53 protein-coding genes and 3 pseudogenes (1 of these 56 cut by a window edge) are annotated in these 54,853 nt (G+C 76.2%); 30 read left to right on the top strand and 26 right to left on the bottom strand.

The features are described 5' to 3' along the window. Window positions 1-145 precede the first annotated feature (145 nt). Complete coding sequence (locus NT8_RS05145) at window positions 146-1,231, top strand: phosphotransferase enzyme family protein (protein WP_067964801.1); 1,086 nt, start codon at window positions 146-148, stop codon at window positions 1,229-1,231. 551 nt (window positions 1,232-1,782) lie between these two features. Here the strand turns inward: NT8_RS05145 and NT8_RS05150 are convergent. Next, a complete protein-coding gene (locus tag NT8_RS05150) occupies window positions 1,783-2,424 on the bottom strand; it encodes a DinB family protein (protein ID WP_084468652.1) in 642 nt (213 codons plus the stop codon). Between the two features lie 294 nt (window positions 2,425-2,718). Here NT8_RS05150 and NT8_RS05155 point away from each other — a divergent pair. Then, window positions 2,719-2,979 (top strand): annotated as a pseudogene (locus tag NT8_RS05155) (ATP-binding protein); the annotation flags it as partial. Between the two features lie 138 nt (window positions 2,980-3,117). On the opposite strand, the gene NT8_RS05160 reads toward NT8_RS05155, so the two are convergent. The 3 genes from NT8_RS05160 to NT8_RS05170 form a co-directional block, all read right to left on the bottom strand. Further along, window positions 3,118-3,459, bottom strand: a complete 342-nt coding sequence (locus NT8_RS05160; RefSeq protein ID WP_067964805.1) for a VOC family protein — start codon at window positions 3,457-3,459, stop codon at window positions 3,118-3,120. 101 nt (window positions 3,460-3,560) lie between these two features. Next, the gene (locus NT8_RS05165; protein WP_067964807.1) at window positions 3,561-3,743 is read right to left on the bottom strand and encodes a DUF397 domain-containing protein; all 183 of its coding nucleotides are present in this window, start codon (window positions 3,741-3,743) and stop codon (window positions 3,561-3,563) included. Beyond that, window positions 3,733-4,608, bottom strand: a complete 876-nt coding sequence (locus NT8_RS05170) for a helix-turn-helix domain-containing protein (RefSeq protein ID WP_245646036.1) — start codon at window positions 4,606-4,608, stop codon at window positions 3,733-3,735. The genes NT8_RS05165 and NT8_RS05170 overlap by 11 nt, the downstream gene beginning before the upstream one ends. 146 nt (window positions 4,609-4,754) lie before the next feature. On the opposite strand from NT8_RS05170, the gene NT8_RS05175 reads away from it, so the two are divergent. Both NT8_RS05175 and NT8_RS05180 read left to right on the top strand, forming a co-directional pair. After that, on the top strand, window positions 4,755-5,288 hold the full coding sequence (locus NT8_RS05175) for an ATP-binding protein (RefSeq protein ID WP_084468654.1): 534 nt from the start codon (window positions 4,755-4,757) through the stop codon (window positions 5,286-5,288). Beyond that, entirely contained in the window at window positions 5,281-5,736 is a 456-nt protein-coding gene (locus NT8_RS05180; protein WP_067964811.1) for a hypothetical protein, read from the top strand. Before NT8_RS05175 ends, NT8_RS05180 begins: the two co-directional genes overlap by 8 nt. Before the next feature lie 88 nt (window positions 5,737-5,824). On the opposite strand, the gene NT8_RS05185 is transcribed toward NT8_RS05180, so the two are convergent. Then, window positions 5,825-6,490: an HNH endonuclease family protein gene (locus tag NT8_RS05185; RefSeq protein ID WP_067964895.1), complete on the bottom strand. Its 666-nt coding sequence runs from the start codon at window positions 6,488-6,490 to the stop codon at window positions 5,825-5,827. 259 nt (window positions 6,491-6,749) lie between these two features. On the opposite strand from NT8_RS05185, the gene NT8_RS05190 reads away from it, so the two are divergent. Next, window positions 6,750-7,196 carry a hypothetical protein gene (locus NT8_RS05190; protein ID WP_067964813.1) on the top strand — a complete coding sequence of 149 codons (447 nt, stop codon included), beginning with the start codon at window positions 6,750-6,752 and terminating at the stop codon, window positions 7,194-7,196. A 34-nt stretch (window positions 7,197-7,230) separates the two neighbouring features. Here NT8_RS05190 and NT8_RS05195 read toward each other — a convergent pair whose 3' ends face one another. Then, complete coding sequence (locus tag NT8_RS05195; protein WP_067964816.1) at window positions 7,231-10,845, bottom strand: tetratricopeptide repeat protein; 3,615 nt, start codon at window positions 10,843-10,845, stop codon at window positions 7,231-7,233. 755 nt (window positions 10,846-11,600) lie between these two features. On the opposite strand from NT8_RS05195, the gene NT8_RS05205 reads away from it, so the two are divergent. After that, window positions 11,601-12,224, top strand: a complete 624-nt coding sequence (locus NT8_RS05205; protein WP_067964819.1) for a class I SAM-dependent methyltransferase — start codon at window positions 11,601-11,603, stop codon at window positions 12,222-12,224. Window positions 12,225-12,340: 116 nt separating this feature from the next. Here NT8_RS05205 and NT8_RS05210 read toward each other — a convergent pair whose 3' ends face one another. Both NT8_RS05210 and NT8_RS05215 read right to left on the bottom strand, forming a co-directional pair. Beyond that, window positions 12,341-13,060 (bottom strand): DUF899 domain-containing protein, encoded by a 720-nt coding sequence (locus tag NT8_RS05210; protein WP_067964822.1) that lies wholly within the window; start codon window positions 13,058-13,060, stop codon window positions 12,341-12,343. Beyond that, window positions 13,057-13,533 (bottom strand): SRPBCC domain-containing protein, encoded by a 477-nt coding sequence (locus tag NT8_RS05215; RefSeq protein ID WP_067964824.1) that lies wholly within the window; start codon window positions 13,531-13,533, stop codon window positions 13,057-13,059. The genes NT8_RS05210 and NT8_RS05215 overlap by 4 nt, the downstream gene beginning before the upstream one ends. 16 nt (window positions 13,534-13,549) lie before the next feature. Here NT8_RS05215 and NT8_RS05220 point away from each other — a divergent pair, with 16 nt between their 5' ends. Then, a complete protein-coding gene (locus tag NT8_RS05220) occupies window positions 13,550-13,876 on the top strand; it encodes an ArsR/SmtB family transcription factor (RefSeq protein ID WP_067964826.1) in 327 nt (108 codons plus the stop codon). A gap of 37 nt (window positions 13,877-13,913) precedes the next feature. On the opposite strand, the gene NT8_RS05225 is transcribed toward NT8_RS05220, so the two are convergent. After that, window positions 13,914-14,573, bottom strand: a complete 660-nt coding sequence (locus NT8_RS05225) for a TetR family transcriptional regulator (protein ID WP_067964897.1) — start codon at window positions 14,571-14,573, stop codon at window positions 13,914-13,916. A gap of 203 nt (window positions 14,574-14,776) precedes the next feature. Between NT8_RS05225 and NT8_RS05230 the strand changes: the two genes are divergently transcribed. Both NT8_RS05230 and NT8_RS05235 read left to right on the top strand, forming a co-directional pair. Next, complete coding sequence (locus NT8_RS05230; protein WP_067964828.1) at window positions 14,777-16,450, top strand: ABC-F family ATP-binding cassette domain-containing protein; 1,674 nt, start codon at window positions 14,777-14,779, stop codon at window positions 16,448-16,450. 2 nt (window positions 16,451-16,452) lie between these two features. Continuing rightward, window positions 16,453-17,058, top strand: coding sequence for a TetR/AcrR family transcriptional regulator (locus NT8_RS05235; RefSeq protein ID WP_067964830.1), 606 nt, complete (start codon window positions 16,453-16,455; stop codon window positions 17,056-17,058). An 80-nt stretch (window positions 17,059-17,138) separates the two neighbouring features. Here NT8_RS05235 and NT8_RS05240 read toward each other — a convergent pair whose 3' ends face one another. Continuing rightward, window positions 17,139-18,182 (bottom strand): hypothetical protein, encoded by a 1,044-nt coding sequence (locus NT8_RS05240; protein WP_245646037.1) that lies wholly within the window; start codon window positions 18,180-18,182, stop codon window positions 17,139-17,141. 103 nt (window positions 18,183-18,285) lie between these two features. On the opposite strand from NT8_RS05240, the gene NT8_RS05245 reads away from it, so the two are divergent. The 3 genes from NT8_RS05245 (at window position 18,286) to NT8_RS05255 (ending at window position 20,819) form a co-directional block, all read left to right on the top strand. After that, the gene (locus tag NT8_RS05245; RefSeq protein ID WP_067964834.1) at window positions 18,286-18,903 is read left to right on the top strand and encodes a TetR/AcrR family transcriptional regulator; all 618 of its coding nucleotides are present in this window, start codon (window positions 18,286-18,288) and stop codon (window positions 18,901-18,903) included. Between the two features lie 152 nt (window positions 18,904-19,055). After that, window positions 19,056-19,346 (top strand): hypothetical protein, encoded by a 291-nt coding sequence (locus NT8_RS05250; protein ID WP_067964836.1) that lies wholly within the window; start codon window positions 19,056-19,058, stop codon window positions 19,344-19,346. A 240-nt stretch (window positions 19,347-19,586) separates the two neighbouring features. Then, window positions 19,587-20,819, top strand: a complete 1,233-nt coding sequence (locus tag NT8_RS05255; protein ID WP_217999070.1) for an MFS transporter — start codon at window positions 19,587-19,589, stop codon at window positions 20,817-20,819. A gap of 3 nt (window positions 20,820-20,822) precedes the next feature. On the opposite strand, the gene NT8_RS05260 is transcribed toward NT8_RS05255, so the two are convergent. Beyond that, window positions 20,823-21,395, bottom strand: a complete 573-nt coding sequence (locus NT8_RS05260) for a helix-turn-helix domain-containing protein (protein WP_067964840.1) — start codon at window positions 21,393-21,395, stop codon at window positions 20,823-20,825. Between the two features lie 60 nt (window positions 21,396-21,455). Here NT8_RS05260 and NT8_RS05265 point away from each other — a divergent pair, with 60 nt between their 5' ends. Beyond that, window positions 21,456-22,793 carry an erythromycin esterase family protein gene (locus tag NT8_RS05265; RefSeq protein WP_067964842.1) on the top strand — a complete coding sequence of 446 codons (1,338 nt, stop codon included), beginning with the start codon at window positions 21,456-21,458 and terminating at the stop codon, window positions 22,791-22,793. 164 nt (window positions 22,794-22,957) lie between these two features. On the opposite strand, the gene NT8_RS05270 is transcribed toward NT8_RS05265, so the two are convergent. Beyond that, entirely contained in the window at window positions 22,958-23,479 is a 522-nt protein-coding gene (locus tag NT8_RS05270; RefSeq protein ID WP_067964844.1) for a TetR/AcrR family transcriptional regulator C-terminal domain-containing protein, read from the bottom strand. A 104-nt stretch (window positions 23,480-23,583) separates the two neighbouring features. Here NT8_RS05270 and NT8_RS05275 point away from each other — a divergent pair, with 104 nt between their 5' ends. From NT8_RS05275 to NT8_RS05290, 4 genes and pseudogenes are all read left to right on the top strand, one after another. Beyond that, window positions 23,584-24,144 (top strand): hypothetical protein, encoded by a 561-nt coding sequence (locus NT8_RS05275; RefSeq protein WP_067964846.1) that lies wholly within the window; start codon window positions 23,584-23,586, stop codon window positions 24,142-24,144. A gap of 188 nt (window positions 24,145-24,332) precedes the next feature. Beyond that, window positions 24,333-24,755, top strand: a complete 423-nt coding sequence (locus tag NT8_RS29170) for a hypothetical protein (protein ID WP_157515539.1) — start codon at window positions 24,333-24,335, stop codon at window positions 24,753-24,755. 1 nt (window position 24,756) lies between these two features. Continuing rightward, window positions 24,757-25,041: pseudogene (locus NT8_RS31535) on the top strand (hypothetical protein); the annotation flags it as partial. A gap of 489 nt (window positions 25,042-25,530) precedes the next feature. Further along, entirely contained in the window at window positions 25,531-26,748 is a 1,218-nt protein-coding gene (locus NT8_RS05290) for an MFS transporter (protein WP_067964848.1), read from the top strand. A gap of 106 nt (window positions 26,749-26,854) precedes the next feature. On the opposite strand, the gene NT8_RS05295 is transcribed toward NT8_RS05290, so the two are convergent. The 7 genes and pseudogenes from NT8_RS05295 to paaA all read right to left on the bottom strand — a co-directional run bounded on the left by NT8_RS05295 (window position 26,855) and on the right by paaA (window position 32,860). Next, window positions 26,855-27,742 carry an aminoglycoside phosphotransferase family protein gene (locus NT8_RS05295; protein WP_067964849.1) on the bottom strand — a complete coding sequence of 296 codons (888 nt, stop codon included), beginning with the start codon at window positions 27,740-27,742 and terminating at the stop codon, window positions 26,855-26,857. Between the two features lie 381 nt (window positions 27,743-28,123). After that, window positions 28,124-28,738, bottom strand: a complete 615-nt coding sequence (locus NT8_RS05300) for a DUF998 domain-containing protein (RefSeq protein ID WP_084468655.1) — start codon at window positions 28,736-28,738, stop codon at window positions 28,124-28,126. A gap of 101 nt (window positions 28,739-28,839) precedes the next feature. Further along, window positions 28,840-29,952, bottom strand: coding sequence for a 1,2-phenylacetyl-CoA epoxidase subunit PaaE (paaE, locus tag NT8_RS05305; protein WP_067964851.1), 1,113 nt, complete (start codon window positions 29,950-29,952; stop codon window positions 28,840-28,842). Window positions 29,953-29,954: 2 nt separating this feature from the next. Further along, a pseudogene (paaD, locus tag NT8_RS05310) lies at window positions 29,955-30,461 on the bottom strand (1,2-phenylacetyl-CoA epoxidase subunit PaaD); the annotation flags it as partial. Window positions 30,462-30,649: 188 nt separating this feature from the next. Further along, window positions 30,650-31,531 carry a 1,2-phenylacetyl-CoA epoxidase subunit PaaC gene (gene paaC / locus NT8_RS05315; protein WP_067964852.1) on the bottom strand — a complete coding sequence of 294 codons (882 nt, stop codon included), beginning with the start codon at window positions 31,529-31,531 and terminating at the stop codon, window positions 30,650-30,652. A 28-nt stretch (window positions 31,532-31,559) separates the two neighbouring features. After that, entirely contained in the window at window positions 31,560-31,862 is a 303-nt protein-coding gene (gene paaB / locus NT8_RS05320; RefSeq protein ID WP_067964854.1) for a 1,2-phenylacetyl-CoA epoxidase subunit PaaB, read from the bottom strand. Continuing rightward, on the bottom strand, window positions 31,859-32,860 hold the full coding sequence (gene paaA, locus NT8_RS05325; protein WP_084468656.1) for a 1,2-phenylacetyl-CoA epoxidase subunit PaaA: 1,002 nt from the start codon (window positions 32,858-32,860) through the stop codon (window positions 31,859-31,861). The genes paaB and paaA overlap by 4 nt, the downstream gene beginning before the upstream one ends. Before the next feature lie 204 nt (window positions 32,861-33,064). Between paaA and paaK the strand changes: the two genes are divergently transcribed. Both paaK and NT8_RS05335 read left to right on the top strand, forming a co-directional pair. Then, the gene (gene paaK / locus NT8_RS05330; RefSeq protein WP_067964856.1) at window positions 33,065-34,414 is read left to right on the top strand and encodes a phenylacetate--CoA ligase PaaK; all 1,350 of its coding nucleotides are present in this window, start codon (window positions 33,065-33,067) and stop codon (window positions 34,412-34,414) included. Window positions 34,415-34,462: 48 nt separating this feature from the next. Then, entirely contained in the window at window positions 34,463-35,461 is a 999-nt protein-coding gene (locus NT8_RS05335) for a polysaccharide pyruvyl transferase family protein (protein ID WP_067964858.1), read from the top strand. A gap of 39 nt (window positions 35,462-35,500) precedes the next feature. Here NT8_RS05335 and NT8_RS05340 read toward each other — a convergent pair whose 3' ends face one another. Continuing rightward, window positions 35,501-35,734, bottom strand: a complete 234-nt coding sequence (locus NT8_RS05340; RefSeq protein ID WP_067964860.1) for a DUF3040 domain-containing protein — start codon at window positions 35,732-35,734, stop codon at window positions 35,501-35,503. A gap of 229 nt (window positions 35,735-35,963) precedes the next feature. Here NT8_RS05340 and NT8_RS05345 point away from each other — a divergent pair, with 229 nt between their 5' ends. From NT8_RS05345 to NT8_RS05355, 3 genes are all read left to right on the top strand, one after another. After that, complete coding sequence (locus NT8_RS05345; protein WP_067964862.1) at window positions 35,964-36,998, top strand: iron-siderophore ABC transporter substrate-binding protein; 1,035 nt, start codon at window positions 35,964-35,966, stop codon at window positions 36,996-36,998. Between the two features lie 135 nt (window positions 36,999-37,133). Next, window positions 37,134-37,553: a CBS domain-containing protein gene (locus NT8_RS05350; protein ID WP_067964864.1), complete on the top strand. Its 420-nt coding sequence runs from the start codon at window positions 37,134-37,136 to the stop codon at window positions 37,551-37,553. A gap of 221 nt (window positions 37,554-37,774) precedes the next feature. Beyond that, window positions 37,775-38,215, top strand: a complete 441-nt coding sequence (locus tag NT8_RS05355; RefSeq protein WP_067964866.1) for a MarR family winged helix-turn-helix transcriptional regulator — start codon at window positions 37,775-37,777, stop codon at window positions 38,213-38,215. A 175-nt stretch (window positions 38,216-38,390) separates the two neighbouring features. On the opposite strand, the gene NT8_RS05360 is transcribed toward NT8_RS05355, so the two are convergent. Next, window positions 38,391-39,851 carry an MFS transporter gene (locus NT8_RS05360; protein WP_067964867.1) on the bottom strand — a complete coding sequence of 487 codons (1,461 nt, stop codon included), beginning with the start codon at window positions 39,849-39,851 and terminating at the stop codon, window positions 38,391-38,393. 186 nt (window positions 39,852-40,037) lie between these two features. Between NT8_RS05360 and NT8_RS05365 the strand changes: the two genes are divergently transcribed. Further along, on the top strand, window positions 40,038-41,171 hold the full coding sequence (locus NT8_RS05365) for a glycosyltransferase family 9 protein (protein ID WP_084468657.1): 1,134 nt from the start codon (window positions 40,038-40,040) through the stop codon (window positions 41,169-41,171). A gap of 402 nt (window positions 41,172-41,573) precedes the next feature. Here the strand turns inward: NT8_RS05365 and NT8_RS05370 are convergent, their stop codons facing one another. The 4 genes from NT8_RS05370 to NT8_RS05385 form a co-directional block, all read right to left on the bottom strand. Next, the gene (locus tag NT8_RS05370; RefSeq protein ID WP_067964869.1) at window positions 41,574-41,984 is read right to left on the bottom strand and encodes a ChaB family protein; all 411 of its coding nucleotides are present in this window, start codon (window positions 41,982-41,984) and stop codon (window positions 41,574-41,576) included. Window positions 41,985-42,083: 99 nt separating this feature from the next. Continuing rightward, a complete protein-coding gene (locus tag NT8_RS05375; protein WP_067964871.1) occupies window positions 42,084-42,809 on the bottom strand; it encodes a metallophosphoesterase family protein in 726 nt (241 codons plus the stop codon). Next, window positions 42,806-43,060 carry a BON domain-containing protein gene (locus tag NT8_RS30665; protein ID WP_067964873.1) on the bottom strand — a complete coding sequence of 85 codons (255 nt, stop codon included), beginning with the start codon at window positions 43,058-43,060 and terminating at the stop codon, window positions 42,806-42,808. The genes NT8_RS05375 and NT8_RS30665 overlap by 4 nt, the downstream gene beginning before the upstream one ends. Window positions 43,061-43,074: 14 nt before the next feature. Then, window positions 43,075-43,644 carry a nucleotidyltransferase gene (locus tag NT8_RS05385; protein ID WP_067964875.1) on the bottom strand — a complete coding sequence of 190 codons (570 nt, stop codon included), beginning with the start codon at window positions 43,642-43,644 and terminating at the stop codon, window positions 43,075-43,077. A gap of 173 nt (window positions 43,645-43,817) precedes the next feature. Here NT8_RS05385 and NT8_RS05390 point away from each other — a divergent pair, with 173 nt between their 5' ends. Together NT8_RS05390 and NT8_RS05395 are read left to right on the top strand one after the other, a co-directional pair. Further along, window positions 43,818-44,483, top strand: coding sequence for a dienelactone hydrolase family protein (locus tag NT8_RS05390; RefSeq protein ID WP_067964877.1), 666 nt, complete (start codon window positions 43,818-43,820; stop codon window positions 44,481-44,483). Window positions 44,484-45,386: 903 nt separating this feature from the next. Next, a complete protein-coding gene (locus tag NT8_RS05395) occupies window positions 45,387-46,685 on the top strand; it encodes a multidrug effflux MFS transporter (RefSeq protein ID WP_067964879.1) in 1,299 nt (432 codons plus the stop codon). Between the two features lie 188 nt (window positions 46,686-46,873). On the opposite strand, the gene NT8_RS05400 is transcribed toward NT8_RS05395, so the two are convergent. Further along, window positions 46,874-48,451 (bottom strand): PucR family transcriptional regulator, encoded by a 1,578-nt coding sequence (locus tag NT8_RS05400; RefSeq protein WP_067964880.1) that lies wholly within the window; start codon window positions 48,449-48,451, stop codon window positions 46,874-46,876. 262 nt (window positions 48,452-48,713) lie between these two features. Between NT8_RS05400 and NT8_RS05405 the strand changes: the two genes are divergently transcribed. The 5 genes from NT8_RS05405 to NT8_RS05425 form a co-directional block, all read left to right on the top strand. Further along, on the top strand, window positions 48,714-49,583 hold the full coding sequence (locus NT8_RS05405) for an FAD binding domain-containing protein (RefSeq protein ID WP_067964882.1): 870 nt from the start codon (window positions 48,714-48,716) through the stop codon (window positions 49,581-49,583). Beyond that, the gene (locus NT8_RS05410) at window positions 49,574-50,092 is read left to right on the top strand and encodes a (2Fe-2S)-binding protein (RefSeq protein WP_067964884.1); all 519 of its coding nucleotides are present in this window, start codon (window positions 49,574-49,576) and stop codon (window positions 50,090-50,092) included. The genes NT8_RS05405 and NT8_RS05410 overlap by 10 nt, the downstream gene beginning before the upstream one ends. Further along, on the top strand, window positions 50,089-51,444 hold the full coding sequence (locus tag NT8_RS05415) for an 8-oxoguanine deaminase (RefSeq protein ID WP_067964886.1): 1,356 nt from the start codon (window positions 50,089-50,091) through the stop codon (window positions 51,442-51,444). Before NT8_RS05410 ends, NT8_RS05415 begins: the two co-directional genes overlap by 4 nt. Beyond that, window positions 51,444-53,828, top strand: a complete 2,385-nt coding sequence (gene pucD / locus NT8_RS05420; RefSeq protein ID WP_067964888.1) for a xanthine dehydrogenase subunit D — start codon at window positions 51,444-51,446, stop codon at window positions 53,826-53,828. Before NT8_RS05415 ends, pucD begins: the two co-directional genes overlap by 1 nt. Window positions 53,829-54,096: 268 nt before the next feature. Beyond that, window positions 54,097-54,853: the 5' portion of an NCS2 family permease gene (locus NT8_RS05425; RefSeq protein WP_067964889.1), read on the top strand. 680 nt of this gene lie beyond the right edge of the window; 757 of the gene's 1,437 nt are visible here — the first part of the coding sequence; it begins with the start codon at window positions 54,097-54,099; its stop codon lies off the right edge, out of view.

Here is a 54,853-nt window from a genome sequence, read left to right on the forward strand (position 1 = left end):
CCCGGCGGTCGCCGCAGGACGGCGGAGGACGCCGGAGGTCGCCGCAGGACGGCGGAGGGCGGCGCCGGTCCCGGAAAAAGGGTTCGCCGCGTCCGATCACGCACCGTTAGGCTCCCCGGTGCACCGGGGCGGTGGGAGGGGGCTCATGCCGGACGAGCGGCGTATCAGCGGGTGGCTGCGGGACGACTTCGGGCTGGACGTCCGCCACGTCGTGCCCGTCGGCGGGGGCGCCGACGTGCGCGCCGCCGTCTTCCGGGCCACCACGGTCGACGGCGCCGACCTCGCCGTCAAGTGGACCACCGGCGGCTCCCCGGCCGGCCTCGCGGTACCGGCCTTCCTGGCGGCGTCCGGGATCGAGGGCGCGCCCGCCCCCGTGCCGACCCGCGCCGGGGGCTGGTGGAGCGAGCGCGAGGGCGCCCGCCTGTCCGCTGTGCGCTGGGTGGCCGGGACGCCCGCGCTCGACGCCCCGCTGGGGCCCGCGCACTGGACCGCCTACGGCCGCCTGCTCGCGCGCCTGCACGGCGGCCGACCGGGCCCCGACGTCACCCGGTGGGTACCGCGGGTCGACTACGCGGGCGACGCCGCCCGCTGGGCCGCCGGGTTCGACGCGGTCACGGCGCGGATCGACCGCGCCGAGGCGGCCCCCGGCCCGCGTGCCCTCCTCGGTGCCGGGGCGGGCACCGACCCGCGCGACCCTCTCGTCAACCGCCTCCTCGCCCTATGGGCCCGGCAGCGGCCCCGGCTGGCGGAGCTGCGCGACCGGACGGACCGCCTGGCCGCCCGCCTCGCCGCCGCCGACAGCGCCACCGGATGCGCCGCCGACTCCCCCGCGCCCTCCCCCGCCGACCCGCACGTGCTCTGCCACGGCGACCCGCACCTGGGCAACGTCATCGCGACCGGTCCCGGCGCGGTGGCGCTCATCGACTTCGACGACGCCGTCCTCGCCCCGCCCGAGAAGGACCTGATGTTCGTCCTGGGGCCCGGCGTGCTGTCGTTCGCCCCGGTGGACGACCGGCAGCGGGCGTGGTTCCTCGCCGGGTACGGCCCGGTGCGCCCCGACCCCGACCGGCTCGCCTACTTCCGCTGCGTGCGCGCCCTGGAGGACGCCGGCGACCTCGCCGCCCAGGTCCTCGACACCGCCGCCCACCCCGCCGCCGCCCGCGCCGAGGCGCTCGGCCACCTCGAGGGGTTCTGCTCGCCCGCCGGCCTGCTCGACCAGGCACTGGCCTGACAGGTCCGGGCTGGTGTGGACGGGCTTCCGGACTTGACGACCCGCCCGTTGTCGAGGACGCGGGCGGCGGGCGGGCGTTGCCCCCGGGTCGATCGAGTGGACCTGCTTCTCGGACACGCGGCGGTACCTGCCGCCACCAGGGACGGACTCGCCCTTGGCGGGAACCGTGAACCCGTCGACCTTGACCGCCGCCGAACCCTCGTCGTCCTCGATGGCTGGTCAGAGTCCGAAGAACGACTGCCGGTCTTTTCCAGGCCCGCTCCCGCATCGGTCCGGCTCGGGCACCGCGCCGAGCAGGTCACAGGGGAGCCGGTGCGGCAGGGCGGCGTGCGGGTCGCACCCCCGCCCGGTGCGGGACAGCGCGTGCTCCCCCGGTAGATGGAGAACGACGCGGGCGGCGGACCTCCGGCGGGTGCCCGGAACCGGGACGGCCGCGCCCTCGCGGACGGCCAGGGGACCGCCGTGCCGACGCCCGCCGGTGGAACGAGGCCGGGGGGGCGGAACGGTACCGCTGGTTCCGCCGGGCGGCCACCGGACTCGGCGGGGGGCGGCTACTCCCCCACGGTGCCGTCGATCGCCTCGCGGAGCAGGTCGGCGTGGCCGTTGTGCCGCGCGTACTCCTCGATCATGCGGGTCAGGACGTAGCGCAGCGAGATCTCCTCGCCGCGGTGCTCCACGGTGTCGTCGAGGGACGCGAAGCGGTCCGCGATGACGCGGGAGCCGTCGCACTCCCGCCGCCAGAGCGCGAACGCCGCGTCGGCGTCGGCGTCGGCGACGAGGAACTCGGCGTAGTCGCCGTCGGCTTCGGACCACGGCGACGGGACGTCCTCCCCGTTCAGAGTCCGGCGGAACCAGACGGCCTCGATCGCGGCCATGTGCCGGACGAGGCCGAGCAGGGTCAGCTTCGAGGTCGGCACGGCCGCCCGCCTCAGCTGATCGGCGGTCAACCCCTGGCACTTCAGGGCCAGCGTCGCCCGCTGGAAGTCGAGGAACGCGGTCAGGGATTCGCGGTCGCCGGCCGTGCGGGAGGGCTGGCGGCGGTGGTCGTCCTCCTGCGGGTGGTCGCGGCGCCGCACCGGTCCGGACCGCTGCGCGCTCCCGGCCGCCACCGCCCGGCGGACGAGCACGGCGGCCCCGCCGATGAGCACCGCAAGGAAGAGCAGTGTGAGGAGTTCGCCGGTTCCAAGGTTCATCGGTCACCCGCGTCCGGAAGGGCAGTGGAGGATGTGGCGGAAGTGTCGAGCGCAGTGCGGATGCGACAGTACCCAACGCGGCGGGGTTGTCAACGAGCCCGCGATCCCCGGCCCGCCGTGCCGTGGGTGGCGGCGGAGGGCCGCCCGTGGCCGGCTCCGGCAGGTCCCGGGCCGTGCCGCACACGCCGCCGGAAGCCGCTCTCCGCTGGTACCGATGGCCGGTCCCGGCCTCTGCCACCGGCCCCCCGGATCCGATGAGCGGCGGCGAGGACCGGCCGGACGCGCGACGGCGACGCGGTGCTGCGGGTCGCCGACACCGGGGCCGTACACACCGCCGCGAGCGCCGCCCGGCTCACCGAGCCGTTCCTGCGCTTCGAGGGGCGCACCCGCCGCGACGGCGAGGGCCACGGCCTGGGCCTGGCCCTGGTCTCCCGGGTGGTCGCGGTCCACGGCGGCACCCTGGACCCGCGCCCGCGCGACGGCGGAGGGCTGGACGTCACCGTCACCCTCCCCGGCCGCATGACGCCCCCGGGCCGAGCCGTACCCGGGCGGTAGCGCCCCAGGGCGGCCGGGACCGGGCGGCGCGGGGCGATGTCCGCCGCCCGCCTCCGACCGGGACGCGGTCCACTTCGAACCGGGCGCCGCCGACCTCAGACCGAAGCGCCGCCCGCCTGGGCCGGAGCCCCGTCGACCTCAGATCGGAGCGCCGCCGAAGGAGAGTTCGTTGCCGTCGGGGTCGCGGAAGATCGCCTTGCGCACCCCGTTGTCGTAGGTCTCGCGCTTCGCGGGCTGCAGGCCGCGCTCGGCGATCGCCGCGATGCGGGCGTCGAAGTCGGCGGCGAAGACCGTGTGCATGGCGTGCCCGGCGCGTTCGGGCAGGTGCTCGATGTACACGTACCGGTGCTCGGCCAGCTCCCACACCGCCTCGACGTCGTTGGGGTGGAAGGCCGGTGGGCCGCCGAGCAGGCGCTCGTACCAGGCCAGCGCGGCCGGATAGTCGGCCACGGGGATACCGGCGAAGAGGTCGACGCTCATCCCGCAAGCGTAGGCCGGACCCCCGGCAGAACCCGGCCACCACCCACCCCACGTGTCGGGGCACCCCACCGGCGGTCCCGATGCGGTGCCCCTCGGGGGAACTACACCTCGCCCGCCTTCACGCCGGACACGAGCGCGGCCCACTCTTTCACCGGGAACCCGAGATGCCCGAGTCCGCGGTGCTGCGTGTCGCGCACGTAGACGGCTCGCTCGGTCTCACGCACCTCAAGGCAGTTGGTGGCCCCGTCGCTGTAGGAAGACTTGTGCCACTTCTCAAGCTGCATGGTTCAGTCCCTCGATCTCTCTGCGGATGCGCTCCAGCGACCTTTCCGGACTGTCTGCCGCTGCCTGGAGGGCCGCGTAGAGCATCCTGTACTGCGCTACTTCGGTCTGCGATACGACGACCTGACCCTCTCGCACCGACTCAGCGAACATGACCTCGGGTTCGTCCTGCCGGGTGATCAGCTTGAACGGTCCACTCACACCCGGATGCCCCGGAGCGTCACTCGAAATCACCTGGACTGACAGTCTCCCTGTTTGCACGAGGTCGGCCACATGCTCCAGTTGACGTCGCATGACGCCAACGCCGCCGTAGCGACGACCGAAGATCGTCTCGTCCACGACCAGCCACAGTTTAGGGCTGTGGCGCTCCGCCACACGTTGCGCCCTCTCCCATCGCTGGGCTGCCCTGTGCTCTGCCTCGTCCGGGGTAAGCCATGGAGTGCCGTTGCGAAAGAGCGTCCGCGAGTATTCCACGGTCTGCAAGTGCGCCGGGAACACCAGAACCTGGTACTCGTATACGGCCCATGCGGTGTCGATCAGTTCAGCTAGTTCGTAGCGCCATGCTTCGCGCCCGTCGCCTGTGAGTTCATCCCACAGCCGGGACAACCTGGCGCTACCGAACTCCTTGTCGAGGGCGTCCAACATACGAGAGGTCGGCGCCGACTTACCACGCTCCAAATCGGACATACGCGTCCGAGAGGAGCCGACCCTTTTCGCGATCACGTCAAGGGTCATGTCCGCCGCCTGGCGGAGTCTGCGCACTTCAGAGCCGAAGCGCGCACGCGCACGTACATCATGCTGCATAAATCCATTGCACCACACGCCCCAGCGTTCACGGAGGGATTCCGGAATCTTCCACAGTGGCATGGAAGTCTTTCCGAATAGAGCCGATCGACTTCCGGATCGGATGACCAGGCGAAATTCTGGTTCCGCGAGCGAGGTCCGAGGTCACGGTCTCCCCTGGCACCGCACCAGGGACGGGAGCCTCATGCCTCGCTCCGGAAGGAGAATTCATGTGGCAGGACGACCGACCCTCACCCGCCACGGCCCGTGGAAAAGCTCCCGGCGCCACACCGCCACACGCGCCCGCCGCATCGGCGGCCCTACCCCAGCGGCGGCGGTTCCCCGCCACCCCGTCGTCCATCCGACGGGCGCGCGCGTTCGTCGTGGAGGCGCTGGCGCGCCATGACCTGCACGGCCTCCGCGACGGGGCGGGGATCATCGTCTCCGAGTTGGCGACGAACGCACTACGGCACAGCCGCAGCGGGCGGCGCGGAGGCCACTACTCGGTCACCGTCGCACAGACCGCCACCGGGGCGCGCGTCGAGGTCACCGACGACGGCCCGTGGTCCACCCGCCCCACCGCGCCCGTGGTCCGTGCGAATCCCATCACCGATCCCGAGACCGGGCCTGGGACCGGGATAGGCGAGGGCGGGCGTGGCCTCTTCCTCGTCGCCGCGTACAGCGTCGAATGGGGCACGACCCGCCACACCGACGGTCGGCGCACCGTCTGGGCCGGACTCCGGTCGGGCGGCACCGATGGTTGACCTTCCCGCGTGTCGGCGCGGGCTCATCGTCGTCCACGCCGACGACCCCGACGGCGCCGTCCCGCTGACCGTCGAGGCCGTCCTTCCCCCCGAACACGTCCTGGTCCGCGAACCCCGCACCGAGCAGGCCCGGCACGTGCGCATCCGCGACGTCGTTCCCCTGCACGCCGGGCACCTGTGCGCGCTGGCCCGCGCCTGGCCCGAGGGCACCCAGGTGCTCATCGGCGGCGGCCACATGTGCGAGGTCATCGGGTGGGAGCCGCACCGCTCCGCGTTCGGCCTGCTCTACCTGCGTGACATGGCCGACGGGACGACCACCCTCGCCCACTGCCGCGACGTCGTCCGGACCGTCCCGGTCAACGCGTTCACGCCGCCCCCGCTGTGCCGGGTCGAACCGCGTCCCCGGCCGGCCATCCGGCGCGCGGGTGGGTCCGGGAGAGGGCGGTGACGGGTGGGCTTCCGGTCTCCCGGACGACTCGAGCGGCGCCGCCGTGCGGGCGTACCGCGCGGCGGCGCCGTTCGGTGCCGGGCGTCCGTCAGGGGGCGGGCGTGGTGGAGACCGTCGCGTCCGGGCAGGCGGCGGCGAGGCGGGTCAGCGTGTCGCGTTCGGCCGTGTCCGCGGTGAGGCCCCACCGGACCTTCACGGTGGTCCACTCCGTGGCGTAGCGGCAGTGGGTCTCGGCGGCGGAGGGCAGCCAGGTGGCGGGGTCCTGGTCGGCCTTCTGCCGGTTCTCGCGGGCGGTGACGGCGACGAGGGCGACCGGCTCGCCCAGGTCGTTGGCGTAGTCGCGGCGCCGCTGGGTGGTCCACTCGGAGGCGCCGGAGTCCCACGCCTCGGCCAGCGGGACCATGTGGTCGATGTCCAGGCCCCGGGCGTCGGTGTGGACCTGCCCGTCGTAGTAGGAGGACCACTCCCCGCCGCTGATGCGGCACCGCTCGCCGACCTCGGGCGCCGTGGTGGCCTCCTCCAGGAGCACCTCGGCGCGCGTGGAGCAGCCGTCGCGGTCGCCGTCGGACCAATGCGGGAACAGGTCGCGGTCGTAGCCGTCCCGGCTCTCCTCGGCGGCGGGCAGCGCGGCGACGGCGTCCGCGAGGGGGACCTCCGCGGCCGCGTGCGCGGGCGGCCCGGCGACCAGCGTGCAGGTCACCAGGGACACGGCGGCGCAGGCGGCGGCCCGCCGCAGGGGCAGGGAGCGGGGCATGGCGCCCTCCATTCCTCTATCACGTTGGGTTGTCGCGGAACAACCTAGGGTGTCGACCGGGGAATGTCCGCGACCGCCGCGCGGCGGCCTTCGCGGGCGGGGAGGCGGCCGTCGCGGCGGTCGCCCCGCTCTCCGGCACGGCGCGCGGCCCGGATCGGCCGACGGGGGCCGGGATAGCATCGGGTGGCCGGGCCGCGGGTCCCCGCGGCGCGCCGCACGCGCGGCGGTCCGGCCGGGACGGAGCCGGAGGCGATGCACGGTGGAGGAGACGCTGGCCGCACTGGCCCTGTCCGGCGGGACGACCCTGGTCGGCGCCATGGCGACGTCGGCGTGGCAGGCGGCGTCCTCGGGCGTCGCGCGGCTCTTCGCCCGCCGGGGGGACGACGTCGCGGGCCAGCTCGACGACCACGCGGCCCTCGTCGACCGGGCGCCCGACCCCGATCAGGCGCGGCAGAGCCTCGTCCCGCTGTGGCGGCTCCACCTGGAGGACCTGCTGCGCCGCGACCCCGCCGCAGCCGACGAGCTGCGGGACCTGATCGACCGGGTCCGGTCGCAGTTGCCCGCGACCGAGCAGCGGTGGGTGCAGACCATCGTCGCCAAGGACGGCGGGCAGGCGTTCGGGGCGCAGGGCGGCAACGTCATCGTGCACCAGGCCGGCCCCGACCGGGACCTCCCCGGGAGCGGGCCTTCCGGCACCGCTGTCTGAACGGGCCGTACGCCGCCGTCCGCGCCGCGCCGGATCACTCCTCCCCGCCCCTGATGCGCGTGATCCACGCCCGGAGGCGGCCGGGGCGGGGCGGTACCGGCCCGCCCCGTCCGTCGCTGCCGCCGCCGTCGCGCCGAAAACGCAGCTCCGCCAGCTCGGCGCGGGCGCCGTCGAGGTCCGCCGCGACGACGTCCGGCCGCTCCGCGGCGAGCCGCGTGTACACGCGCACCGCCTCCTCCAGCGCGGCGACGGCACCCGCGCGGTCGCCCTCGGCCCGCCGCAGGCCCGCCAGGGTGCGCAGCACGCGCGCCAGGACGGGCAGGTTGGCCTCCGGGTCCCGGCGGGCCGACCGCCGGAGGACCCGGGCCGCGCGGTCCAGCGCGGCCGCGGCCTCCTCCGCCCTGCCCAGTCCGACCAGCACCGCCGCCAGGTTCTCCGTGGCGAGCGCGAGGGCCACGGCGTGCTCGCGGGGTCCGCGCTCCGCCAGCGCGTCGAGGATCGCCACCGCCTCCTCCGCATGCGCCCGCGCCTCCTCCAGCAGCCCGTCCGCCCGCAGGTTCAGGGCGGCGACGTGGAGCGACGCGGCGACCGGGCGCCCGTCCCCGGACACCGAGCGGAACAGGTCGGCGGACTCCCGTGCGGCGGCGGCCGCCTCCCCGTGGTCGCCCACCCCCTCCGCCTTGTCCGCCAGGTAGCGCAGGGCCAGCGCCAGGTCGCGGCGGTGCCCGTCGGCCCCGTCCCGGGCCAGTCGCCGGTACGCGGCGACCGCCTCCCGCCCGACCTCGGCGGCCTCCCCCCAGCGCCCCATCAGCTCCAGCGCCTGCCCGAGGATCTTCAGCGTGATGGCGTGTCCGGGGGCGTAGGCGCCCGGGTCGTCGCGGGCGAGTCCGCGGTACGCCCGCGCGAACCGGTGGAGCAGCGGGACCGCCTCGTCCCGCGCCAGGCGCCGGTAGAAGTCGGCGCCCTCGTCGTCGGGCAGGCCCGCCGACGCGGCGACGACCTGCCACAGCGTGGCCGCCAGGCCGTCCTCCAGCCGGTTCCCGTCCTGGGCGCGCAGCTCCTCGGCCGCCACCTGCACGGCGCGGGCCGCCTCCTCCCAGCGCCCCAGATCCGCGAGCAGGGCGGCGTCGACGCACAGCACGCCGAGCAGGTCCTCGTCCCTGGTGGGGACGCCCTGCGCCGTCCGGAGGAAGTCGGCGAACTCGCGGTGCGCGTCCAGCACGTCGTCCCACCGCCGCAGCCGCCGCAGGAAGGCGAGGACCGCGAAGAAGCCCTGGACGACGGCGGTCGCGGCGACCACCGCGCCGGGGCCTCGGGCCAGGCGGCGGAGCAGCCCCACGGCCGTGTGCAGGCTCCCCGCCGTGCCCTCGGCGAACCCGTGCACCAAGGAGAGGCTCAGGATCGAGAACAGGACCGCCTCCGCGGCGTCGCGGTCCCCCTCGGGCTCCTGCCGGCCGCGGATCTCCACGGCCTCGGCGAACGCGGTGACGACCTCCTCGATCCGCCCGAGGTTGAGGAGGAGGGCCGCCCGGGCGGTCACCAGGAATTCGAGGTTCGTGTCGTATGCGCGAGGGTCGTCCCGTGGCAGTCGGCGGGCGGCCGCGACCGCCTCCGCGGCGAGTTCCTCCGCCCGGTCGGGACGGGACGCGGCCAGGGCGCCGGCGAGGTTCACGAGCATGTAGGGCACGGTCTCCGCGTGGCCCTCGGGGTCCTGGCGGGCCAGCCGGCGCGCGATCTCGACCGCCTCGCGGGCCAGCTCCGCGGCCTCCTCCGACCGGCCCAGGTACGGCAGGAAGAACGCGGCGCCGGTGAGCGCGGCGGCCAACCCCTCGTCGTACTCGACGGGGTCGGCGCCCGCCAGGTCGCGGCGGGCGCCGACGGCCTCGCGGAAGGCGGCCGCGGCCTCGTCCGGCCGGGTGGAGGAGGGGCGGACGGCGCCGCGGCCGGCGGCGATCGACAGCGCCTCGTCGTGCGGTTCGAGCCCTTGGAACACCAGGGCCATGGCGAGTGCGAGGGCCGTTTCGGCGCGGCCGGGGCCGAACTCCCGCGGGTCCGCCGCTGCGAGGCGGCGGTAGCGGCCCAGCGCGTCCGCGTACACGGCGACGGCCTTCTCGTTGCGGCCGGCCTGGTCGAAGCGCGCGCCGAGGCCGACCAGGATGCGGGCGCGGGCGGCGTCGTCCGCCGCCGCGGGCAGGCGGTGGGCGGCGAGGCGCTCCACCAGGTCGGCGGCCGCGACGGCGAGGTCCCCGGTCGCCTTGTCCGGCAGCAGGGCCTCGACCGCTTCGAGCGAGGCGGCCAGGTGCGGCCAGCGCTCGCTCGCGCTGCTGAGGAAGACGACGGCGCGCGCGGCGAACGGCGGCGGGCCGCCGCCCTCGGCGGGGGTGAGCAGGAGCCGGGGGGCGTCCGCGGTCCAGGCGTCGGCCGGGTGGTCGGGGTTGTCGTGGCCGGGGAGGCACAGGGCGATGAAGTCCTCCGCCAGGCGGTCGGGGTAGAGCGGTTCCAGGACCGTGCCGGGGTCGGCGGGCGGATAGCAGGACGTGTGGTCGGCGAGGACGCGGTCGGCGCCGGGGCCCAGGCCGACGGCGGTCAGGACGCCCTCGGCGTCCCGGTGGCCCATGGGCCCGGTGAGGGCGGCGACGAACGCCGCCCGCGACAGCCGGGTGACGGCGTGGGCGGTCTCGGCGGGCGCGCGGTGGCGGTCGCCCCCGGTGCACAGGTCGTGCCAGTGGGCGCGCTCCCGGCCGAGCAGGTAGGTGGTCAGGCCGGTCATGGTGGCGGGCGGGGGACGTGAGGCGGAGCGGGCGTGGCCGTCGACGGCGACCAGCGCGGCCATGTGCACGGCCAGCGTCAGCCCGAAGTCCGGGTGGGCCAACCCGTCGGGCGGGGCGATCGCCTCCGCCGGGACGCCGTAGTGCTCCGCGAAGGCGTCGCGGGCGGCGCGGAACATGCGCGGCCGGGCGTCCCGCCCCTCCCACCCACCGGGCAGCGGGGGCAGGGCGCGGACCGACGTGGCGGCCTGGACGCCGGCCAGGGACGCGCGGACGGCCGACCACGCGTCGCGGCCGCGCGCCAGGAGCAGCACGCGGGCGGGGCGGGCGGGGTGGTGCAGCACGGCGTTGCTGAACAGCCAGGTCAGGTGGGCGAGGGGCCACCGGTCGGCGTAGTCGGCCACGAGCAGCACCCCGCCGTCCGGCGTGGGCCGCAGATCCTGGCCGCCGGGTGGCGGCAGCGTGGCGCCGGGGCCGTGGACGGCGGTGACGGCGCGCCACCCGTCGTCCTGCGACTCCCGGGCGAACCGGTCGGCCAGCCGGCTCTTGCCCTGCCCGCCCGGGGCGTGCAGCCAGCGGACGGCGAGGCGGTCGGCGGAGTCGCGCCAGCTCCGCAGGTCGGCCAGCTCCTCCTCGCGGCCGGTGAAATCCACGACGGCGTACCGGGCGAGCAGCATGCGGCTGGGCGACTCCCGCAGCCACCGGGAATCCGGCGGGGCCGGCGGGCGCCGGTTCTCCAGCACGTACAGCGGGGTGCCGTCGCCGAAGACGTGGATGTCGGCGCCGATGGCGCCGTAGGCGAAGCCGTCGACCGCGTGCACGTTCTGCCGCGGGTCCGCGGGATCGGGCGACCGGGGGTCGCCGGGGAGGGAGGGGAACAACGGGCGCCCCCATCGTCGGAAACGCCCCCGGCCGGAGGTGCGGGGCGGTGCGCCCGGGCCGGGAGGGGGATGCGGATGGACACGGGTGTTCGGCCGGTCTCCGGACGCCGCTGTCCGGTGCGCCGCCGCACGCACGGAGGGTCACGCGCCGGGCACGCTCTCCCCCTCGCGGTCACGCTACCGGAGCCGGCCGGCCGCGCCCGGTGGCGAAGCTGTCCGTCTCCGGCCACACGCCGCCCCGCTCCACGGAGCGCGGGCGCGGCTAGGGGGTGACGGTGAGGCAGGGCAGGGGTTCGGTCCAGTGGGACGGGTCGCGGAGGACACCGGTGGCCGCGCTCACGAAGGCCGGCCCGGCCGGCCGCCACCCCGCGCCGGGGGAACCCGCCCAATCGACCGGCGCGCCCAGGTCGGCCCAGCCCCGCGAGGGCTTCGCGCTGTGGCCGGTCGATCGGCAGCGACGGGTCGACCCGGACGCCGACCGCGCCTCGTGCGGCCCCGATGAGCACCGGACTGCCGCGCGCGTTCCACCGGAACGAGAGCGCCGTCCCGTGGCGGGACAGGTCCGCGACGCGCGCCGCGTCCGCGCCGTGGTACCCGTTGACCTCCAGCAGGGAGACGTGGGCCCCGGCCCGCCGCACCGCCACACCGGAGCAGACCGTCCAGCCCACGCCGAGTTCGGCGATCCCCGGATGGTCGGCCGGCATGCGCGCGTAGAGGTCGCACAGGTCCACGGCGGCGGGCGCTAGGTTGGGCCGATGCGCCGACCGGAGCCGCCGCCACCGTACTGGAACACCAACGTCGCCCGTCACCCGGGGATCCTGCGCGCCGTCCCCGAGGGGTGCCGCGACGCGCTGGACGTGGGGTGCGGGGACGGCCTGCTGGTGCGCCGGCTCGCCGAGCGGGCGGAGCGGGTGACCGGGATCGACGCGTCACCCGCGATGATCGCCCGCGCCCGCGCGCTCGCCGCCGGCCGCGACGGCGTCGGCTTCGTCGAGGGCGACTTCCTGCGCGCCGACCTGCCCGCGGCGGGTTACGACTTCGTCTGCTCGGTGTCGGCGGTCCACCACATGGACTTCGCGGCGGCCCTCACCCGCATGCGCGGTCTGCTGCGCCCCGGCGGCACCCTGGTCGTGGTCGGCCTCGCCCGGGAGGCGAGCCCGGCGGACTGGGCGGTGGTGATCGCGGCGGCCCCGCTGGTGCGGGCGGTGAAGGTGCTGCGCCGCGCGTCCGGCCCGGCGGGGATGCCCGAGGCGGCACCCCCGCTGAGCTATGGGCAGGTGCGGGCGGCGGCCCGCCGCATCCTGCCGGGGGTGCGCTACCGCCGGCACGTGCTCCGCAGGTACTCCCTGACCTGGGTGAAGCCCACCGGCCCGAGCTGAGCCCGCCGGCCCCCGGCCGCCGGAACCGGCTAGGGCCCGTTCCCAGGAGGAGGCGACACCCCGGCCGATCCGGATCGTCGGACCGGGTGCGCGACGCTCGGCACCCGGCCGTCGGCTCACCCCCGGGAGGAGTCGTGGCATCCGCACGGGTGGTCGGCCGCGCCGTAGCCGTCGCTGAGCCGCATCCAGGAGAACGCCGGTTCCTGCGGTACTCCGGCCGGTGAGTTCTCCCAGTCCTCCTGCCGCCCGAACGGGGTGAGGTCGAGGAGGTCGAAGACCATCATGAAGGGCTCCTCGCCTCGGGCGTGGGTCGACCAGGTGTGGAAGACGCGGTCGCCGCGACGCAGGAACACGCTGATCGCCTGGCGCTCCTCGCCGTCGACGGTCGCGCCGAAGTCGGTGTTGAACCCGTCGCCGACGGTCGAGTACCACGGCAGGCGCCACCCCATGCGGTCGCGGAAGGCGTACAGCCGGTCCACGGGGGCACGGGAGGTGAGCGCGAACGCGGTCCGCCGGGCGTGCAGGTGGGAGAGCGGGCCGATGTGCTCCGCCATCATCGAGCACCCGTCGCAGCCTTCGTTCCAGTCGGGGGCGAACATGAAGTGCTGGACGATGAGCTGCGGATGCCCGCCGAAGAGGTCGAGCAGGGTGACGCGCCCTTCCGGCCCGTCGAACGCGTAGTCCGCGCGCACTTCGACCATGGGCATGCGCCGGCGCGCCGCGCTGATCGCGTCCTTCATCCGGGTCAGGGCCTTCTCCTGCTGCAGCAGGACACCTCTGGCGTCGTTCCACGTGGCGCGGTCGACGATGGGCGGCCCGGCGTGCCCGGCGTTCACCGGTGGAACCCTTCGCGCAGGTTGATCCCGTGCTCCAGCCAGACCTTGAGCGCGGCGAGCATGCCGGTCCATCCCTCGCAGTTGCCGAAGGCGGCTTCGGCTCCCTCGGGGGTCGGCCGCCACGAGGTCTCGGTGATCGTGACCAGGGTCCGCGCACCGGCGTCGATCGGCTCGAACTCGAAGACCACCCTCGTCGTGCCGCCGGTGCCGGACGCCGCCCGGCCGCCCCACTCGACGACGATCCGGTGCGGTGGGTCGGCCTCGACCACCGCGACGGGGAAGGCGCCGGGGAAGTCGGCGAAGTCCCAGACGACCTGCTCGCCGGCCTTCAGGCGCCCTCGGGCGCCGCCGGTGGCGAAGTACCGCGAGAGCTGCTCGGGGTCCGCCACGGCCTCGTACACCTGCGCGCAGGGACGTGCGACACGCCCCGACACGGTGAACGAGAGCTCGTCCAGTACGCCATCAGGTTTCATGTTGTAAACTTATAACATGAAACCTGATGGCGCCAAGGACGCCGACGACGATCGGGTGTTCAAGGCGCTGGCCTCGCCGGTGCGCCGCCGCATGCTCGACGAGCTGAGGAAGGCCCCCCACACCACCGGATCGCTCTGCGCACTCCTGCCCGAGCTGGACCGCACGACGGTGCTGCAGCACCTGCGGGTGCTCGAACGCGCGGAACTGGTCACCGGACGCAAGGTGGGGCGCGAGCGCCACCTGTCGCTCGCGCCGCTGCCGATCAAGCGCATATACGACCGCTGGATCAGCGACTACATGACCGCCGCGGTCGATCTCCTCGACCGCCTGGACACCGACTGACGACGGCCGACGCCGGCCGGCACCGCCGACACACCTCCTAAGCGGGCGCCCGGGAGGTGTCGGGGGCCGTCCACAGGCCGACGATCGCGTCGATGAGGCCGGTGGCGAGGTCCTCCCAGCTGGGCTGGAGGGTGGCGGCGTGCGCGGCGAGGGCGCGCTCGCGGTCCGCCGCCATCTGGGTGATGAGGTGGCGCGTCATGGCCGACCGCTCCTCGAACACCCCGGGGGGCAGGTCGGGCAGGCACCGGCTCATCCCCTCCCGCAGCGCCCGCATCGACGGGACGGCGGCGGAGACCTCCTCGGTCGTGAGCGCGTAGAGGGCGGGGTCGGCCGTCACCTGGGCGATGAACCGCGCGTACCAGCTCGGGTGGCCCAGGGTCGCCAGGTGGCGGGTGGTCGGGCGGACCGCGCAGGCCACCCAGTCCCGCAGGCCGGCGGAGTCGTCCATATCGGCCAGCAGCCCGTCGCGGATCGCCTCGATCCGCTCGGCGTGCCGGCGCACGATCGCGCAGATGAGGTCGGTCTTGGTGCCGAAGTGGTAGGTGACCGCGGCGTTGTTGCCCTGCCCCGCGGCCTCGCTGATCTGGCGGTTGGCCACCGCGTAGAGCCCGCGTTCGGCGAACAGCCGCTCCGCCGCACCCAGCAGCGCCTCCCGCGTCGCGGCCGCCCGCTCGTCGTGCCTCGTCCTGCCCGCCATCAGCACCATCCACCACACGGGGCCTCGTTCCCCCCGCGGCCGCCGGCCCGGACGCCGCCGCGGGGCCCCGCCCGACCCGGCGGGGTGGAACGGAAGCCTACGCAACCGCAGGCCGCACCTTGGAACGGGGCGCGCGCCGCCGCGCGCCGGCCGCCCCGGAATAACCGCGAGCCTATTTATCACACCCGTGATAAAGTCCGCGCATGCCACATCTCGACGTCGCCTCCGTGAGCCACGCGCTCCCCGACGGCCGCCCGCTGCTGGACGAGGTGTCCTTCCGCGTCGGCGAGCGCGACCGCGTCGCGCTCATCGGCGCCAACGGCGCCGGCAAGACCACGCTGCTGCGCATCGTCACCGGCGAGATCACCCCGGACTCGGGGACGGTGTCGCTGAGCGGGAGCCTGGGCGTGATGCGCCAGTTCATCGCGGGCGGCACCGTCCGCGAGCTGCTGCTGTCGGTCGCGCCGCCCGCCGTCCGCGCGGCCGCGGCGGCGCTCGACCGGGCGGAGGCGGCGATGGCGGCGCGCGGCACGACCGCGTCGCAGGTCGCCTTCGCGTCGGCGCTGGGCGCGTGGGGCGACGCCGGCGGCTACGACGCGGAGGTGCTGTGGGACGTGTGCACCACCGCCGCGCTCGGCGTGCCCTTCGAGCGGTGCCGGGACCGCCCGGTCTCCACGCTGTCCGGCGGCGAGCAGAAGCGGCTGGCGCTGGAGGCGCTGCTGCGCGGGCCGGACGACGTGCTGCTGCTGGACGAACCAGACAATTTCCTGGACGTCCCCGGCAAGCGCTGGCTGGAGGACCGGCTGCTCGACACCGGCAAGAGCGTGCTCTACGTCAGCCACGACCGCGAACTGCTGGCCCGCACCGCCGACGCCGTCGTCACGCTCGAACTGGGGGCGGCCGGCAACACCGCCTGGGTGCATCCGGGCGGCTTCGCCACCTACCAGCGGGCGCGCGAGCAGCGGTTCGAACGCCTTGACGAGCTGCGCCGCCGCTGGGACGAGGAGCGCGCCAAGCTGCGCGCCCTCATGCTCATGTACAAGCAGAAGGCCGCCTACAACTCGGACATGGCGTCGCGGTACCGGGCCGCGCGGACGCGGCTCGCGCGGTTCGAGGAGGCGGGTCCGCCCGAGGCGCAGCCGCGCGAGCAGAACCTGGCGATGCGGCTGCGCGGCGGCCGCACCGGCAAGCGGGCGCTGGTGTGCACGCGGTTGGAGCTGACGGGGCTCATGCGGCCGTTCGACCTCGAAGCCTGGTACGGCGACCGGATCGCGGTGCTCGGGTCGAACGGCTCGGGCAAGTCGCACTTCCTGCGCCTGCTCGCGGCGGGCGGCACCGACCCGGGGCCGGAGCACGCGCCCGTCACGGGCATGGAGGTCGCGCCGGTCCCGCACACCGGCGCCGCCCGGCTGGGCGCGCGCGTGCGGCCGGGCTGGTTCGCGCAGACCCACGGCCGCCCCGACCTCGCCGACCGGACCCTGCTGTCGATCCTGCACCGGGGCGACGGGCACCGGGCCGGGATGCCGCGCGAGGACGCCTCGCGCGCGCTCGCGCGCTACGAGCTGGCCCGCTCCGCCGAGCAGCCCTTCGGCTCGCTGTCCGGCGGGCAGCAGGCGCGGTTCCAGATCCTGCTGCTCGAACTGGGCGGCGCCACCCTGCTGCTCCTGGACGAGCCCACCGACAACCTCGACCTCGCGTCGGCCGAGGCGCTGCAGCAGGCGCTGGCCGCGTTCGCGGGGACGGTGATCGCCGTCACGCACGACCGGTGGTTCGCCCGCGACTTCGACCGCTTCCTCGTCTTCGGCGCCGACGGCGAGGTCCGCGCGTCGGACGTGCCGGTGTGGGACGAGGCCCGCGTCGCACGCGAGAGGGGTTGAGGATGCCCGCGCGCATCGACCCGGGGCAGCGGCGACGGCACGTCGTCGGCGCCGCGTTCCGCCTGGTGGTGGCCGAGGGCATCGACGGGCTGTCGCTGCGGAAGGTCGCCGCCGAGGCCGGGCTGAACGTCGGCTCGGTCCGGCACTACTTCGACGGGCACGAGGACCTGCTCGCCGCCGCCGCCGAGGAGGCCGGCGACCGGATGGGCCGGCGGCTCGCCCGCCACCCGGTGGACGGGTTGCGCGGGCTCACCGGCGCGGCGGCGCTCGACGCGCTCCAGGCGCTGGTCGAGGAGGTGCTGCCGGTCGACACCGAGCGGCGGGAGGAGGCGATCGTCGTCCTGGAGCTGATCCTCGCCGCGCGCACCCGGCCGGTGTTCCGGCCGATCTCCGCGCGCATGGCGGCGGACCTCGGGCGGGTGGTCGCCGACGCGCTGGCCGCGCTGGGCGTCCGCGACCCGGAGGGCGCGGCGGCGCAGGTGACCGCGCTCATCGGCGGGCTGACGATCGACACGGTCACCCCGCACGGCTCCCTCGGCGTCGACCGCCTCCGCGCCACGCTGCGCGCCCACCTGTCGATGCTCCTCGCCCACCACGGCGACCGGTGAGCCGCCGTCCCGCCCGCCGCCGGACGCGGGCGGGACGGCGGGCGGGACGGCGGCCGGGCGGACCGACCGGCCGGGCGGGCTCAGCGCCCCCGGGGGAACCCGGCGACGGCGGCGAACGCGGCCTTCGGCTCCCACCGCATGTCCGGGTAGGTGGCGCCGTTGCGGTCCTCGTACACCTTGACGATGCCGTAGCCGGCGAGGTCCAGGTCGTCGCGGGGGTCGCCGTCGGGGCGGTGCACGTGGTCCTCCAGGGCGAAGACGAACACGAAGGCGCTGTCGACCCCCGCCGCGTCGAAGATTTCCAGCAGCTCGCGCACGTAGGCCGCCTGGCCGGCCTCGTCGCGGACGTACTCCCCCGCCAACCGCAGCGGGGCGCCCGTGTCCGGGTCGTACTCGACGATCTCCAGCCCGCGGGCGCCGACGTCGCCGGCACCGCGGAAGGTGGAGGCGCCGAACTCGGTGATGGCCACCGGCCGCCCCTCGGCGACGAGCGCGCGGACGTCCTCGGCGAACCGGTCGGCCGTCTCCGCTGTGCGGTACAGGTCCAGCGAGACGAAGTCGAAGGGGGTCCAGTCGACCCGCTCCAGCGGCACGGCGGCGTAGGTGATCCGGCCGCCGAAGCGCTCGCGGACGGTGGCGGCGGCCCGGCCGAGGAAGGCGTTGATCCGCGCGCCGAGTGCACCGACGTGCTCGCGCGCGCCGCCCGGCCGGGTCAGCGCCGCCACCCGCTCCTCCAGGGTGGCGCCGGGCAGGAAGCCCGCCGCCATGATGCTCAGCTCGGCGCCGGCGACGAAGACGACCTCGGCGCCGCGCCGGCGGAGCCGTTCGGCCCGCTCGGCGCAGTCGGCGAACAGCGGGAGCATCTCGTCGGCGGTGAGATCGAGCGGGTAGGGCGAGAACCACACCTCCAGGCCCAGGTCGGCGGCGATCCCGGCGGCGAGTTCGAGCCGATCGGGGTCGCCGCCGGTGACGCGGACCGCGTCGCAGCGCAGGTCGTCGCGGATGATGCGCAGTTCGCGCTCGACCACGTCCGGGTCGAAGCGCACGCGCGAGACAGCGCCTCTGCGGACCCAGCCGGTGTCGTAGGTGATGCCCTTGGCACGCACGTGCCACGCCCCTTCCATCGGGATTAAGGTACGCGACGTACCTTACTTGCCCCAGGGCCGGGGGCGCCACCATCATGTGCGGGTACGCCGGGTACCGATCGCGGGAAGGGGAGCGCGGACCGTGGCAGGCGACGAGGCGGCACAGGGGGGCGGGCGGACGCGGCGCCGCGGCGCGGCCCTGGAGGAGGCGATCCTGTGCGCCGCGGTCGACGAGCTCACCGAGTCCGGTTTCGCGGGACTGACCATGGACCGGGTCGCCCGCCGCGCCGGGACCAACAAGAACGCGATCTACCGCCGCTGGCCGAACCGCCTCGCCCTCGGCACCGCCGCCTACGGGCGCCTGGCCGCCGCCGTCCGCCCACCCGACACCGGGAGCCTGCGCGGCGACGCCCTCGAACTGCTGCGCGGCGCGAACCGCCACTGGAGCTCACCGCTCGGCGCGATCCTGCGCGAGCTGATGGCGGCGGCGGGCGGCGCCCCGGAGTTCCTCGCCCACCTGGCCCAGCCCGCCGACACCGGGGCGGCGCCGTGGCTGACCGTCCTGGGACGCGCGGTCGCGCGCGGCGAGGCACCCCCCGAGGCCCTCCACCCGCGGGTCGCCACGGTGGCCATGGTCGTCCTCCGCGACGAGTTCGTCGTCCGCGGCGCCCCCTCCGTCCCCGACGACGTCCTGACCGAGATCGTCGACGAGGTCTACCTCCCCCTGATCCGCAGCCGCGCCCGCGGCACCCCGGACTGACGACGGCACAAGGCGGAGCGGCGGGCCGCCGCGTCCACGAGGAGGACCCGGCGGCCCGGTCCGGGCGCACGGACGTCAACCCGTTCTGGATCGCCGACCGCGACGACGGGTGGCGCCTGACCGTCGGCCACCTCGTTCCCGGAGTCGACTTCGTGACCTTCACGGCCAAGGACGACTCCGGGGAGGCGAGCATCTACGTCTTCGACCGGGGGACGGCCTCGGGGTCGTGGGCACTGGGCGAGTATGCGCCGCACGAGGCTTCCTGGGAGACGAGATCGGCCGGCCCCCGCGACCTGTGGGCGGAGATCGGGGCGGCGCGCGCGGTATGGGAGGCGGCCGACCGCCCGGCACGGGACCGCCTGGGGCTGACGGTGACCGCCGATGGCGAACACCGCCTGTGGGCGGACGACCCGGGCCACGTGCTCGCCCTGCCACGCGGGTAGGGCGCCGGCGGGACCGCGGGTCAACGGACCCGCTACCCGCCGGGCATGGCCCCGAGGTCGTCGTCGGTGATCCCCGCAGACCCTCCCGGGCGCGCGGTGGGAGGGAAGGGTGGGGCGCCAGGGGCTCTGGTGCGGGGGGCGAGTGGGGGTGATGATGGCGGGATGGAGCATGGTGCCCCCGGGAACTCCGTTCCCCCCTCCCCCGCGCCCACTGTTCACCGGCTGCCGGTACGCCGGCTCGTGGCGGCGAGCATCGGTAACGCCATCGAATGGTACGACTGGACCATTTATGCGACATTCAGTATTTACTTCGCAACCCAGTTCTTCCCATCGGAGAACGAGGATCTAGCGCGCATCAACACCTTTGCGACGTTCGCCCTCGCCTTCTTCTTCCGCCCCCTCGGCGGGCTGCTGATCGGGCGGCTGGCCGACGTCCGGGGGCGGCGGCCCGCGATGATCCTCACGATCGTGCTGATGGCCGGCGGCTCGCTGGTGCTCGCGGTGCTGCCCACCTACGAGCAGGTCGGCTGGGCGGCGCCGGTGCTGCTGCTGCTCGCGCGCATCGCCCAGGGCCTGTCGATCGGCGGCGAGGTGTCCAACGCCTCCGCCTACCTCGGGGAGATCGCGCCGCCCGACCGGCGCGGCCGGTACTCCTCGTTCTTCTACCTGTCCACGGGCACGGCGGTCCTCATCGCCTCGCTGCTGGGGTTCGCGCTGGCCCGGACCCTGCCCGAGGACGCGCTGCACGCCTGGGGCTGGCGCATCCCGTTCGTCGTCGGCGCCCTGCTGGGGCTGGTGGGGCTCTGGCTGCGGCGGGCGCTCGCCGAGACCGAGGCGTTCGAGCGCGCCGGAGCCCGGGCACGGCGGCTGCCGCACCCGCTGCTGACCACGCTGCGGAGCCACCCCAAGGCGGTGGGCCGGCTGGTCGGCTTCACCATGCTGTCCACCCTCTGCTACTACACGTTCTTCAGCGCGCTCGGCCCCTTCGCGGTGGACTCGCGCGGCGCCGACGACGTCGACGTGTTCCTCGCCCTGTCGGTGGCGACCGCGCTGTTCGTGGCCCTGCAGTACCCGATGGGCGCGCTCGCCGACCGGGTGGGCCGCCGGCCCCCTCTGCTGGCCTGGTCGGCGGCGACCGCGGTCCTCATCGTGCCGCTGTCGCGGCTGGTGGGCCCGGACCTGTGGGGGCTGATGACCGCGTTCTGCGTCGGCCTCGCCCTGTACACCGCCATGACGTCGATCGCGCCGGCCGTGATGAGCGAGCTGTTCCCCACCGAACTGCGCGGGCTGGGCATCGGCGCCTGGTACAACCTGACGGTCGCGCTGTTCGGCGGGACCGCCCCGCTGGTGATCAGCACGCTGGCGGCGCTGGGCTGGTCGACGGCGTTCTTCTTCTACGTGGCGGCGGCCGCGGCCGTGTGCTTCGTCGTGGTGCTGGCCATGCCCGAGACCCGCGGCACCGAACTGCGCTAGCCGCTAGCCCGGCCCGTCCCCCTCCCCCGGCCCGTCCTCCTCCGGTGGTGCGGCCGCCGCCGGGAACAGGATCATGCTGAGCAGGTGGGGGTCGCGGCCGGGGGCGGGCGGGTGGTGGGCGCGGGCGGCGAGCACGGCGCGGAGGTCGGCGACGAGCCCGGCCAGCTCCTCCGGGCTCAGCCACAGCATGCCCTGGCGGTAGCCGACGGAGTCGGCGGAGGGGTCGGCGCCGTCGCGGTCGAGGTAGGCGTTGAACTCGGCGTGCAGCACGGCCATGGCCGCGGTGAACGCGCGCCGGTGGTCCTCCGGGGACATCGCCGCGGCCGCGTCGGCGTCGATCACCGCCCGTTCGCGGTTCAGCCGGTAGTGGCGCTCGACGGCGCCGTGCACGCGCCGCTCGTCGGCGACCGCGAGGACGCCCGCCTCGGCCAGCAGGGCGACGTGGCGGTACACGGTCGTCTTGGGCACGTCGGGCAGCCGCGCGCAGAGGTCGGCGGTCGTGCGGGTGCGGTCGCCGGACATGGCGTGCACGATGCGCATCCGCACCGGGTGGAGGAGGAGTTCGAGGGTGTCCATCCCCGTACGTTCCCATAACTGGTACCGTTCCCAAAGTTGGAAACGCACGAGGAGGACCCGATGGCCACCCCCACCCCCGCCCTCAGCCCCGCCGCGGTGCTGCCCCTGCGCACCCTCGACCCGGGCGGCCCGGCGGACGACCTCGCCTGGTTGGACGAGCTGGTCGGCGACGCCCGCGTGGTCGCCATCGGCGAGAGCGCCCACTACGGCGCCGAGTCCCACCGGCTCCGCCACCGCCTGCTGCGCCGCCTCGTGGAGCGCCACGGCTTCGGCGCCTACGCCATGGAGACCGGCTTCGTGGAGGGCCGCCTGGTCGACGCCTGGGTACGGGGCGGCGGCGCCCCGCTCGGCCGGGTGCTGGCCGAGGGCACCACCTCGCTGATGGGCCTGTGGCGGGAGATGGGCGCCCACCTGGAGTGGATGCGCGCGCACAACGCCACGGCCGCGCGCCCGGTCGCCTTCCACGGCATCGACATGCCGGGGTCCATGGTGTCCCTGCTGCCCGGACTCGACGCCGTGGCCGCCCACCTCGGCCGGGCCGACCCCGGGCTCGCCCCCGACCCCGCTCTGTGGGAGACCGCCACCGCGTTCGCCCGGCCGTCCGCGTTCACCGCGCCCGAGTCCCTCGCCGCCTACGCCGGACTCGCGCCCGAGCGCCGCGACGCGCTGACGGCCGGCCTCGCCGACCTCGCCGCCCGGCTGGCGCCCCGGCAGCGGGAACTCCGCGCCCGCAGCGGCGCCGCCGCCCACGACCGGGCGCTGCACGACCTGCGGGTGACGGCCGTCCTCGACGCCATGCTCCGCGCGACGGCGCGCGGCGACTTCGCGGGGATGGCGGGGCTGCGCGACGCCGCCATGGCCGACACGGTCGGCTGGATTCTGGAGCGCGAGGAGCGCGTGGTGCTCGCCGCCCACAACGGCCATGTCCAGCGGCACCCGGTCGCCATGCCCGGCGTGCCCGCGATGACGCCGCTGGGCCTGCACCTGGCCGACCGGCTGGGCGGGGAGTACGTGGTGATCGGGACGACCACGGGCGCGGGGCGCACGCTCAACACCGGCCCCGACTTCACCGAGGGCCGGCTGTTCGCCGAGCAGGGGGCGCCCGATTCCGGCAGCCTGGACGCGCTGCTGGCGGCGTCCCACGACGGCCCGTTCGCGGTCGACCTGCGGCGCGCCGCTCCGGACGACGCCGCCGCACTGCGCGCCACCACGCGGCACCGCCACGGCGCCTACTACTCGGAGGTGGCACCGCTGGACGCCTTCGACGCCCTGGTGCACCTGCCCCGGACCACCGCGGCCACCCCCGACCCCGACGCCCTGACGCACGCGCCCGCCGAGGTCCGGGAGGCGTTCGCCCGGTACGCGGCCGAATTCCGCGACGGGGTGACCGCCGGCTGATGGCATGCCGGCCGAGGGCCGGCCCGCTCGGCGACGGCGGCCGCCCGGCGCGGGCCCGCACCTCCCCGGCGGCGCGCGGACCGGCCGGGCGGGGCGGCTGACCTCCAGGGGGCCGGGCCGCTCGCCGGTCCGCTCGGGCCGCCGCCGCCCGGCGCGTCCGCCGGCTAGCGGGAGCGCCGGTCGATGAGGGACGCGATGCCGTCGAGGATGCGGTCGAGCCCGAAGTCGGCCATCTCCTCCGCCGCGTCGGGGGCCGGGGTGGTCGCGGCGAGGATGTACCCGTCGACGACCCCCCGGAGCTCCGGGAAGCGGTCGGCGTCCACGACGGCGTCGAGCGTCCTGGCGTAGGCGTCGTCCGCGTCGCCGCCCGCGGCCGCCGCGCGCGCCCTGCCGTGCGCCAGCTGCGTACGCGTGGCGGCCTCGTTGCGCACGTGGCCGGTCACGAGCGCGATGACCGCCAGCTTCTCCGGCGGGGCGAGGGGGGTGGACGCGAGCACGCGGAGCGCGTACTCGATCCAGGCCAGGTTGCACGGCATGACCGGGAGCCGCGAGACCGGCACCTCCGGAATCCACGGGTGCCGGCGGTAGCGGTCCGCGGCGCCCGCCGCCCACGCGGCCAGCCCGGCCCGCCAGTCGCCGCCGAGCGGGTCCGGAACGTCCGGTTCGCCGAGGGCCGCGTCGGCCATCAGCGCTCATCCCCAAGGCGCTGGGCCACCTGCAGCCGAACCGCATCCTGGCCCGGGCCGGCTACGCCCCCGACCCCCGGACCATCACCACGCGGTGGGGGACGGTGACCGCCTTCCGGTCCGACGCGGCGGTGTGGGCGCTGACCCGCAGGGACCGCGCCGAGCAGCCGCCCCCGATCCGCCTGGCCGCCGCCCTGGAGGGCCTCGGCGGCGGGGCGGACCCGGTGGACGCCACCGTGCGCACCGCCGACACGCTGCTCCGGGAACTGGCGGCCGACCCGCGCTCCTACCTCATCACCCACCTCACCCCGCTGCTGTCGGGCGACGGGGACGCGGCCGGGGCGGTGGCGGAGGGCCTGCGCGCCGAGCAGCACCACTGGTCGGCCGCCTACGGCGCGCTGATGGACCTGACGGGGGCGCCGCTGCGCGCCGGCTGGACGCCGCACCGGGTCGCCCTCACCCTCCAGGCCATGGTCAGCGGCTTCCTGGTGCACCAGCGGGTCCAGCCCGCCGACTACGAGTGCGCGCGCACGAGCGGGCACGGCAAGGTCAGCCTCTTCGCCGACTCCGTGCTGGCCTTCCTCTGCGGCGTCCTCGATCTCGACCGGGACGGCCACCCGCCCCATGAGGCACTGCGCCGCAAGTGGACCACCCCGCACGGCTGAGGCCGCCCCCGGGGACCGGCGCCCCGGCGCCCCTCCCTCGCCCCGCCGCCACGGAGTAGCTCCTCAGTAGTACCGGTACTGGGCATCGTTCCATAGCGCGATCACGGAAAAGCGACGCCTCCGCCGATGCCGTCCCGGAGCACATTGAAAGCGGTGTAGGGAGTCCACACATATGGCACGATCTCACCGTGAGCGCACTTGCTTTCGCCCTATGGGGCCTGTTCGGTGCAGCGGCGGTCGAAGGTCTCCAATTCAACAATGCCGTGCGCAGATTGCAATGTTGGCCGTGGTTAGGCGCCTCCGAACCATCTTTCGGCCCATGGTTGACCTCGGTCTTCATCAGGCTCGGTGTGGGGTCGGGGCTTGCGCTGGCGGCCGGCTCGACCGGGCAGGTATCTGGGGCCTTCGGGGCACTCGCCGTGGGAGTCGCGGCACCCTACATCATCGAACAGCTCAGTCGTTCGGCTTCGGTCGTGAATACGACGCCCGCCGCGATCGAATTGGCGGAGCCCTCAGTTCTGGAACCGGCGATGGAAAATGAACAGATCACACCATCGGCCCCGGTCCAGCCACCTGACACTGGCCAGCGGTCCTCGGGGACGGAGGGTTGACATGGGTACTTCGGCGCATTTCGTCTGGGAGGTTCTGACAGCCCTCCAGCGCAACACCGGGGCGTACAACGACCGCGTTCGTTCAACCGTCCCCACCGCCTCCGCAACACTTTCCGCAGACGATCTCGCCTTGCTGGCGGAGATCGCGTCCGGCGTGACGACCACCGAGGCCGCGGAAAGGTTAGACATCACCTCCCGTGACCTGCGCCGCCGCCTGCGGTCCATCTGCGACCAGCTGGGCGTCGACACACCGATCGAGGCCGTCGTATGGGCTGCGCGTCGCAAGCCACGGGCGACCGCAACACTCGCAAACGAACCCGTACTGGCTCCCGAGCAGACTCGGCTCCTGGCGGAGCTCGCGACCGGCGCGACGCTGCAGACGGTCTCTAGACGGCTCAACCGCGAACCCGAGGATCTGCGGAGCGATACCCGCGAGATATGCAACGTGTTGGGCGTCCGAACACCCATCGAGGCCGTCGTATGGGCAGCTGCGCGAGGACTTGTCTGATCTGACCGGACCCCGCAGATCGCAGTCGACCGCGTGACGTCACCCGGCCCGGGTACGTCCGGAGGGCGGCATGCCCGGGTCCGCTCCGGCGATGCGGCGCGCCCGGTCGAGGGGGCGACGCCGTTTTTGTCACACCTCCAAGGCGTTGAACAGCGGCGCCGCCAAGATCGACAATCGGGACCGGGCGGCGCCGGCACCGCCCGGCCGCCCTTCCCCGTCCGCCCGGGACCGGGCCGGCCACCGCGCACACGAGGGGAGCCGCCGCCCATGGCCGCCGACGGCACCCCCGAACGACCCGACCGGCGCACGTGGCTGTGGCTGCTGCTGGTGAGCGTCGTCGCCACGCAGACGGCGCTCAACCTCGCCCGGCCGCTGGTGTCCTACCGCAGCATCGCGCTGGGCGGCGACGCCGTCGCGATCGGACTGATCACCGCCGCCTACGCCGTGCTGCCCGTTCTGATCGCCGTCCCCATCGGACGGCTGACCGACCGGTCCCGGCGCACGGCGTGGCTGCTCGCGGTGGGGGCGGGCGCGCTGGCGGTGTCCTCGCTGGCGCTCGCCCGCGCCGACGGCCTGTACGCCATCGCGGCGGCCGGAGCGGGGCTCGGCGTCGGGCACCTGGTGTGCATGCTCGCCGGGCAGGGGCTGATCGCCCGGCTGTCGCCCGATTCCTCGCTCGACCGCGACTTCGGCTGGTTCTCCGCCGCCGCGTCCCTGGGCCAGCTCATCGGCCCGGTGCTGTCGGGGGCGCTGCTGGGCGACGCCACCGGATCGGCGCTGCTGGGACCGACGTCGGTGGCGCTCACGGTCGCCGGGGTGGTCGCCGCCGCCGGGCTGGTCCCGCTGGTGGGGCTCGCCCGGTCGGCCCCCGCTCCGCGCCCGCGCCCCTCCGGCGAGGACGGCGACGGCGACGCGGCCCCGGCGGAGCGCCCTTCGACGGTGAGCCTGCTGCGCCGGCCGGGCATGCCCTCGGGCCTGCTGGCGAGCCTGTCCCTGCTGGCGTCGATCGACGTGCTGACCGCCTACCTGCCGCTGGTGGCCGAGAGCCGCGGGATCGCGCCGGCCGTGGTCGGCGTGCTGCTGGGGGTGCGCGCGGCGACGTCGCTGGTGTCGCGGCTGATGCTGTCGTGGCTGCTCAAGCGCTGGTCGCGGGGGACCCTGATCATCGCGAGCACCAGCGGGGCGGGGGTGGCGCTGGCGGTGGTCGCGCTGCCGATCGACGAGCCGCTGGTGCTGGGCGCGGTCCTGGCCGCGGGCGGGTTCCTGCTCGGCCTGGGCCAGCCGCTGACCATGACGATGGTGGTGACGGCGGTGCCCGCGACCGCCCGGGGCACCGCGCTGGCGCTGCGCCTGTGGGGCAACCGCATCGGCCAGGCCGCCATCCCGGCGGCCGCCGGCGCGGTCGCGGGCCTGGCGGGCACATCGGGGGCCCTGTGGTTCTCCTCTGCGGTCCTGCTGGCCTCGGCCGCCTTCGCCCGCCGCTGACGGGCGGGTCCGCACCGCCACCGCGCCGCACGCCCGGCACCCGCCTCGGGCGCGCCGGCAGCCCGCCCCCGCCCGGGCCGGCGCGGCGCCGACCCGATGCGGCTTCCTACCCGGCGAGGGCCTCGGTGATCTGGCGGGTGGTCTGGGCGGCGACCCGGGGGTCGGTGGCGGCGTAGGCGGTGTGGGCGGCCAGGCCCGTGGTCAGCGCCCAGCCGCGACCCCGGGCCCACGTGGCGTCGTCCACGTCCAGCGCGGCGCGGAAGACCGCGCGGCTGCGGGCCGACATCACGGTGAAGGCGATGGTCAGGTCGCAGGCGGGGTCGCCCACGCCGAGTTCGCCGAAGTCGATGACCGCGCCGAGCCGCCCGCCCCGGGTCAGCAGGTTGCCGGTGTGCAGGTCGCCGTGGAACCAGACCGGGGGGTGCTCCCACGCGGGGGCGGCGAGCGCGGCGTCCCACAGCGCGGTCATGGCCTCGGCGCCGAACTCCCCGCCGAACGCGGCGATGGCCTCCCTGGTCGACCGGTCGCGCGCGGCGAGCGACCGCACGGTGAGGCCTTGGGCGCCGTCCCCGGGCGAGGGGCACCGCCGCAGCGCGGTGAGGAACCCGGCCAGGGCGGTGGCGGCCTCGGCGGAGTCTGCCAGCGCCCCGACGGCGACCGGGTCGCCGTCGAGCCAGCGGGTCACCGCCCACGGCCACGGGTAGCCCAGGGCGGGTTCGCCGACCGCCACCGGCACCGGGACGTCCAGCGGCAGGTGCGGGGCGAGTCGCGGCAGCCATTCGGCCTCCTTGCGGGCCTGGCCGATGGCGCCGGCGTGGCGGGGCAGCCGGACCGACAGCTCCGCGCCCAGCCGGTGGATCACGTGGTCGGAGCCCGCCGGCTCCACGCGCCGCAGGGGCAGGGCGGCCCACTGCGGGAACCGCGCGTCGACCAGGCGCCGGACCAGCGCGGTGTCGACGGCGGGGCGATTGGCGGGGGTGCTCTCGGCGGTCATCGGGGTCCCGGGGGTCGGCCCGCTCCGGATCGGCGGGCGGCCGCGGCCATCCCAACCCACCGGGCGGCGGCCCGTCCACCGGTTTTCCGGTCGCGGGCGGGGCGGAGCGGTGCGCGGCGCCCGGCGGGGCCGCCCCCGCCTGACCCGGACGCCCGGGCGGTCCGAGCTCGCGGCCACGGCCACGGCCCTCCTGCGCGCTGATCCGCAGCTGCGCACAGCGGGGGCCGAACGACGCTCTCCGCGCCGATCAGCTCGAACGGTCAGACCAGGGCAGAGTTCGCGGGTCGGCTTGCGGGCGCCGCCCAGGACCCCCGCCGTGCCAGCCTGCGACATAGGCATAGGTAGGGATAGCGCTCGCTGACGGAAGCCGCCAAGAAACCCCTAGGCGGCGAGGAGAAGGCGCCCGGCGAACACGGTCTGCCAGGTCCAGCCGATCGTGAGCCCGACCCGCTGGACCAGCCCGCCGTGGTCGCGCCAGGGGACGCGCCGGTCGAACGCCGCGCTGGACAGCACCATCGCCGCCGCGAAGAGCACCCCGCTGGCCACCGCGTAGCCGGCCCACGCGGGCGGGCCGGCGGCGGCCGACACGAAGCAGGCCGCGGCGAGGGCGGCGAACCCCGCGAGGGAGAACCCGTCGTGCAGGCTTCCGGCCCCGCTGTGGTGCCGGAGCCGCTCGGGGGTCCCGGGCGGGTAGCCGCTCACCGGATCGGTGCGGAACGCGCCCGCGCCCAGCAGCCCGATCGCCCACCCGCCGACCAGCAGGGCGGTCCAGTGCGACGCTCCGGCCTGCCACAGGCCCACCGCGCCGGCCAGCGTCAGCCCTCCGGCGGCGAGGAAGTTCGCGGTCTGCACCCACGCCCCGGGGCCGAGGGCGAGCGAGCTGACCGGGTGGCGCAGCGGGCGGTAGTCCGGCCGGTGCGCGCCCGCCGCCAGGTAGCCGAGCGTGAACAGCGGGCCGGCGGCCGCGCCGCAGGCGAGGAGGAGGTGAGGTCCCATTCGGTCAACATAGGTTGACGACTCCGTCCGTGTCCACCCCCCTTCGCCGCGCGGACGGCGCCCCGGTCGGCGTCCGGTCGGCGACCGGGCGCCCGGCGCGGTCAGGCGTCGTAGTCGACCACGACCCGCTCCGTCACCGGGAGCGCCTGGCAGGACAGGGCGTAGCCGGCGGCGACCTCGGTGTCGTCCAGCGCGTAGTTGCGGCGCATCCGCACCTCGCCGTCGCGGACGAGCACCCGGCAGGTGCCGCACACCCCGCCCTTGCAGGCGAACGGCAGGTCGGGGCGGTGGCGCTGGGCGGCGTCGAGGACGGGCACGTCGCGGGGCAGCAGGAGTTCGCTGGTGCGGCCGTCCAGCACGACCGAGACCCGGCTCGCGGGCCCGTCCACGGCGTCCTCGGTCCGCCGCACGGGCGGCGGCGGGGCCGCGTCGACGAAGAACAGCTCGCGGTGGACCCGGTCGGCGGGCACGCCGCGCCGCCGCAGCACCGCGCGGGCGTCCTCGACCATGCCGAAGGGCCCGCACAGCCACCAGTGGTCGACCGCCTCGGTGGCGACGAACGCGTCCAGCAGCGCGTCGATGCGCGCGGCGTCGAGCCGGCCGCTGAGCAGGTCGGCCTCGCGGACCTCCCGCGAGAGCACGTGCACCAGCTCGAACCGGGTCCCGTGGGCGTCCTTGAGGTCGGCCAGTTCGTCGGCGAACATCACGGTGTCGGCGCGCCGGTTGCCGTAGACGAGGGTGACGCGGGCGTCGGTGGTGCGCAGCAGGGTGGCGGCGATCGACAGCACCGGGGTGATGCCGGACCCGGCCGCCACGCACACGTGCCGCCCACCCGCCCCGGGCTCGGGGTGGAACCGGCCGGAGGGCGGGGCCGCCTCGACCGTGTCGCCGGGCCGGGCGTCGCGCACCAGCCAGGTGGAGAAGCGGCCCCCGGGGACGAGCCGCACCCCGACCTTCGGGGCCTCCCCCGCCGCGGCGCAGATGGAGTAGCTGCGCCGCTCCTCGCGCCCGTCGAAGACCCGCCGCAGGGTGAGGGACTGGCCGGGGGCGAACGCGAACGCGTCGGCCAGGCCGTCGGGCACGTCGAGGGTGACGGCGGCGGCGTCCGCGCACAGCGGTTCGACCGCGGCGACGCGCAGCGGGTGGAAGGCGGTCCGGCGGCGCCCGCCGGCCGGGCGGGCGGCCGGGGCGGTGCCGGGCGCGGGCGCTGTCACGGTCAGATCTCCTTGACGTGCTCGTAGGGTTCGCGGCAGGCGCGGCAGCGGCGCAGGGCCCGGCACGAGGTGGCGCCGAACCGCGACAGCTCCTCGGTGTCGGCCGATCCGCAGCGGGGGCAGGCCGGCCCGGGGCGGGTGGTGTGCAGGGTCAGGGGCACCGGCCCGGCGCCCCGGCGCGGGGCGGGGCCGGGCGGGGCGATGCCGTGGGCGGCGAGTCGGCGCCGCCCCTCGGCGGTGATCCAGTCGGTGGTCCAGGGCGGCGCGAGCACGGTGCGGACCTCGGCGCGCGGGAACCCGGCGGCGCGCAGGGCGCGCACGACGTCGGCGCGCATCTCGGCCAGGGCGGGGCAGCCGGTGTAGGTGGGGGTGAGGTCGGCCGTCGCGGTGCCGTCGGGGCCGACCGCCACGCCGCGCAGCACGCCGAGGTCGGCCAGGGTGAGCATGGGCAGTTCGGGGTCGGTGACGGCGGCCGCGGCGGCGTAGGCGCGCCGCTCCGCGTCGGACCGGTCCTCGGCCGGGGCGCCGCCGGGCGCCGTCCCGCCGGTCGTGCGCCGCCCGGCCGGCGGCCGGTCGGCCCGGGTCCGCCCGCTCGGTGCCCCGCCGACCGGTGCCCCCTGGGCCGGGGACGCCCCGCTCGGCACCGCGTCGGCCGGGGCACGGCCGGGCGCGGCCCCGGGCGCGGTCCCGCGCCGGGTCACCACGTCGCGTCCGGGTGGGCGCGGGCCACGCGCTGGAGTTCCTCCAGCAGCGGGGCGAGGTGCGGGGTGTGGCCGCCGTCGCGCCCGGCCGGGGCGGCGGGCGGGGGCGGGTCGGGGACCGCGAGGGTGGCGGCCTCCAGGACGGTGCGCAGCACCCCGGTGACCTCGTCGCGGACGTCGGCGGGGTCGACGGCCGCCCCGCACGCGGCGAGCCGCCGCTCGACGGGGTGGGCCGTGAACAGCTCGGCGGTCGCCGGCCACACCTCGGCCAGGCCCGCCGCCATGCGGTCGCGGGAGTAGGCGGTGCCGTCGCCGAGCCGCACGGTCCACGCGGCGGCGTAGTCGCGGTGGTAGGCGAGTTCGGCGGTGCCCTTGGCGGCGACCGCGGCGAGGACCGGGTCGGCGGAGTCGGCGAGGCGGGTGAACACGGCCAACCGCCAGGTGGCGGCGACCAGCAGCCGGGCGGTGGAGCGGGCGAAGTCGCCGTTGGGCTCCTCGACCAGGCGGACGTTGCGGAACCCCTCGGGCCCGCGCCGGTAGGCGAAGGCGTCCTCGTCGCGCCCGGTGCCGTCGGCCTGCCCGGCGCGCGCCAGCAGCAGCCGGGCCTGGCCGAGGAGGTCGAGGGCGATGTTGGCCAGCGCGACCTCCTCCTCCAGTTCCGGTGCCGAGGTGCACCACTGGGCGAGCCGCTGGGCGAGGACGAGCGCGTCGTCGCCGAGCATCTCGCAGTAGCGGCCCAGGTCGCGCCCGTCGACGCCGTCGGGCACGGCGGTGTCGACGCCGGCCAGGGCGTCGGTGAACCCGGTGCCGAAGGCCCAGCGGGCGTCGGTGCCGTCGTGGTCGGCGGTCAGGGCGTCGTACACGTTGTCGCCGGTCATCGCGGTCCTCGGTGCGTGGCCGCCCCGCTCAGATGTGCGGGACGTCGTCGGGCAGCGGGTAGAAGGTGGGGTGGCGGTAGACCTTGTCGCCGCTGGGCGCGAAGAACGCGTCCTTCTTGCCGGGGTCGGACGCGGCGATGGCGGCCGACCGCACGACCCAGATGCCGACGCCCTCGTTGCGGCGGGTGTAGAGGTTGCGGGCGGCGTGCAGGGCCATCTCCTCGTCGGCGGCGTGCAGCGAGCCGACGTGGACGTGGTTGAGGCCGCGCTTGCCGCGCACGAACACCTCGAACAGGGGCCAGTCGGCGCGGGCGGGATCGTCGGCGGTCACGGTCGTCCTCCGGGGTGCTTGGCGGCGTGGGCGGCGGCGGCCGCGCGGACCCAGGCGCCGTCCTCGTGCGCGGCGCGGCGGCGGGCGATCCGTTCGGCGTTGCGGGGGCCGTCGCCGGCCAGGACGCGCCGGAACTCCGCCCAGTCGGGTTCGCCGAAGTCGTGGTGGCCGCGTTCGGGGTTCCACCGCAGCTCGGGGTCGGGCAGGGTGACGCCGAGCTTCTCGGCCTGGGGGACGGTCATGTCGACGAACCGCTGCCGCAGGGCGTCGTTGGTGTCGCGCTTGATGCGCCAGGCCATGGACCGCGCGGTGTTGGGCGACTCGGCGTCGGGCGGGCCGAACATCATCAGCGAGGGCCACCACCACCGGTCGACGGCGTCCTGGACCATGGCGCGCTGGGCGCCGGTCCCCGCCATCATGCGCAGCAGCAGCTCGTAGCCCTGCCGCTGGTGGAAGGACTCCTCCTTGCAGATGCGGACCATGGCGCGGGCGTAGGGGCCGTAGGAGCTGCGGCACAGCGGGACCTGGTTGCAGATGGCGGCGCCGTCGACCAGCCACCCGATGACGCCGACGTCGGCGAAGGTCAGCGTGGGGTAGTTGAAGATCGACGAGTACTTCTGCCGCCCGGTGACGAGCCGCTCGGTGAGGTCGGCCCGGTCGACGCCGAGGGTCTCGGCGGCGGCGTAGAGGTAGAGGCCGTGCCCGGCCTCGTCCTGCACCTTGGCCAGCAGGATGGCCTTGCGGCGCAGGCTGGGGGCCGACGCGATCCAGTCGCCCTCGGGCTGCATGCCGATGATCTCGGAGTGGGCGTGCTGGGCGATCTGGCGGACGAGGGTGCGGCGGTAGCCGTCGGGCATCCAGTCGCGGGGTTCGACGCGCCGCTCGTCGGCGACCAGGGCGTCGAACCGGGCCTGCAGCCGGGCCTCGTCGGCCTCCGCCGTGCCGGTGGCGTCGGTCGCGGCGCCGGGCGGCGCGGCGCGGTCGGTCGGCGTGGTCATGGTCCCTCCCCGCATAACCGAACGATCGGTCAGTAATCAGTATCACGCAGCCTCCGCCCGCCGACAACCCCCCGCCGCTCCGGCGGCGCCACCCCCGAGGCGCGCCCTTGACACGCCCCGACACCGCCTGGATTAATCCGGAAGCGACCGAACGTTCGGTAGGCGCACCCGGCCCGGCCCGCGCGCCCCGGCACAGGAGGCGCCATGGCCCCGCGAGAGACGACCACCCCGCCGATCCCCGCCCCGCGCCGCCGCGCCGCCGCCCCCGACCGCTCCACCCTCGACGCCGGCGAGCGCCTCCAACCCGACGACCTGCGCGAACTCCAGCTCCGCCGGCTCCGGTGGACGCTGCGCCACGCCTACGACAACGTCCCGTTCTACCGGGAGCGGTTCGACGCCGCCGGGGTCCGCCCCGAGGACTGCCGCACCCTCGCCGACCTCGCCCGCTTCCCCACCACCACAAAGGACGACCTGCGCGCCCACTACCCCTACGGCATGCTGGCCGTGCCCCGGGAGCGGGTCGCCCGCCTGCACGCCTCCAGCGGCACCACCGGCCGCCCCACCGTCGTCGCCTCCACCCGGCGCGACGTCGACACCTGGGCCGACCTGGTCGCCCGCTCGCTGCGCGCCGCCGGGGCGCGCCCCGGCGACCGGGTGCACGTGGCCTACGGGTACGGCATGTTCACCGGCGGGCTGGGCGCCCACTACGGCGCGGAGCGCCTCGGCTGCACCGTCGTGCCCGTCTCGGGCGGGCAGACCGCGCGCCAGGTGCACCTCATCCGCGACCTGCGGCCCGAGGTCATCATGGTCACGCCGAGCTACCTGCTCACGATCCTCGACGAGTTCGAGCGCCAGGGCGTCGACCCGCGCTCCACCTCGCTGCGCGTGGGCGTCCTCGGCGCCGAGCCCTGGACCGAGGCCATGCGCGCCGAGATCGAGGACCGGTTCGACATCGACGCCGTCGACATCTACGGGCTCTCGGAGATCATGGGCCCCGGGGTGGCGAGCGAGTGCGTCGAGACCAAGGACGGCCCCACGGTCTGGGAGGACCACTTCCTGCCCGAGGTGGTCGACCCCGCCACCGGGACGGCGCTGCCCGACGGCTCCCGAGGCGAGCTGCTGCTGACCACGCTCACCCGCCAGGCCCTCCCGGTGATCCGCTACCGCACCCGCGACCTCACCCGGCTGCTGCCGGGCACCGCGCGCGCCATGCGGCGCATGGACCGCGTCACCGGGCGCAGCGACGACATGCTCATCGTCCGGGGCGTCAACCTGTTCCCCACCCAGGTCGAGGAGGCGGTGCTCGGCGTCGCCGGGCTGGCCCCGCACTTCCTGCTGCACCTCACCCGCGAGGGGCGCCTGGACCGGCTCACCGTCCGGGTCGAGGCCCGGCCCGACTGCCCGGCCGAGCGGCGCGGCCCCGCCGCCGCGCAGCTGGCCGAGGCCGTCCGCACCGCGGCCGGGGTGGGCGTGGAGGTGGAGGTCGCCGACCCCGGCACCCTGGAGCGCTCGGCCGGGAAGTCGCGCCGCGTCGTGGACGACCGGCCCGCCTGACCGGCTCGCGGTGGTGATGCCCGGCGCGCAGCGGGGTAGTCGGAGCCCATGCGCGTGCTCATCACGGGATGGTTCTCCTTCCTCGACGGCGAGGCGACGGCCGGCGACGTGGGGGCGGCCGCGGCCGTCGCGGCGGCGCTGGACGCCGCCGGAACGGCGCACGACACGGCGTGGAGCCCGGTGTTCCGCCCGCGCGGGCCCGCCCTGGTCGACGCCGACCCCGACGCCTACGACGCCCTGGTCTTCGTCTGCGGCCCCGTCCACGGCCACCAGGTGCGCGCCCTGCACGAGCGGTTCGCCCGCTGCCTGCGCATCGCCGTGGGGGTGTCGGTGGTGGACCCGCGCGACCCCGCCGTCCGCGGCTTCCACCGCGTGCTGCCCCGCGACGCGCCCGGCGCCCCCGCCCGGCCCGACCTCGCCGCCGCGGCGCCGCCCGCCCCCGGCGTCCCGGTGGTGGGGGTCACCGCCGCCCCGGACCAGCCGGAGTACGCGCGGCGGTCGGCCCACGAGACCGTCCACGCCCGGTTGGCCGCGTGGCTGGCGGCCAAGGACTGCGCCCGGGTGCCCCTGGACACCCGGCTCGACGGGGACGACTGGTTCCACTGCGCCACTCCGGGCCAGTACGACGCGCTGGTGCGCCGCGTCGACGCGGTGGTGACCACCCGCCTGCACGGGCTGGTGCTGGCGCTGCGCAACGGGGTGCCCGCGATCGCGGTCGACCCCGTGGCGGGCGGCGCCAAGGTCACCGCGCAGGCGGCGGTGTGGGGGTGGCCCGTCGTCACCTTGGAGCGGCCCGGCGACCCGCTGCCCGAGGCCGAGCTGGACGGGCTGTGGCGGCGCTGGCTCGGTCCCGGGGCCGCCGACCCGCTGCCCGGCGGCGCGCCGGCGCCCGCGCACCCCCCGCTCGTGCGCGACCTGCTCGACGCGCTGGGCCGCGACGTCCCTCCCGGCCCGCTGCCGGGCGACGCCGCCGCGCGGGGCGCGGTCCCCGGCCCCCGCCTGCGCGCGGTCCGCGACGCCCCGCGCCCCTCTCCCGGGGGACCGTGAGAGCACGCCGGATCGGGGCGGGAGGGGTCGGGGGGAGGCTCAGCCGGCGCCCAGCAGCGGGGCGAGCAGGGCGGTGAGCACCGCGGCGATGACGCAGGCCCACATGACCACGACCGTTCCGCGCGACAGCGAGTCGCCCCGGGACGGCCCGGGGATCTCGGCGATGCGGGCGGAGTAGTGCTCCAGCCGCCGCGCGCACTCGGGGTCCTCGGCGGCGAGGTGCGCCTCGATGGCGCGCAGGCGTGCGTCGTCGCGTCCCCGGAACCCGGCCATGACGTCCTCCCTCGGCTCCCCCACACGGGAGTCGGGCCGTCTACCCCGGCACCCCGGGCCGTAACACCGCAGGTCCCGGCGGGTCCACCGGGCGGCCGGACGCCCCGGCTCCGGCGTCCGGCGGGGGACGGCCTTGACACGCGACCATGGTTAGGCAAACCTAAGCCCTGATCGTCGGACGTGCGCCCTCCCGCGCCCCTCCGCCCGCCCTGACCCGAGGGATCCCGCGATGCGCCGCCGCCCCGCCCCCGCCGCCCCCGCCGCACTCCGCCGCGCCGCCGCCGCGGCCCTCGTCCTCGCGGCGGCCGCCTGCGGGGCGCCCGCGTCCGAGGAGGGGCCGGCCGGCCCGGCGGACGGCGCGTTCCCCGTCGAGATCGAGCACGAGTTCGGCACCACCGAGATCACCGCCCGCCCCGAGCGCGTGGTCGCGGTCGGCCTCACCGAGCAGGACGCGCTGCTGGCGCTGGGTGTCGTCCCGGTGGGCACCACCGAGTGGCTGGGCGCCTACCCCGGCGAGATCGGCCCGTGGGCGGAGGAGGCGCTGGGTGACGCGGAGCCGCCCACCGTGCTGCACGACGAGGACGGTCCGCCGCTGGAGCAGATCGCCGACCTCGAACCCGACCTGATCCTGGCGCTCTACGCCGACCTCACCGAGGGGCAGTACGACCTCCTCAGCCGGCTGGCACCGACCGTCGCCCAGCCCGGCGGGTACCGGGGCTACGGCATCCCCTGGCAGGAGCTGACCGAGACGACGGGCGCCGCGATCGGCGAGCCCGAGGCGGCCGAGCGGGTCGTCGCCCGGGTCGAGGGCGAGATCGCGGCGGCGCGCGAGGAGCACCCGGAGTTCGCGGGGGCGACCGCGGTCATGGCCACCGACTGGGACGGCTACTTCGTCTACGGCAGCGAGGACCCGCGCTCCCGGCTGCTGACCGACCTCGGCTTCGCCCTGCCGGACGGCCTGGACGCGGCCATCGGCGACTCCTTCGGGGCGACGCTGAGCGCCGAGCGCACCGACATGCTCGACACCGACGCCGTCGTCTGGCTCGACGCCGACCCCGAGGAGCTGCACGCCTCCGACCTCTACGGCGGCCTCGACGTCGTGAGCGAGGGGCGCGAGGTCTACGTCCGCGACCCCGACTACAGCAACTTCATCTCCTTCGTCTCCCCCCTGAGCCTGCCGTACCAGCTCGAACGCCTGGTCCCCGAACTCGCCGCGGCGGTCGACGGCGACCCCGGCACCGCGGTCGCCGACGCCGCCCCCTGACCGGCCCGCCGCACGGGCGGCCGACCGGCCCCCGGCACCCGACCGGTGCGGGTTTGGGGGGTGGGCGCGGGGTCAGCGGAAGGGCAGCGGCCCCTCCCGGGGCCGTCCGACCCACGGAAGGGAGACGCGATACCCATGGCCCGCAAGGTGAAGGACGTCATGACCGCTCCCCCGCACACCGTCACCCCCGCGACGACGCTGCGCGAGGTCGCGGGCGTCATGCGCGACCGGGACGTCGGCGGGGTGGTCGTCGCCGAGGGCGACACCGTCCTCGGCGTCCTCACCGACCGCGACATCGTGGTCCGCTGCGTCGCCGACGGCGGCGACCCCGGGCAGCGTACGGCCGAGGACGTCTGCAGCGGACGGCTCGCCATCGTCGGCCCGGAGGACGACGCCGCCGAGGCCGTCCGGGTGATGCGCGACCACGCCGTCCGCCGGCTGCCCGTCGTGGACGGCGACCGCCTCGTCGGCATCGTGTCCCTCGGCGACCTCGCCGTCGAACGCGACCCCGGCTCGGCCCTGGCCGACATCAGCGCCGAACGCCCCAACACCTGACCGGCACCGGCCCGACCCCGGGCGGGGCGCCCACGCGGCACCCCGCCCGGGGCGTGTCCGCCTCCGGCCGGGCCGCGCCACCGACCGCCTCCGTTCCACGCCCGCCCCCGGCACCGGCACCGGGCACCGGGCCTCCTCCCCGCCTCCCCGGCCACCGCTCCCGCGCCGCACGCGCCGGACGGCACCGGGGCGGCGGCGCGGCGGCGTCTAGACTCGGCCCCATGACAGCGACGACCGAGGGGGCCGCCGGGCTGGGGGTCGCCACCGCGCTGGTGCGCCTGGGCCACCGGGTCCAGCACGTGTTCGCCGACGTGAGCCGCGACCACGGGCTGACGCCGCAGCAGCTCCAGTTGCTGTGCATGCTCATGACCGGTCCGGTGGGGATGACCCGGCTCAGCCGGCGGCTCAACCTGGAGCGGTCCAGCGTGTCCGGCCTGGTCGACCGGGTGGAGAAGCGCGGCCTGGTCGTGCGCACCCCCGACCCCGATGACCGGCGCGCCTGGCGGGCGGCGCTGACCGGCGAGGGCGAGCGGCTGGCCGTCGCGGCCCACGGCGACGTGGCCGCGCGGCTCGACGCGGCCGCCGCCCCGCTGGAGGCCGGCGACCGCGACCGGATGGTGGCGGCCCTGGTCCGCGTCCTCGCGGAACTCGACCCCGGCTGAGTCCGGCGCCGGGCGGCACCGGTCCGGACACGCGGTCCCCGCTCCCGGTCCGGCCGCCCGCGCGCCCCGACCGGGAGGCGCGGCGGCGCCCCGGCCGCGCCGGGCGGCGAGGGCGGGCGGACCGCTTCGCCCGTCCCCGCCCGCGCGGAGCGGGGTCAGCCGGGGTGGAGGACGCTCACGCGGCTCCGCGTGCGGCCCCGCGGTCCGGGGCCGAGGCGCCGGGGGCGGTGGCCGTCCCGGCGTGCCCGGCGCGGTGCCGCACGGTGAGGAGGGCGACCACCAGGCCGAGCACCCCCACGGCCGCCGCCAGCAGGAACAGCGTGGTGAACGCCGCGTCGGCGACCCGGCCGCCCCCGCCTCCCGAGGCGATCACCGCGGCGGCGAGCGCGGTGCCCACCGCACCGCCCACGGTGCGGGCGATGTTGTTGAGGCCGTTGGCGGTGCCCGTGCGCGCCAGGGGCACGATGTCGGCGATCAGCGTGGGCAGCGCGCCGATGACCAGGCCGGTCCCGAGGCCGACCACCGCGTAGAACACGGCGTGCTGCCACATCCGGTCGTGGGCCGCGGCGAACAGCAGCGCCCCGGCCGCCATCAGGCCGAACCCCGCGGTGATCGGCCAGCGCGGTCCCAGGGCGGTGGAGATCCGCCCCACGGCCGTCCCCGCCGGGATGACGGCCAGCGCCCCCGGCAGCATCAGCAGGCCCGTGACGGTCACACTCGCCCCGAAGCCCACGCCGTCCTCCGTCCCGCTCTGCGCGTACAGCGGCAGGGCCAGGTAGAAGAAGTAGGACGCGGTGCCGAAGAGGAACGCGGCGGCGTGCGTCATCAGCATCGGCCGGTCGGTGAACTCGCCGACGTCGATGAGCGCGTCCGGCCGCCGCCGCTCCACCATCACCAGGACGGCGAAGAGGGCGACCCCGAGGGCGAGCAGGCCCAGGACCCGCGCCGACGACCACCCCCATTCCGGGCCCTCGGTGAGCGCCAGCAGCACCGCGACCAGCCCCGCCCCGAGCAGCACCGTTCCCGGGAGGTCGATCCCGCCGCCCGGGGCGCGGGCGCCGGCCGGCACCCAGCGGGCGACGAGCAGCAGGCTGAGCAGCGCCAACGCCGCGCCGAGGACGAAGAGGTACCGCCAGGAGAGGTGGTCGGCCACCAGGCCCCCGACGACCAGCCCGGCGCCCGCCCCGGCCCCGACCACGCCCGACACCAGCCCCATGGCGAACCGCAGCCGCCGGGGCGGCAGCGCCTCGCGCAGGACGGCCATCGACAGCGGGACGACCGCCAGCGCCGCACCCTGGACGACCCGGGCGGCGATGAGCTGGCCGATGTCCTGCGCCGCCGCGGCCCCGGCCATGCCCAGCGCGTAGACCCCCAGCACCGCCAGGAGGACCCGCCGCCGGCCGTACTGGTCGCCGAGGCGCCCCAGCACCGGGGTGAGGACCGCGCTGGAGAGCAGGAACGCGCTCAGGATCCACGCCGCGCCCGCGGGGGTCGTGTCCAGCCGGTCCTCCAGCAGGCCCAGCGCCGGCACCACGACGGTCTGCATGAGCGCGTAGCCGAAGACGGCCGCCACCAGCGCGGCCAGGATCCGGTTCGGGCCCGCGGTGTCGGGCCGGTGCTCCGCGTCCGCGCTCACCCCGCGCCTCCCCGCGCCGCCCCGTCCGAGGACGTCCGTCCGGCCATACGCCACCTACTTCGTAGTGCGAACTGTTCGATTCGCGAAGCATAGTAGTTCGCACTACGAAACACCGTCAAACCCGGTGCCGCCCCGGTCGCGGGGGCGCGCCGTTTGAACGGTGCCGGGGGCGGTAGGCGGTCGCGCATGCCCGATCACCGCGACCCGCGCCCGCCCGCACCTCCCCCCGCCGGACCGCCGCCCGGCCGCCTCCGCAACGGGCCGCCGGAGGCCCAGGGGCCGCGCCGGGCCCGACCGCCGGCACCCCTCGCGCCCTCCGGCGGGCCGGCGGGCGCGGGCCCGGCCGACCGGCGGGCCGCCCCCGACGCGCTCGTCCTGCGCGCGCTGGGGCTCGGGGACTTCCTGGCGGCCGTCCCCGCCCTGCGCGCCCTGCAGCGGGCGCTGCCCGGCCACCGCCTGCACCTGGCCGCGCCCGCCGCACAGCGCGCGCTGCTCGACCTCGCCGGGCTGGCCTGGCCCGTGGCCCCCACCGACCCGCTCCGGCCGCCCGCGTGGTCCGGCCCCCGGCCACCGGAGCTGGCGGTCAACCTGCACGGCAGCGGACCGCAGAGCGTCCGCACCCTCCAGGCCCTGGCACCCGCACGGCTGTGGACCCACGCCCACCCCGATCTCCCCGGCGTCCCCGGCCCCACCTGGGACGCCGACCTCCACGAGACCGACCGCTGGTGCCGCCTCCTGCACCACCACGGCGTGCCGGCCGACCCCGCCGACCTGCGCCTGGACCCGCCGCCCACCCCCTCGCCGCGCCCCGGCGCCGCCGTCCTGCACCCCGGCGCCGCCGCGCCCGCCCGGCGCTGGCCGCCGGACCGCTTCGCCGCGGCCGCCCGCCACCTCACCGCGCGCGGCCACCGCGTCGTCGTCACCGGCGGGCCCGGCGAACGCGCCCTCGCCGAACGGGTGGCGCGCGACGCCGGACTGCCCGGCGACGACGTCCTGGCCGGCCGCACCCCGCTGCCCGTCCTCGCCGCCCTCATCGCCGACGCCGCCCTCGTCCTGTGCGGCGACACCGGGGTGGCCCACCTGGCCACCGCCTACGGCACCCCGTCGGTGCGGCTGTTCGGTCCGGTCCCCCCCGCTCTGTGGGGACCGCGCACCGACCACGACCGGCACGTGTGCCTGTGGGCCGGCACCACCGGGGACCCGCACGCCGACCGGCCCGACCCCGGGCTGCTGCGCGTCACCACCGAAGCGGTCCTCGACGCCCTCGACGCCCTGGGCACGCTCCCCGCCGCTCCGCGGGCCGCCGCCGACCCGCGCTGATCCGCGCGGACGTGTTTCGGCCCGGCCGGTCGAGGTAGGGGCACCCGTACCGGGCCGAAGCGCCCAAGGACTCCCGGTGAGGGAGTCCGTCGGAGCCGAGGCGGGCCCCTCCCGTTCTGGGGGGAGCGGGGCGGGGCCCCTCGGCGGACCCACTCCGGTGGGCGCCCGCCCGGCGCGTGAGAGGTGAAGGACGAGGAGGGCCCCAACGGGCCCTCCTCGGTCGTGTGCCCGGCCCCCGGCACGGACACGGCGCGGCGCAGCGGACGGGCGCCGGGCCACCCCCGGGCGGCGCGGGGCCGCACCACCCCGCGCCACCGGGCGAGGACGCGCGCGGAGGGCCTCCCCTCGGGAGGCCCTCCAGGCGCGGTGCGGCCCGACCACCGGAGGCGGCCGGGCCGGGGGTCAGGACGAGCGGGCCTTGCGCGTGCGGGTCCGGCTCTCCTTCTGCAGCGCGTCCACCAGTTCGCCCTTGCTCATGCGCGACCGGCCCGACACGCCCAGCTCACGCGCCCGCGCGTACAGGTGCTCCTTGCTCGCGTTGGCGTCCACCCCGCCCGCGGACCCCGAGCCGCCGCCCTTGTTCCGCGCGTCCGGGTCGGCGGCGCGCCGGTCGGACGGCCCCTTGCCCTCCTTGGGCTCCCAGTGGTCGCCCACCTTCTCGAACCCGTGCTTGAGGGCGGAGAAAGCGGTGCGGTGCGCCCGCTCGCCCTCCCCGTAGCTGTCGACCGCGGAGTCGTGCGCCTTGATCCAGGTCTCCTGGGCCTTCTTCGGCGAGCGCTTGAGGGTGTCCGGTAGTTCGTCCCGCGCCGGCATGGCCGAGACCTCCTCCCTTGACGGCGGTGTTCCCGCCCGCCGAAGCGGGCGTTCCCCCTCGACTACCGCGAGCGCCCGGCCGCAAACCGGGCCCCGGCGTCACCCGCCGCCCGCCCCGTCCAACCGGTACAGGGCGTAGGGCCGGCGCAGCACCGGCAGGGCGACGTTGCGCACCCGCACCCCGCCCGCCGTCACCCCGCACTCCGTCCCGGCGTGCGCGTGCCCGTGCACGCCGAGCGCGGCCCCGCTGTCGTCGAGCGCCTCGGCCAGCAGGTAGTTGCCGAGAAAGGGGAAGATCTCCGGCGGCTCCCCGGTCAGCGTCTCCTTCACCGGCGCGTAGTGCGTGAGGCCCACCAGCAGGTCGGCGTCGAGCCCGCGCAGCGCCTCGCCCAGCGCCTCGGCGGCCTCGCGGCCGTGCCGGACGAAGTCCTTGGTCTCGCGCTCGCCGAACTCGGTCGCGCACTTGCCGGCGAACCCGCCGCCGAACCCCTTGACCCCGGCGACGCCCAGCCGCCCGCCCGGGCAGTCGACCACCGTCCCCTCGCCCTCCAGGACGGTGATCCCCTCGCCGCGCATCAGCTCGGTGATCTCCTTCTGCGCGTCCGAGTGGTGGTCGTGGTTGCCCAGCACCGCGATCACCGGGACCCCCAGGTCGCGGAACTCCTCGGCGACGACCCGGCCCTCGTCCACCGTGCCGTGCTTGGTGAGGTCGCCCGCCAGCAGCAGCGCGTCGGCCTCGTCGGGCAGGCCGGCGAGCCGCTCGCGGTACTGTCCGCGCATCGCCTCGTCCAGGTGGACGTCGCCCACCGCCGCGATCGTGATCATGGCAGCCGCTCCTCCGCTGTGTCGCCGTCGATCCGGGCCACGGTCAACTCGTCGTACACCTCGTGGCCGGGCAGGTTCTCCCGGGCCACCTCCACGACGGCCCGCCGCCGCTCCTCGCACGCCACCTCCCCGGTGAGGTGCACGTCGCGGTCGCGGACCCGCACCTCGATTCCCAGCTCGTTGGTGCGCGGGTCCTCGGCCAGGGCCCGCCGCAGCCGGCCCACCTTGTACTGCGGGCGCTCCTCGGCCATGCCGATCGCCTCCCCTAGTCGGTGTCGTCGATCACGTCGAGTTCGCGCAGCAGGAACAGGAACGCGCGCGCGTAGGGCGAGTCGGCGACCGCCGCCTCCACCCGGTCCCAGTCGGCCTGCTCGCGCAGCGCGCGGACCGTCAGCAGCGGCCCGCTGAAGTCGCACTCGTGCTCGGTGAAGGCGCGCAGCCGCATGACCAGCAGGTCGGTCGCGTCGAGCACCGGCACCAGGACGGACTCGACCATGAGGGGGGTGGCGCGCTCCAGCATCTCCCGGCTCACGGGCACCCCGCCCGGCCGGTGGATCAGGTCGATCGGGGTGTCCCCGTCGCGCGCCTTGGCCAACCAGTCCTCCGACGCCTCCTCGACGGTCATGCCCGTCTCCTCCAAGGCGGCGAGGGCTTTGCCGACGTCCTCCTCGCAGAGCACGAAGTCGACGTCGTGCGCCGGGAAGGACGGGGGTGCGCCGCGCGCGTAGGCGGCGAAACTGCCGCTGAGCGCGAACGGGACGCCCTGCTCCTTGAGCGTCTTGGCGATGCGTTTGAGGGTGGTCAGCAGGACCTGCGTCTCCGGCCCTTTGGTCATCGGCTCCCCCCGGGAGTCCTGGTAGCGTCTCCGGCCGCCGGGCTCCGTCGCGGCGCCCGGCGGCCGCCTGGGGCACCGCTACCACAGGCCCAGCGGGGCAAACCGCGCCCCCGGGTTTCGCCGCCCCGCGCACCGGTAGTGGGACGGGCAACCACCACGGAGGGAGCCCGGACATGCATGTGCGAACGGTGACCGTCGAGGCCGACGGCGCCGCCCTGCCCGGCGACCTCGCGGCCGGACCGGACCCCGTCGGCGTGATCGTGTTCGCCCACGGCAGCGGCAGTTCGCGGCGCAGTGCGCGCAACACCGCCGTCGCCCAGGCGCTGCACACGCGCGGCTACGCCACCCTGCTGCTCGACCTGCTCACCGAGGAGGAGGCGCGGGAGGACGAGACCACCCGCTCCCTGCGCTTCGACATCGACCTGCTGACCCGGCGGCTGACCGCCGCGGTCGACGCGGCCGCCGCCCACCCCGCGACGACCGGCCGGCCCATCGGCCTGTTCGGGGCCAGCACCGGCGCCGCCGCCGCCCTGCGCACGGCCGCCGAGCGGCCCGATCTGGTGGGCGCCGTTGTGGGCCGGGGCGGGCGGGTGGACCTCGCCGGGGACGCAGTGGGGGGCGTCGCCGTCCCCGTCCTGCTGATCGTGGGCAGCGCCGACGAGGACGTGGTCCGGCTCAGCTTCGAGGCGGTCGACCGGATGCACGTCGCCGCCGAGGTGCACCTCGTCCCGGGCGCCACCCACCTGTTCCCCGAGCCCGGCGCGCTGGAGCAGGTCGCCGGCGCGGCCATGGCCTGGTTCGACGACCACCTCGGCGCGGACCGCTCCCACGGGCGCTGATCCGCCGACCCGCTGACGGCCCGCGCGCCCCTCCCCCGGGCGGGGTGCGCGGGCCCTCGTGTGCGCGGCCGCGCGTGCGGCCGGGGAGGGTGCGGAAGCGGGGGCGCGGATCGCGGTAGCGGACCGCCTGGGTCGGTGAGGGGGCGCGGAGCGCCTCGGGCGGGCGTTCGGGCCGGGCGCGGGAGCGGGGCCCGGGAAGGGCGGAAGGCGGGAAGGACGGGCGGTGGCCGCACCGGACGCGGGGCGGGGACCGGGCCGGGACGCCGACGGTGCTGGACGGGTGTCGCGGCGTCCCGGCCGCACCCCGTGGGCCGGCGCCGGGCGACTCCCCCCGAAGTCCACCGGGCGCCGACCGCGCGGAGGGGGCCGCGACCGGGCCGCGGACCGCCTCCGGGGGCGGTGCGGGCGCCCGTGGGAAGGTGCGGGCGCCGGATGCGCCACCGCGGCCCTGGGGACCGGGCGGCGCGCACCCCCCACCTATCCGCCGATCGGCGGTTCATGCGCGGGCAATGGCGGCTTCTTTACCCGGATTGCCGTCCGCGCATGTCAGCGGGGTCACAGCCGCCCGGGAATTTCCGGGTATGGGGCCCGGTTCTCTTCCGGGAACGGCCGCGCCACCGGACTTCGGCGCCCACCGCCCGCTCAGTGGGGGTGGCAGGGGCCCTCCGCGCCCCCCGTGGTCCGACTCACAGCACGCAAAGCGCCGGTCATCCGGGATCCAACGTTCGGTGGTTCAGATCACGGGACGTTCATGGGAACACCGGGATTGTCCGTTATGGGTGCCGTGTTGCAGCCGGGGTGTCCCGCTCTTGGGACCGTTCAGGTGCCTCCGCCGCTCGGCGGGCCGTGTGCCGCCTTCATCACCGCATCTGCACGTTTTCGTATGCCTTTCGGAGTTTTCTGTTGAGCCTCACCGCCGTACGCCCGCGCCGTCCGGCCGCCGCCGTCCCCGCACCGTCCCCGACCCCGGCCCCCGAGACGCCCCGCCGTCCCCGCCGGTCCGTCGTCCTGCTGGTCTTCGTGCTGGGCATGCTCTCGGCCACCAGCTCGCTGGCCACCGACCTCTACCTGCCCGCCTTCCCGCAGATCGCCCACGACCTGGGCGCGACCGAGTCGCAGGTGCAGCTCACCCTCACCGCGGTGATGGTGGGCCTGGCCGTCGGGCAGATCATCGTCGGCCCGCTCAGCGACCGCTTCGGACGGCGGGTCCCGCTGCTGATCGGAGTCGCGGTGTTCACCGCGACCTCCTTCCTGTGCATGGTCGTCACCTCCGCTGAGATGTTCACGGCCGTCCGGCTCCTCCAGGGCCTGGCCGCGGCGGTCTCCGCCGTGGTCTCACGGGCCGTCGTACGCGACGTCTTCGACGGCGACTCCGCCGCGCGGCTGTTCTCGCGCCTGACGCTGATCGTCGGCCTGGCGCCGATGCTCGGCCCGATCATGGGCGGCCAGCTCCTGCTGTTCGGCCCGTGGCAGCTGCTGTTCGCCGTGCTCGGCGCGGCCGGTGTCGCCGGGTTCGCCCTGGTCTACTTCGGCCTGCCGGAGAGCCTGCCGCACAGCGAGCGCGTCCGCCAGGACCCGAAGGCCACCCTGCGGCTGTTCGGCCGCCTGCTCCGCGACCCGGCGTTCATCGCGCCGACGCTGACCATGGGCTTCAGCTTCGCGATGACCTTCACCTACATCTCCGCGTTCTCGTTCGTCTCCCAGTCGGAGTTCGGCGCGACCGCGCAGCAGTTCTCGATCATCTTCGGCATCAACACCCTCGGCATGATCATCGGCAACCAGGTCAACGCCGCGCTGATCACCCGGATGGACACCCCGCGCCGGCTCATCGCCGGCCTGCTCGGGGCCACCGCCTCGGTGGCCGCCCTGGGCGGCCTGCACCTGACCGGCAACGCCACGCTGGTGACCGTCACCGCGGTGCTGTTCGTGATGATGTTCTTCACCGGCCTGATCTCGCCGAACGCCACGACGCTGGCCATCGTCAGCCGGCCGACGTCGGAGGCGGGCAGCGCCTCGGCGCTGCTGGGCACGCTCCAGTTCGCCTTCGGCGGCGCGCTGGCCGCCGCCGCCGGGCTCACCAGCACCGGCGAGGCGACCCTGGGCAGCATGGCCCTGGTCATGGTGGTGACGTCGCTGGCGGCGACGGGCGTCTACCTCGCGCTCGTGCTGCGGCGGCGGAGCGTCTCCCTCGCGGCGGCCTGAGGCCGGGCGGCACCGGCCGTACAAAGGGAGGGGCGGACACGCGCGGTCGTGTCCGCCCCTTTCGCATGCCCGCGGTCCGGCGGCAGCCCCGCGATCGGACGATTAGATCCGGCACCTTTACGACATAGATTTACTTTTGCGCCTTGAGCCCCTTCAGCGCCCGATGTCCGTTCCGTCCGGCGGGGGCGTCAGTCGCGGAGCCGCAGTGCCAGGAACAGGTCGACCCGGTCCTCCAGTCGGGACAGGTCGCGCCCGGTCAGCTCCTCCACCCGGCCGATGCGGTACCGCAGCGTGTTGACGTGGACGTGCATCGCCGCCGCGCACCGCTGCCAGGAGCCGGAGTGCTCCAGGAACCGGCGCAGCGTCGCGACCAGGTCGGAGCGGTGGTCGCGGTCGTAGGCCAGCAGCGGGCCCAGCAGGCGGTCGCGGTAGGAGGTCCGCACATCCTCGGGCACCGACGCCAGCAGCAGCTCGTGGGAGTCGATCTCGGCGCCGGCGATCACCCGCGACCGCCCGCCGCGGACCTCGGCCAGCCGCCGCGCGTGCCGCGCCTCGACCGCCGCCCCGCGCAGCCCCGCGACCCCCGCCACCGGCGAGGCCACCCCCACCGCCAGCCGGTGCTCGGCGAGCCCGGCCTCCAGGACCCGGGCGCCGCGCACGAGTTCGGCGCGCACGGCCTCGGCCGCCCCCGCCGGACCGCCGCCGCCCACCCGCACCACCGCCAGCGCCTCGTCCTCCCCCGCGACCACCGCGCCGGGCGTCCCGGCGAGCAGCTCCGCGGTGACCCGGCGCGCCAGGCCGGCGGTCCGGGGCGCGGGCAGCAGCGCCGCGCTCACCACGACGTGCGCCGCGCCCGCGCCGCCGGCGCCGCCGTCGTCGGCCGGCAGCCGCAGCAGGGCGGCCGCCTCGGAGAAGCGCTGGGCCGCCAGCAGCCGCGGCAGCCCTTCGACGTGGCGCGCCTCGTCCTGCTCCCGCTCCTCGGCGCGGCTGCGCGCCAGCGCCGCCAGGGCGCCCAGCTCGGCCACCGCCTCGCGCACCTCCTCCGACGCCGCCTCCGGGTCGCCCTCGACCACCAGCAGCCACCCGGCCAGGGGGTGGCCGCCGCGCGTGCGCACAGGCGCGACGACGGCCGCGCGCGGGCCCCCCGCGGCGGGCAGCTCGACCCGGCGCGGGAACGCCCCCGGGGTCAGCGCCCGCTCGGCGGCGAGTTCGCGGTCGGCGGCCGGCATGCCGGGCCCGGCGGACGCGACGGCCCGCCCGGTGCTCGACAGCACCCAGGCGCGCAGCCCCGCCTCGGCGGCGGCCTCGGCGAACGCGGCCGGGAAGTCGGCGCCGGCCGCGACGTCGGCGAGCAGCCGGCGGTGCCGGTCGCGGGTGGCGGCCAGCGCGGTCCGCCGGAGCGCGTCGCGGCTGCGCAGGACCTCCTCGGTGATCTCGGCGAACGAGGTCGCGGCGGGCACCTCCAGCAGCGGCAGCCCGTGCCGGGCGCACGCCGCGACGAGGTCGTCGGGCACCTCCCCCAGCGCGGTGCCCGCGGCCAGGCAGGCGGCGCCCGCGGCCGCCACGGAGGAGACGAACTCCTCGGAGTCGGCGGGGCCGGTGCGCCACATCATGCCGGTGAGCACGATCTCGCCGCCGGACAGGTAGCGCTCGGGGCGGAGCAGGTCGGTGGTGTAGGCGCCGGTGACGTCGCGGTCGACGCGGTCGGCGCCGGCGAGGACGCGCAGCCGCAGCCGCGCGACCGCGACCAGCTCGGCGATGCGCATGGAGTCCCCTCACTAGGCCGGGGTCAGGGCGCGGCCGTGTCGGGCGCGGCCGGCACCGCGCCGGTCCGCGTGGCGGACACGTTAGCCCACCCCCGGACTTGTAGGAAAGAACGAAGCGGGGCGGTGGCGCGGACGCCGTCTTCATGGATTCGCGTTCTGGTTCCCGCGCGAACCGGAGTGGTCTACTTCACACAGGCGCCGATCAACGGGCGGCGACCGGCCCGGTGAACGATCCGCGACACGGCGACGAACGAGGACACCTATGGACTTCCTGAGCCCTTCCACCTGGGAGGAGGCGCTCGCCGCCAAGAGCGAGCACCCCGACGCGGTGCCGATCATGGGCGGGACCGACGTCATGGTCGAACTCAACTTCGACCGGCGCCGCCCGCCCGCGCTGCTCGACCTCACCCGCGTCCCCGAGCTGACCGCGTGGGGGCCCGACGGGCCGCACCTGCGCCTGGGCGCGGGCGTCTGCTACACCGACGTCATCGCCCACCTGGGCGACCGCGCCCCGGCCCTGGCCCAGGCGTCGCGGTCGGTCGCCTCGCCGCAGATCCGCAACCGCGGCACGGTCGGCGGCAACCTCGGCGGGGCCTCCCCCGCCGGCGACGCCCACCCGCCGCTGCTGGCCACCGGCGCCGAGGTCGAACTTGCGTCGGTGCGCGGGGTGCGGCGGGTGCCGATCCGCGAGTTCTACGTCGGGTTCCGGCAGACGGCGCGGCGGCCCGACGAGCTGATCGCGGCCGTGCTGCTGCCCGCGCCGCGCGGTCCGCAGGCGTTCAGCAAGATCGGGCCGCGCAACGCCATGGTGATCTCCGTGGCGTCGTTCGCGCTGGCGCTGGACGGCGACGCCCGCACGGTCGGCACCGGCATCGGGTCGGCGGGGCCGACCCCGCTGCGGGCGCCCGACGCCGAGCGGTTCCTGGCCGAGCGCTTCGACTGGGACGGCGGCACCCCGCCCGCCCCCGCCGACGTGCACAAGTTCGGCGAACTCGTCGCCGAGGCCGCCCGGCCCATCGACGACGTGCGCGGCAGCGCCGCCTACCGGCGCCGCTCCCTGGCGGTCATGGCCCGCCGCGCGCTCGCCTGGACCGCCACCGACTACCGCGAGGGGACCGCGAGATGCGCGTGACATTCGAGGTCAACGGCGAGCCCGTGACCGCCGACGACGTCTGGCCCGGCGAGAGCCTGCTCTACGTGCTGCGCGAGCGGCTGGGCCTGCCGGGCAGCAAGAACGCCTGCGAGCAGGGCGAGTGCGGGTCGTGCACGGTCTACCTGGACGGGGTGACCGCGTGCGCCTGCCTGGTCGCCGCCGGGCAGTGCGCGGGCCGCAGCGTCCGCACCGTGGAGGGCCTGGCGGAGGCCGGGCCGGACGGCGAGCGGCGGCTGGCCGCCGTGCAGGAGGCGTTCGTCGAGGCCGGGGCCGTGCAGTGCGGATTCTGCACCCCGGGCCTGCTCGTGCAGGCCGACGACCTGCTGGAGCGGACGGCCCGCGCCGGGCGGGGCGTGCCCGGGGACCCGGAGATCCGGGAGGCCCTCGCGGGCAACCTGTGCCGGTGCACCGGCTACGAGAAGATCCTCGACGCGGTCCGCCTCGCGGCCGCCCGCGAGGCCGGGACCACCGAAGGGGGTGCGGCGTGAGCGCCGTCGTCATCGAGGGGGCGCACGTCGCCACCGTCAGCGGGGCCGAGTACCCCGACGGGCACGTGGTGGCGGTGGACGGCCGCATCACCGCCGTCGGCGCCGGCCCCGCCCCGGACGCGCCGGCCGGCGCCCGCCGGATCGACGGGCGCGGCCACCTGCTCACCCCGGGCCTGGTCAACAGCCACAACCACCTCTACCAGTGGGCGACCCAGGGGCTGTTCGCCGACGCCACCCTGTTCGAGTGGCTGGTGGGCTCCTACGACATCTGGCACCGGCTGGACGCCGAGGTGGTGGCCGGCACGACGACGGCGGGCACCGCGTGGCTGGCGCTGTCGGGGTGCACGACCGTCTCCGACCACCACTACATCTTCCCGGCGGGCCGGGGCGACATCGTCGCCGCGGAGGTCGAGGCCGCCCGCCGGGTCGGGGTCCGGCTGGACCTCGCGCGCGGGTCGATGGACCGGGGCCGCTCCTCGGGCGGGCTGCCGCCCGACGCGGTGGTGGAGACCCTCGACGGCGCCCTGGCCGGGACCTCGGCGGCGATCGACGCCCACCACGACCCGGCGTTCGACGCGATGACGCGGGTCGCCGTCGCCCCCTGCTCCCCGTTCTCGGTGAGCCGGGAGCTGATGACCGGCGCCGCCGAGCTGGCCAGGTCGCGCGGCGTCCGCCTGCACACCCACCTCGCCGAGACCGTGGACGAGGAGGAGCAGTGCCGGGCCGAGTTCGGCTGCACCCCCGCGGAGTACGCCGAGAAGCTCGGCTGGCTCGGCGAGGACGTGTGGCTCGCCCACGCCGTGCACCTGTCGGACGCGGCGATCGCCCGCATCGCCGCCACCGGCACCGGGATCGCCCACTGCCCCACCTCCAACGCCCGCCTGGGCGCCGGCATCTGCCGCACCACCGAACTCCTCGCGGCCGGGGTGCCGGTGGGGCTCGGAGTGGACGGCCCGGCGTCCAGCGAGCTGTCCGGGGTGGTCGGGGAGATCCACCAGGCGGTGCTGATGGCGCGCGCCCGCAAGGGGCCGCAGGCGCTCAGCGCCCGCCAGGCGCTGCACATGGCCACCCTCGGCGGGGCGCGCTGCCTGGGCCGCGCGGACGAGCTGGGCGCGATCGCCCCCGGCCGGCTCGCCGACCTCGCGCTGTGGCGGGTCGACGGGTTCGGCCACGGCGTGGTGGACGACCCGGTGGTGGCGCTCGCGTTCGGGCCGCCGCCCCCGCTGGAGCTGCTGCTCGTCGGCGGGTCGCCCGTCGTGGAGCGCGGCGAGCTGCGCACCGTCTCCTCCGGCGAGGCCGCCCGCGCGGGCCGCGCCGCCCACACCCGACTGCTCCAGGAGGTGGACCGCTGATGCCCCGCACCGCGACCCCCGCCGCGTTCACCAGTACGACCCGCGACGGCGTCGGCGCGAGCCCGCGCCGGCCCGACGGGACCCTCAAGGTCACCGGAGAGTTCGCCTACTCCTCCGACATGTGGGCGGCGGACATGCTCTGGGGCATGACCCTGCGCAGCCCGCACCCGCACGCGCGCATCCTCGGCATCGACGTCACCGAGGCGGTGCGGCTGCCGGGCGTGTACGCCGTGCTGACCCACGAGGACGTGCCCGGGGAGAAGCGCTACGGGCTGGAGTACCAGGACCAGCCGGTGCTCGCGTTCGGCAAGGTCCGCTACAAGGGCGAACCGGTGGCGATCGTCGCCGCCGACCACCCCGAGACCGCGCGCCGCGCCCTGGACCGCATCCGCGTGGACTACGAGGTGCTGGCCCCGGTGTCCGACCCGCGCCGCGCCGCGTTCGACCCCGACTGCCCGCTGGTCCACGAGGCGGGGTCGCTGCCCGTCCACGAGCACTACCGCCAGTCGGGCAACCGGGTCCGCTACCAGCCCATCCGCACCGGCGCGTTCGCCGACGGCACCCCGGTGGCGGAGCTGCGCGCCCGCGCCGCCGCCGTGGTCACCGGCGAGTACGAGGTGGGCATGCAGGACCAGGCGTTCCTCGGCCCGGAGTCGGGCATGGCGGTGCCCGCCGAGGACGGCGGCGTGGACCTGTACATCGCCACCCAGTGGCTGCACGTGGACCAGCGCCAGATCGCGCCCTGCCTGGGGCTGCCGCAGGACAAGGTGCGGCTGACGCTGGCAGGGGTGGGCGGCGCGTTCGGCGCCCGCGAGGACCTGTCCATGCAGATCCACGCGTGCCTGCTCGCGCTGCGGACCGGCCGCCCGGTCAAGGTCGTCTACAACCGCGAGGAGTCGTTCTACGGCCACGTGCACCGGCACCCCGCGACGATGCGCTTCGAGCACGGCGCGGCGGCCGACGGCACCCTGCTCTACGCCACCCTGGAGATCATCCTGGACGGCGGCGCCTACGCGTCGGCCACCCCGGCGGTGGTGGGCGTCGCCTCGTCGCTGGGCCTGGGGCCCTACGAGATCCCGCACACGCGGGTGGACGCCTACGGGGTCTACACGACCAACCCGCCGTGCGGCGCGATGCGCGGGTTCGGCGCGGTGCAGGCGTGCTTCGGCTACGAGTCGCAGATGGACCGGCTCGCCGCCGAACTCGGCCTGCACCCGGTCGAGCTGCGGGTCCGCAACGCTATGGCGCAGGGGTCGCGGCTGATCACCGGGCAGGTGATCGACGCGCCCCTGCCGATGGCCGACATGCTGCGGCGCGCCCGCGCCCTGCCGCTGCCGCCGGCCCGCGCCGACCTGCCCGACCCCGCCGACCTGCGGACCCTGCCGGGCGGGGTGGCCAACACCAGCCACGGCGAGGGCGTGGTGCGCGGGGTCGGCTACGGGGTGGGGCTGAAGAACCTGTGCTACTCCGAGGGCTTCGACGACTACTCCACCGCCCGGGTGCGCCTGGAGGTCGTCGGCGGTGAACCGGTCGCCCTGGTGCACACGGCCGCCGCCGAGGTGGGGCAGGGCCTCATCACGGTGAAGGGCCAGATCGCGCGCACCGAGCTGGGCGTGGAGCGGGTGGTGGTCCACCCGGCCGACACCCGGGTGGGGTCGTCGGGGTCGTCGTCGGCGTCGCGCCAGTCCTACATGACCGGCGGCGCCGTGAAGACGGCGTGCGAGGCGGTGCGGGCCCGGGTGTTCGACCTGGTCCGCGAGCGCGGCCTGGTGCCCGCCGACCGCCCCGACGCCGACCTGTCGCTGGTGGGCGGCAAGGTCGTCTCGGCCGCCGACGGGGTGGTGGCCGGCCTCGCCGAGGCGCTGGGCCCCGACGCCGTCGAGGAGACCCGCGAGTTCCACCACCGGCCCACCGAGGCGCTCGACCCCACGACCGGGCAGGGCGCGTCGCACACCCAGTTCGGGATGTGCGTGCACCGCGCGGTCGTGGACGTCGACGTGGAGCTGGGGCTGGTCAAGGTGGTGGCGCTCGACGCCGTGCAGGACGTGGGCCGGGTGCTGCACCCGCAGCAGCTCCTCGGCCAGATCCAGGGCGGCGCGACGCAGGGGCTGGGCCTGGCCCTCATGGAGGAGGTGCAGGTCCGCGACGGCGAGATCCGCAACCCGTCGTTCACCGACTACCTGATCCCGACCATCCTCGACACGCCGCCCATGCGCATCGAAGTGCTGGAGCACCCCGACCCGCACGCCCCGTACGGCCTGCGCGGCGCCGGGGAGCCGCCGACCCTGTCGTCGACCCCGGCGGTGGTGGCGGCGGTGCGCGACGCGACCGGCCGGGCGCTGGCCCGCGTCCCGGTCCGCCCCGAGGACATCCTCGGCTTGTAGACCCCCGCCGCCGCGCCGCCGGCGCGGCGGCGGACCGGACCGCCCGCCCCGGCCCGCCGGCGCCCATCGGCGCCGGGCCGGGCGGTCCCGTCTTCGCCCGCGCCCGCCGCCCGGCGGGCCGCCCGCCCCGGCGGGCGCGGCGCGAACCGCAGTCCCGCGCGCCCTCGGCCACCCGCGCACACCCCGCACCGGACACGCGGGGTGACCGAGGACGCACCCCGAGCGACGGACCGCCGGTCCGCGCGCCCCGCGCCTCCCTGGAGGGCACATGACCCGACACCACACGGCCGACCCGCGGCGGCGGGACCGCGGCGGGCGGTCCCGCGTCGACCGGTTCTTCGCCGTCACCGAACGCGGCTCCACCTACGCGCAGGAGGTCCGCGGCGGCCTCACGACGTTCATGGCGATGGCCTACATCATCGTCCTCAACCCGATCATCCTCAGCGGGGCGACCGACGTCGACGGCCACGCGCCCACGGTCGCCCAGCTCACCACCATGACCGCGCTCGCGGCCGGCCTGGTCACCATCCTCATGGGCGTGGTGGGCCGGGCGCCCATCGCGTGCGCGGCGGCGCTCGGCGTGATGGCCGTCGTCGCCTACCAGGCGGTCCCGCTGATGACCTGGCCCGAGGCGATGGGGCTGGTGGTGTGGCAGGGGGTGGTCATCATCCTGATGGTGGTCACCGGCATCCGCACCGCCGTGATGCACGCGCTGCCGCACGACCTGAAGCTCGCGATCGGGGTGGGCATCGGCCTGTTCGTCGCCCTCATCGGGCTGGCCAACGCCGGGTTCGTCAGCGCCGGCGAGGGCAAGCTGCTGCAGATGGGCACGACCGGCCACCTCACCGGGTGGCCGGTCGTGGTGTTCGTGGTGGGGCTGCTGGTGGCGGCGGTGCTGCTGGCCCGCCGGGTGCCGGGCGCCATCTTCTACGGCATCGTCACGGCCACGGTCGTCGCCGCGGCGGTCACCTACGCGTTCGGGGTGCCCGACGCGGAGTGGGGCACCGCGGTGCCGCGGCTGCCGG

The organism is Nocardiopsis trehalosi NBRC 14201, assembly GCF_001552555.1.
Classification (GTDB): domain Bacteria; phylum Actinomycetota; class Actinomycetes; order Streptosporangiales; family Streptosporangiaceae; genus Nocardiopsis_B; species Nocardiopsis_B trehalosi.

Excerpts from the sequence above, each read along its gene's own strand:
- NT8_RS05145 (WP_067964801.1), top strand. The coding sequence starts at position 146 with ATGCCGGACGAGCGGCGTATCAGCGGGTGGCTGCGGGACGACTTCGGG.
- NT8_RS05150 (WP_084468652.1), bottom strand. The coding sequence starts at position 2,424 with ATGAACCTTGGAACCGGCGAACTCCTCACACTGCTCTTCCTTGCGGTG.
- NT8_RS05160 (WP_067964805.1), bottom strand. The coding sequence starts at position 3,459 with ATGAGCGTCGACCTCTTCGCCGGTATCCCCGTGGCCGACTATCCGGCC.
- NT8_RS05165 (WP_067964807.1), bottom strand. The coding sequence starts at position 3,743 with ATGCAGCTTGAGAAGTGGCACAAGTCTTCCTACAGCGACGGGGCCACC.
- NT8_RS05170 (WP_245646036.1), bottom strand. The coding sequence starts at position 4,608 with ATGCCACTGTGGAAGATTCCGGAATCCCTCCGTGAACGCTGGGGCGTG.
- NT8_RS05175 (WP_084468654.1), top strand. The coding sequence starts at position 4,755 with ATGTGGCAGGACGACCGACCCTCACCCGCCACGGCCCGTGGAAAAGCT.
- NT8_RS05180 (WP_067964811.1), top strand. The coding sequence starts at position 5,281 with ATGGTTGACCTTCCCGCGTGTCGGCGCGGGCTCATCGTCGTCCACGCC.
- NT8_RS05185 (WP_067964895.1), bottom strand. The coding sequence starts at position 6,490 with ATGCCCCGCTCCCTGCCCCTGCGGCGGGCCGCCGCCTGCGCCGCCGTG.
- NT8_RS05205 (WP_067964819.1), top strand. The coding sequence starts at position 11,601 with ATGCGCCGACCGGAGCCGCCGCCACCGTACTGGAACACCAACGTCGCC.
- NT8_RS05215 (WP_067964824.1), bottom strand. The coding sequence starts at position 13,533 with ATGAAACCTGATGGCGTACTGGACGAGCTCTCGTTCACCGTGTCGGGG.
- NT8_RS05220 (WP_067964826.1), top strand. The coding sequence starts at position 13,550 with ATGAAACCTGATGGCGCCAAGGACGCCGACGACGATCGGGTGTTCAAG.
- NT8_RS05225 (WP_067964897.1), bottom strand. The coding sequence starts at position 14,573 with ATGGCGGGCAGGACGAGGCACGACGAGCGGGCGGCCGCGACGCGGGAG.
- NT8_RS05230 (WP_067964828.1), top strand. The coding sequence starts at position 14,777 with ATGCCACATCTCGACGTCGCCTCCGTGAGCCACGCGCTCCCCGACGGC.
- NT8_RS05235 (WP_067964830.1), top strand. The coding sequence starts at position 16,453 with ATGCCCGCGCGCATCGACCCGGGGCAGCGGCGACGGCACGTCGTCGGC.
- NT8_RS05240 (WP_245646037.1), bottom strand. The coding sequence starts at position 18,182 with ATGGAAGGGGCGTGGCACGTGCGTGCCAAGGGCATCACCTACGACACC.
- NT8_RS05260 (WP_067964840.1), bottom strand. The coding sequence starts at position 21,395 with ATGGACACCCTCGAACTCCTCCTCCACCCGGTGCGGATGCGCATCGTG.
- NT8_RS05265 (WP_067964842.1), top strand. The coding sequence starts at position 21,456 with ATGGCCACCCCCACCCCCGCCCTCAGCCCCGCCGCGGTGCTGCCCCTG.
- NT8_RS05270 (WP_067964844.1), bottom strand. The coding sequence starts at position 23,479 with ATGGCCGACGCGGCCCTCGGCGAACCGGACGTTCCGGACCCGCTCGGC.
- NT8_RS05290 (WP_067964848.1), top strand. The coding sequence starts at position 25,531 with ATGGCCGCCGACGGCACCCCCGAACGACCCGACCGGCGCACGTGGCTG.
- NT8_RS05295 (WP_067964849.1), bottom strand. The coding sequence starts at position 27,742 with ATGACCGCCGAGAGCACCCCCGCCAATCGCCCCGCCGTCGACACCGCG.
- NT8_RS05300 (WP_084468655.1), bottom strand. The coding sequence starts at position 28,738 with ATGGGACCTCACCTCCTCCTCGCCTGCGGCGCGGCCGCCGGCCCGCTG.
- paaC (WP_067964852.1), bottom strand. The coding sequence starts at position 31,531 with ATGACCGGCGACAACGTGTACGACGCCCTGACCGCCGACCACGACGGC.
- paaA (WP_084468656.1), bottom strand. The coding sequence starts at position 32,860 with ATGACCACGCCGACCGACCGCGCCGCGCCGCCCGGCGCCGCGACCGAC.
- paaK (WP_067964856.1), top strand. The coding sequence starts at position 33,065 with ATGGCCCCGCGAGAGACGACCACCCCGCCGATCCCCGCCCCGCGCCGC.
- NT8_RS05335 (WP_067964858.1), top strand. The coding sequence starts at position 34,463 with ATGCGCGTGCTCATCACGGGATGGTTCTCCTTCCTCGACGGCGAGGCG.
- NT8_RS05340 (WP_067964860.1), bottom strand. The coding sequence starts at position 35,734 with ATGGCCGGGTTCCGGGGACGCGACGACGCACGCCTGCGCGCCATCGAG.
- NT8_RS05345 (WP_067964862.1), top strand. The coding sequence starts at position 35,964 with ATGCGCCGCCGCCCCGCCCCCGCCGCCCCCGCCGCACTCCGCCGCGCC.
- NT8_RS05350 (WP_067964864.1), top strand. The coding sequence starts at position 37,134 with ATGGCCCGCAAGGTGAAGGACGTCATGACCGCTCCCCCGCACACCGTC.
- NT8_RS05355 (WP_067964866.1), top strand. The coding sequence starts at position 37,775 with ATGACAGCGACGACCGAGGGGGCCGCCGGGCTGGGGGTCGCCACCGCG.
- NT8_RS05365 (WP_084468657.1), top strand. The coding sequence starts at position 40,038 with ATGCCCGATCACCGCGACCCGCGCCCGCCCGCACCTCCCCCCGCCGGA.
- NT8_RS05370 (WP_067964869.1), bottom strand. The coding sequence starts at position 41,984 with ATGCCGGCGCGGGACGAACTACCGGACACCCTCAAGCGCTCGCCGAAG.
- NT8_RS05375 (WP_067964871.1), bottom strand. The coding sequence starts at position 42,809 with ATGATCACGATCGCGGCGGTGGGCGACGTCCACCTGGACGAGGCGATG.
- NT8_RS30665 (WP_067964873.1), bottom strand. The coding sequence starts at position 43,060 with ATGGCCGAGGAGCGCCCGCAGTACAAGGTGGGCCGGCTGCGGCGGGCC.
- NT8_RS05385 (WP_067964875.1), bottom strand. The coding sequence starts at position 43,644 with ATGACCAAAGGGCCGGAGACGCAGGTCCTGCTGACCACCCTCAAACGC.
- NT8_RS05390 (WP_067964877.1), top strand. The coding sequence starts at position 43,818 with ATGCATGTGCGAACGGTGACCGTCGAGGCCGACGGCGCCGCCCTGCCC.
- NT8_RS05400 (WP_067964880.1), bottom strand. The coding sequence starts at position 48,451 with ATGCGCATCGCCGAGCTGGTCGCGGTCGCGCGGCTGCGGCTGCGCGTC.
- NT8_RS05405 (WP_067964882.1), top strand. The coding sequence starts at position 48,714 with ATGGACTTCCTGAGCCCTTCCACCTGGGAGGAGGCGCTCGCCGCCAAG.
- NT8_RS05410 (WP_067964884.1), top strand. The coding sequence starts at position 49,574 with ATGCGCGTGACATTCGAGGTCAACGGCGAGCCCGTGACCGCCGACGAC.
- pucD (WP_067964888.1), top strand. The coding sequence starts at position 51,444 with ATGCCCCGCACCGCGACCCCCGCCGCGTTCACCAGTACGACCCGCGAC.